This window comes from Halomonas sp. AOP22-C1-8 (assembly GCF_052378905.1).
GTDB classification, from domain to species: Bacteria; Pseudomonadota; Gammaproteobacteria; order Pseudomonadales; family Halomonadaceae; genus Vreelandella; species Vreelandella citrativorans.
Genome location: NZ_JBQSYD010000005.1, coordinates 57,463 through 113,985 on the forward strand (window position 1 = coordinate 57,463; position 56,523 = coordinate 113,985).

The window sequence follows — 56,523 nt, forward strand, 5'->3', positions numbered from 1 at the left end:
TGCTGCGACTAGACTATCTGGTTGGTGGCTGCTGGCCGGTGGGTTAAAGACAAAGAAATCCGGCCTCCAGGGGAGAGAGCCGGATTTTCTTAGAGCCTTCGGTATCGGCAAGCCTTGGCCGAATAATATTACGTAGGGCAGCGGTTATGACGTCACGGTCTTATACGTCAAAGGGATAGGGGAGGCGGGGAGTGGAAAACCACTACCCGCTTTTGGGTGTTGGTGCTTGGCGATTAGTTACGGATCAGGTAATCAAACGCGCCAAGTGAGGCTTTTGCGCCTTCGCCCATGGCAATAATAATCTGCTTGTAAGGCACCGTGGTAACATCACCCGCGGCAAATACGCCGGGTACCGAGGTCATGCCGTGAGAGTCGACGATGATCTCCCCGCGCGGCGTCATTTCGATGGGCGAGTCTTTCAGCCACTCGGTATTTGGCACCAGGCCAATCTGGACAAAGATGCCTTCCAGCGCGATGTTTTTAGTCTCATCGGTGTTGCGGTCTTTGTAGGTCAGGCCATTAACGCGGCTGCCGTCACCGGTTACTTCGGTGGTTTGAGCATTTAAGATAATGTCCACGTTGGGCAGGCTCTTAAGTTTTTTCTGCAGTACCGCATCGGCACGCATTTCACCCATAAATTCGAAAAGGGTGACGTGAGCAACGATGCCCGCCAAGTCAATGGCAGCTTCAACGCCAGAGTTGCCGCCGCCAATAACCGCGACGCGCTTGCCTTTAAATAGCGGGCCGTCGCAGTGCGGGCAGTAAGCAACGCCTTTGTTGCGGTATTGCTGCTCGCCGGGGACATTCATTTCGCGCCAACGGGCGCCGGTCGCCAGAACCAGTGTTTTGCTCTTGAGTTTTGCACCTGACTCAAAGGTCACTTCGTGCAAGCCACCTTCGGCCTCAGCGGCTTTAAAGGCAGTTGCCGTTTGCAAGTTCATTACATCAACGTCGTAATCCTTGACGTGCTCTTCAAGCGCGCTAACAAGCTTGGGACCTTCTGTATGAGTGACCGAAATAAAGTTTTCGATACTCATGGTATCCGATACCTGGCCACCAAAACGCTCAGCCGCAACACCGGTACTAATGCCTTTGCGTGCAGAATAAATGGCAGCCGCAGCACCCGCGGGGCCACCGCCGATCACCAGCGTATCGAATGCGGCTTTGGTGCTTAGCTTTTTGGCTTCGCGGTCGGCGGCGCCCGTGTCCACTTTGGCCAGAATTTGCTCAAGGGTCATGCGGCCCTGATCGAACGGCTTACCGTTTAGATAAATACTGGGCACTGACATAATTTCACGCTCTTCAACTTCGTCCTGGAAGAGCGCCCCATCAATCGCCACATGGCGGACGTTGGGGTTAAAGATCGCCATCAGGTTTAACGCCTGAACCACATCGGGGCAGTTCTGGCAGGACAGCGAGTAGTAGGTCTCAAAGAGCATGTCGCCTTCGAGCGCTTTAATCTGATTAAGCACCTCGTCAGAGGTTTTCGGTGGGTGTCCGCCTACTTGCAGCAGTGCCAGAACCAGCGATGTAAACTCGTGGCCCATGGGGATACCGGCAAATACAACACCCGTCTCTTCACCTGTGCGGTTGATCGCAAAAGAGGGTGTGCGGCTATCCTGACCATCCGTTTTCAGGGTGATCATGTCACTCAGCCCGTTGATATCTTCCAACAAGCCGTGAAGTTCACGTGACTTGTCACCGTCATCAAGGGACGCAACGATCTCGAACGGTTGAGTCACTTTTTCCAAGTAAGCTTTCAACTGATTTTTTAAATTAGCGTCCAACATGACAGTGAATTCCTCGTAATCTGTAAAAGGTGTTCTCAACCCTTAGCCACATTTAGCCCTCGCTAGTGAAAATCACAGCGAAGTCGGTATAAAAGGGAGAACATATAGCGCGATGTAAAGAGAACACCCGGGTGAAAAAAGCCCGGGTGTTAGGCTGCCATCTGGTTAAGCCGTTATCGTAAGCGGCGCTTCAAGAGCGATTAAGATAACGAAGATGGCAGCACTCGCCGTTTAGATTTTGCCAACGAGGTCTAAAGAGGGCGCGAGTGTTTCTTCGCCTTCTTTCCATTTGGCCGGGCATACTTCGTTGGGGTTTTCACGAACATACTGGGCAGCTTTAACTTTGCGCAGTAGCTCTTCGGCATTACGGCCGATGTTGCCCGCGTTGATTTCAACGATCTGAACTTTACCGTCGGGATCGATAACAAACGTGCCGCGTTCTGCAAGGCCTGCTTCTTCAATCAGGACTTCAAAGTTACGCGAGATTTGCAGCGTGGGGTCAGCCAGCATTGGGTACTGAAGCTTGCCGATCGTTTCGGAGCTATCGTGCCATGCTTTATGGGTGAAGTGGGTATCGGTTGAAACGCTGTAAATTTCAACGCCCAGCTTTTTGAAGGCTTCGTAGTTGTCGGCCAGGTCGCCAAGCTCCGTTGGGCAAACAAACGTAAAGTCAGCCGGGTAGAAGAAGAAGATGGACCATTTTCCCTTCAGGTCAGCTTCGGTGACATCAATAAATTCGCCATCTAGATAGGCGGTAGCTTTAAACGGTTTTACTTCAGTGTTGATCAAGGACATCCAGATTATCTCCGTGTCTTGTGAATGAAGGTGAAAATGTTGAGGACTATAGTAGGGGTATTTTCCTGATAGCTAAAATTGAAAAACACCATTTAGCGTATAGTCTTTTACTATTATGCAGCAGCCTATCTACGCTCCGCAGACCTTGAAGTGGGGGCAGGCCCACTATAATGCAAGAATCTTTCACATTGACTTGCGATAGAGACCGCTGCGCCGCAAAATTCGCGTTCAGTAGAAAAGCCCACGCTAACGGCGAGTGGCTGATGGCTGGCGTTAATCTAGATGGTACTGTTTTGAAGAGCTGTTTTTGAATAACCGTTGCTGAATAACTGTTTTTGGATAATGAGGAGCACGAAATGGGGAACATTCACAAACTTTCCGGGGCCGTTGCGGCCGTTTCTTTAGCCGCAGCGGCGACAGTCGCCCATGCCGATGAGGTACGGGTATATAACTGGTCAGATTATATAGCACCGGAAACGCTTGAAAAATTTACCGAGCGTACCGGCATTGATGTTACCTACGATGTTTATGATAGTAATGAGACGCTTGACGCTGCCTTGCTGGCAGGCCGTTCGGGGTATGACGTAGTGGTGCCTTCTACGCACTTTTTTACGCGTCAACGCCAAGCGGGCGTTTATCAAGCGCTTGATAAAGAGCAGTTACCAAACCTGGAAAATCTCAATACCGAGTTGATGGAAAATTTAGACGCGATTGACCCTGATGGCGACTACTCAGTGCCTTACATGTGGGGCACTAACGGTATTGGCTACAATGTTGAGCGCGTGAAAGAGATCCTGGGCGATGATGCGCCGGTCGATAGTTGGGCAATGCTATTTGACCCTGAAATTACCTCCGCGTTAAAAAAGGCGGGTTGCGGTATTTCAATGCTGGATACGGGTGAGGAAATGCTGCCCGCGGCCATGGCTTACTTGGGCCTGAACCCGCTAAGCGAAAACGCGGAAGACTTTGAAGCCGCCGGTGAAGTGATTAGCGCCGTGCGCGATGATATTACCTATTTCCACTCTTCACGCTACGTATCCGACTTGGCCAATGGCGATATTTGTGTGGCAGGCGGATATTCAGGCGATGTATTCCAGGCTGCTGAGCGTGCCGAGGAAGCAGGGCGTGATTTTGACATTGGCTATAGCATTCCTAAAGAAGGCGCCGCCTTGTGGTTTGATGTTATGGCGGTCCCGGCGGACGCGCCCAATGCTGAAAACGCCCATGCCTTTATTAACTTTATCCTGGACCCGGAAATTGCCGCAGAAATTACCGATTACGTCAGCTACGCCAACCCCAATGCGGCGGCCGATGCTTACCTTCCGGAAGAAATTCTGAATGACCCGGCGATCTATCCCGAAGCCGAGGTTATGCAAAACCTGTATGTGGCGCTTGACATGCCACAGCCGGTACAACGTATCCGTACACGTGTGTGGAACCGTGTAAAGTCTGGCCGTTAAGCTAACCTCATCCGACAGTGAGCCAGGCCTTTTGCCTGTCTCGCTGTTCATCTTTTAATGCCCGGTTTTCCGGGTCTTTTGATGGGAGTGGCGAATGGTCACTACGCCCCTGTCGGACGGAAATTCGGCGAGCGAACCCTCGGCAAACGAACCTTCAGTGAACGAAACGGCAGCGTCTCCCTTGGCGGTACAGCGCCCACAAGGCAAGACACCGCGGTTTGCAGAAGACATCGTGCTAGAAGTTAAAGGCTTATGTAAGCGCTTTGACGAGGCCTTGGCGGTAGATAATGTAAATTTACAGGTGAAGCGTGGTGAGATTTTTGCGCTTTTAGGCGGGTCGGGTTCGGGGAAGTCGACGCTGTTGCGTATGCTCGCCGGGTTTGAAACTCCCACGGACGGGCATATTTTGCTGGGCGGTCAAGACATTACTGCGATCCCGCCCTACAAGCGCCCGATTAATATGATGTTTCAATCCTATGCGCTATTTCCACACATGACGGTGGCGCAAAATATTGCCTTTGGGCTAAAGCAGGACAAGCTTGCCAAGGCGGAAGTAGATGCGCGCGTGGCGCAAATGCTGAAACTGGTGCATATGGAACGCTTTGCCAAGCGTAAGCCGCATCAGCTTTCCGGTGGCCAGCGTCAACGGGTGGCGCTGGCGCGCTCCCTCGCCAAACGGCCAAAACTGTTGCTGCTTGATGAGCCCATGGGCGCGCTGGATAAAAAGCTGCGTACTGAAATGCAGTTGGAAGTGGTCGAGATTATTGAGCAGGTAGGCGTGACCTGCATTATGGTGACCCACGATCAGGAAGAGGCCATGACCATGGCGGATCGTGTCGCCATTATGGCCGATGGCTGGATTGAGCAGGTTGGCTCGCCGGTCGATGTATACGAAAGCCCAGCCAGCCGTATGGTGGCGGAATTTGTCGGTACGGTGAACCTGTTTGAAGGCGAGATTGTGGAAGATGCCGCTGACCACTGCCAAATCGTATCGCCTGAGCTTGAGCGCCCCATTTATATCGACCACGGCATTACCACTCAAGCGGTTGATCGGCGGGTGTGGGCCGCGCTGCGTCCGGAAAAAATCTGGCTAACGCGTGAGAAACCCTCGTCTGATTACAACTGGGCAGAGGGTAAAGTTCACGATATCGCCTACCTGGGTGGTTTTTCGCTTTACTACGTACGCACCGCCTCGGGTCAGTTGATTAAGGTCAGCATGGCGAATACCGAACGGCGAGGTGACCGGCCAACCTGGGAAGACAGTGTGTATGTCTACTGGGAAGACCACAGTGCCATCGTGTTGAACCGCTAATGGCCCTTTCTGGCTACTTGGGAGATTGCTTGCGATGATGCCATCTCAACTCACTGCCCTGTTCAAACGCTTACAGTTAGGGCGTCGGGCGGTGATTGCCTTGCCGCTTGTATGGCTACTGCTGTTTTTTTTGCTGCCCTTTGCCCTGGTACTGAAGATCAGTTTGTCGGAAGGGGTTGTGGCGATCCCTCCTTATGGGCCGCTGCTTGAGTATACCAACCAGACCCTGCATATCTTTCTAAACGTGGGCAACTATCTGTTTTTGCTCTCCGATTCGCTGTATGCAGCTGCCTATTGGGGGTCTGTAAAAACGGCGTTTATCTCAACCGTGGCCTGTTTGTTGATCGGCTACCCGATGGCATACGCCATGGCCCGTGCCCCAGCACGCTGGCAGCTTCTGTTGTTGTTGCTGGTAATGTTGCCCTCCTGGACCTCGTTTTTGATTCGCGTGTATGCCTGGATGGGGATTTTAAGTAACAGCGGCCTTATCAATAATCTACTGATAGGGTTGGGTCTGATCGATACGCCTTTACGAATGATGAACACGCAGTTTGCCGTGGTGATAGGTATTGTCTATGCCTATCTTCCCTTTATGGTGTTGCCGCTTTATGCCCATCTAACCCGGCTGGATAATTCACTACTGGAGGCCGCTTCGGACCTTGGGTCACGTAAACTCAATACTTTTATCAAGGTAACGCTGCCCCTTTCGATGGGGGGAATTATTGCGGGGTCAATGTTGGTATTTATCCCGGCCGTGGGCGAGTTTGTTATTCCCGAGCTATTGGGCGGCCCGGATACGCTGATGATTGGTAAGGTACTTTGGGAGGAGTTTTTCCTTAATCGCGATTGGCCCGTTGCCTCGGCGCTGGCAATGGTGATGTTACTGCTGCTGTTAATACCGATTGTTTGGTTTCACCGTTACCAGTCTCGGGGGCTTGAAGAATGAGCGTAGTACGACGGCGGCCGCATTTTTCAACCTTGATGCTGATACTCGGCCTGGTGTTCCTCTATCTGCCGATGGCGGTGTTGGTGGTGTACTCCTTCAACTCTTCCAGGCTCGTTACCGTGTGGGCGGGCTTTTCAACCCAGTGGTACGGGGCGCTGTTCCAGGACCAACAAATTCTCTCGGCAGTATGGACGAGTCTAAAAATCGCGTTTTTTGCCGCGAGCATGGCGGTATGTTTGGGAACGGTCGCGGCGTTTGTAATGACGCGATTTGGACGCTTCCGTGGAAAAACGGCGCTTTCCAGCATGGTAACGGCACCCCTTGTCATGCCCGAGGTCATTACCGGGCTGTCGTTGCTACTGCTATTTGTTCAAATGGCACAGCTGACAGGCTGGCCCGCCGACCGTGGTGTAGGCACTATCTGGATTGCGCATACCACCTTTTGCAGCGCTTACGTTGCCATTGTAGTGGCGGCACGGCTGCGCGAGTTGGATAGCTCGATAGAAGAGGCGGCAATGGATTTAGGTTCACCACCCCTTAAAACATTCTTTTTTATCACGCTACCCATTATTGCCCCTGCGCTGGCGGCGGGCTGGCTGCTTGCCTTCACGCTGTCGTTGGATGACCTGGTCATCGCAAGCTTCGTGTCAGGCCCTGGCGCCAATACGCTGCCCATGGTGGTGTTTTCATCTGTTCGCATGGGCGTATCGCCTAAAATTAATGCGCTGGCGACGCTGATTATTTTGACGGTATCGCTGGTGACGTTTTTGGCGTGGTACCTGATGCGTCGTAGCGAAGCCAAGCGGCAAATAAATTAGCAACAAGGAGGCGTTTGGCTAGAAAACGTCATCGTCTCGGCCGGTTAACACGGCTTCAAGTTCGCCGGTCATGGGCGAGATGATGATTTCAAGCTGAATAGGCGCACAGCATTGATGGCAATCTTCCCACGTGGCGTGGCTGCCTTGAGAGGTGTCGATGACAAACGTCAGAGGCGCATCGCAATAGGGGCAGTTAAAATCGTGGTTTACCAAGGCGTCATCGTGCATAAGCAGCTACCTTTAAAAGTTTGGAGCTTGGCGGCAGTGTAGCAGTCTGCGCGAAGCCGGGCATGGCAGTGATGAATCAGGTAGGATATACGCGGTTTTCCATGGACTGTTTTTCAACGTGCTAAAGAGAGAAACGATGATGTTACGAAACATGGTAGTAGCGGCCACTTTGGCCTTCCCGATGGTCGCCTTGGCGGAAACACCGAATGTTACCCCAGGCGAGTGGGAGTTCGTCAGCGTGACCAGCATCAGTGGCGACATGGATATTCCGGATCAAACGGAAACCGAGCGTCAATGTATTACTCAGGATGACCTTGAAGGCGCCGAGTTTGGGTTTATCGAAGAAGAAGATGGCTGCGAGCTTCTCAATCAGGAAATGAGTGCTGACGGTCTCTCTTACAGCATGGTATGTCGCGCAGAGGGTGGTGAAGCCAATATTGATGGCGATATGAGCTTTATGGGCGAGCAAATCAGCGGCAGCGTTGATATTCTCACTCAGTCGCCAATGGGCGAGCTGACCATGAATACCGCTATTGAAGGTCAGCGTGTAGGTGAGTGTGAATAATCACTTGCGTTGATGCCTGAAAAGGGCGCCTCTTTTGAAGAGGCGCCCTTTTTTTGACCGATAGCCTTTCTTTACCTCTAGAAAGAAAAGCCGCAACACGTCGCTAACCGGCTGAGTCGGAAATTTCCTCTTCCAGACGCCGTTTAACCGCACCGGGGGAGCCGGTATGACGTGCCAGAAGGTCGTACGCAACGGGTACTACAAATAGCGTGAACAGTGTCGCCGCACCAACGCCTGCCATTATCACCGTGCCAATCACCAGGCGGGATTCAGCGCCTGGCCCGCTTGAAATAATCAGTGGTATGGCACCGGCCATAGTGGTGATTGCGGTCATCAAAATAGGTCGTAGCCGGGTGACGGAGGCTTGAATGAGCGCTGTACGAAAGGCTTTGCCCTCATCACGTAGCTGGTTGGCAAACTCGACGATCAAAATACCATTTTTAGCAGCCAGACCAATCAATAGTACCAGGCCAACCTGACTATAAATGTTAAGCGACTGCCCACTTAGCAAAAGCGCCAATAGGGCGCCGCTCATCGCGAGCGGTACGGTCAACATAATGACCAAGGGATGGATAAGGCTTTCAAACTGTGCGGCTAGCACTAGAAATACCACGATGGCGCCTAATATCAGCAGGAAGGTGGTCGCGCCACTTGCCTGCTGAAAATCACGTGAAGGGCCTGCCACGTTGGTTTGTGCTTCTTCGGGCAACAGCGTGTCGGCGGTAGCTTGTAGATATGTAAGCGCCTCCCCAAGCGGGTAGCCGTCAGCCAGGTTGGCCTCAATGGTAATGGCTCGAATACGGTCAAAGCGGTTTAACGTGCTGGCGCCAGCAACGTCGGTAAGCGTCACGAGGCTTGCGAGAGGGATTAGTTCACCAGAGCGTGCCGAGCGTACCTGTATATTATCCAAGGCGCGGGGGCTGTTCTGCCGATCGCGATCACCTTCGATAATCACGTCGTACTCTTCGCCGTCATCCACGTAGCGGGTAACGTTGCGACCGCCTAACAGCACTTCAAGCGTACGGCCTATTTCGGTAATCGTTACGCCCAACGCTGCTGCTCGCTCATAGTTAATCTCGACACTGAGCTGTGGCTGGGTCTCGTTATAGTTGCTTTCAAGCGCCGTAATGCGTGGGTTATCTTCCCGGACGTAGTCCATCAGCAGGGTGCGCCAGCGAGCGAGTTCTGCGTAATTACCGCCGCCAATCACAAACTGCACAGGCTTTTGTGTGCGTTGACCAAAGCCCTGACGCATAACGGGGAATGCCTGAACGCCGGGCAGCGGCCTTAGCAGCGCTCGCACGTCATCCATTACTTCCCATGCGCTGCGGCGGCTGCCCCAATCGGCCATATTGATGATGACAAAACCGCCGTTAAAATTCTCGATATTGCCAAAGCCGCGTGGCGCACGCACGACCACACGTTCAAGCTCACCCGTTTCTATCAGGGGAGCCAGTCGTGCTTCGATTTCATCCATGTAGTCCATCATGTAATCGAAGGTGGCGCCTTCAGGGCCATTCACCAATACGATAAAGTTGCCACGATCCTCTTGTGGGGTGTACTCATTGGGTAGCTCGGTGGTTAGCCATGCCGTCATGGCGATCAACAGCGCAAATACCCCGACAACTATCCAACTGCGTGCAAGCAGCCACTCAAGGATACGCTGGTAACGTCGCTGAGTAACACCCAGTAGCCACTGGACACCTTTACCCACGGCGCTGTCGTGCATGCCGGGTTTAAGAATCTTGGACGCCATCATGGGGGTTAGGGTAAGCGCCAGGAGTGTCGAGAAAACAACGGCTGCCGCCATCGTGAGGGCAAACTCGGAAAAGAGCCGACCAATGTCGCCCTGCAGCATGCTTAACGGAACAAATACCGCGACCAACACCAGCGTGGTGGCAATAACCGCAAACGCAATCTGGCGTGTTCCTCTAAAAGCGGCTACCAGCGGCGTTTCACCATAGTCGTGCATGCGGCGATTGATATTTTCCAGTACCACAATGGCATCATCAACAATCAAACCAATCGCCAACACCAGCGCCAGCAGAGTGAGCAAGTTGATTGAAAAGTTCATCACGGCAAGCGCGGTAAAAGCCCCAATGACCGCAATAGGAACGGTAACGGCAGGCACCAGCGTGGTCCGCAGGTTACCGAGGAATAAAAAGATCACCACGACGACCAGGCCCATGGCAATAAACAGGGTCATCACGACTTGTTTAATGGCACCGGAAACAAAGACCGAGGCATCATGGGTTAGGCCAAGCGTCATGCCCTCGGGGAGCGTCTCTTGAAGGCGCTCCAACTCATGCCGCACTGCACTTGAAAGCTCAATGACATTAGCGGTCGACTGCATAACGATGCCAAGCCCGACCATGGGAATGCCATTGGCGCGAAATACGGAGCGATCTTCTACCGAGCCGACCTCAACCCGGGCAACGTCGTCCAGTCGTACTAGATAGCCATTATCATGTTGATTTAGAGCCAGGCGTTTAAAGTCATCGGCGGTTGCAAAGCTGCGCGGGAGGCGAACGATAAACTGGCGGTCTTGTGATTCGATGGAGCCTGCCGGTAGCTCAACGTTTTCGGCGCGCAGGGTATCTTCAATATCGCCGACGGTCAGGCCGCGAGCGGCAAGCGCATTGCGGTCCAGCCATACGCGCATGGCGTAATCCCGGCCACCGCCGATACGAACGCGGGCAACGCCCGGTTGCACAGACAGGCTGTCAACCAGAAAGCGGTTGGCGTAATCCGTAAGCTCGGTAATTGAGTAGTCGGCGCCCGAGAGGCTTAGCCATACCACGATCTCTTCGCTGCTATCGGCCTTGGTGACTTCCGGAGCATCGGCATCGTCGGGCAGGTTACGCAAGGCGCCCGAAATTCGATCACGAATATCATTTGCCGCCGCGTTGATATCCATTTCAATACCAAACTCAATTTCGATGCGCGACCGGCCATCCTCACTTTGCGAGGTAATTAACTCAATGCCCTCGACGCCTGCAATTCGGTCTTCCAGCACTTGAGTAATGCGCGTTTCGACGACATCGGCGGACGCACCCGGGTAGCGGGTATCAATACTGACGATGGGAGGATCCACGGTGGGATACTCTTGCAGAGGAAGCCGATTAAGCGCCAGTAAGCCAAAGGCAATGATCAGCGCGGCGATGACCATGGCAAGCACGGGTCGCTGTACGGAAATGTCCGATAGACGCATTAGCGATCGGCCTCCAATAAGGCGCGAATACTCGTTTCATCGTCCACGATGCCCAGTAAACGCACTTCCAGCCCGTCTCTTGCCAGTTGCAAGCCGTGAACCACCACCAGGTCGCCTGCTTCAACGCCTTCAAGAATTTCTACCTGCCCGTAGCGCCGCTCACCTATCACTACGCTGTGCCTTTCAAGGCGCGGGGTAGGGCCACTTTGGTCAATCACCATGACATAGTGTTGGTCGCCACTGGGTTCGAGTGCCGCTTCGGGCAGCACGATGGCATCGCGTACGCGCTGTTGAACGACCACTTCCATCAACATACCCGGCCGAAGGCGCATATCGGGGTTTTCAAGCACGGCTCGCACGTTAACGCTTCGCGAGATAGGATCAATACGTGTACCGATACTGGCAATATCGCCACTAAATATATCGTCGGGGTAGGCGGCTGTCGTAGCACTGAGCGGCAGCCCGATTGAAAGGCGGCTTAGAAAGCGTTCAGGAACGCTAAAATCAAGTTTCATCACATCCAGCTTATCGAGCGTTACCAATTCCATGCCGGGCGTTACCAGTGTGCCGGTACTAATGGTACGCAACCCCACGCGGCCGCTGAAAGGAGCTTTGATTTGGTAGTTGGTAAGCCGTGCTTCGATAACCTGCGTGTTGGCCTGCGCTTGGCGAAGCTGTGCTTGAAAGTCTTCCAGGTCCGCCCGAGCGGCCAGGTTGCGCTCCTGTAGCTGGGTGGTACGTCCAAGCGTGTTACGTCGTTCGTCACTGATGGCCTGAGCTGAGCGCAGCTGGGCTTGCTCTTCGGCATCGTCAAGGTGAATCAGTACTTGCCCCTGTTCAACCTGGTCACCATCCTCAAAATTGATCTCGGCCACAATATCGGTGACCGTTGCAGAAAGCGTAACGCTCTCATCGGCACGCAGGGTGCCCAAGGCTTCCAGTGGGTCAGACCACGTCATTATTTCTGCGCGGCTGCCAATCACAGAAGGTGCGGGCTGTGCTGCGGTTTGCCCTTGGGCGGGGCTTGAGAGTAAAACGGTGAGCAAAACAAGCAAATACGGTCGGGCATACGCGGACATAGGCTTCTCGGTATCAGGCGTGGAGGTAATCCTGGTTAGCACTCTTATATGATGTCATGAAACGCGAAGAAACATTTTCTCCTTGCCTTGAACTGTTAAAATGCGGGTCTTCTCCCCCAAGAGCAATTCTCTATGGTTTATGATGTCGTGGTTATCGGCGCCGGTGCCGCAGGCCTAATGTGCGCTGCACAGGCTGGTTATGCAGGCCGACGCGTGCTGGTACTCGACCACGCCAACAAGGCAGGTAAAAAGATACTGATGTCAGGCGGTGGCCGCTGCAACTTTACCAACCTTGGCACCACACCTCAGCATTTTTACTCTGAAAATCCGCATTTTTGTATTTCCGCGCTTAAGCGCTATCGGCCGGAACACTTTGTAGAACTGGTTGACCGGCATGGCGTCGAGTACGTGGAAAAAGCCCCTGGGCAGCTATTCTGTGCAACGTCGGCTAAAGAAATTGTGCGAGTGCTATGGACAGAGTGCGAATGGGCGGGCGTGGAAATAACGCTAAATACCCAGATCAAGACAGTTACCAGGCAAGGCGACGCCATGCGGCTGATGACATCGATGGGGAGCATTGATGCTGGGATTGTAGTGGTGGCGAGCGGCGGCTTATCGATTCCCACGATGGGCGCCACCGGGTTTGGTTATGAGCTTGCACGCCAGTTTGGCCTGGACGTGTTACCTACTCGGCCTGGGCTAGTGCCTTTTGCCCTGAGTGATTTCTGGAAGGAGCGCAGTGCTGCACTTTCCGGACTCAGCTTGCCTGTCGCGGTGAGCTGTGCAGGGCGGCGGTTTGTTGAGCCGATGCTGTTCACGCACCGGGGCTTGTCGGGCCCCTCTATGCTACAGATATCCAGCGTATGGCAACCCGGCTCATCCATAGAAATTGATACATTGCCGGGCGAGGATGCCGCCGCGTCACTGCGTGAGGCGCGTCAAACAACACCCAAACGTCAGCTATCCACCTGGTTGGGAGAGCGCTTTCCCAAACGCTTTGCCCAAGCGCTTTTAGAGTGGTACCCAGACGCGAATCAAGCAGCGCCGCTTGCTCAATACAGTAACGATGAAGTAGATCAATGGGCCTATCGGCTTAACCAATGGCAGCTTAAACCAGCGGGCACTGAAGGGTGGCGTACGGCAGAGGTAACCATGGGCGGGGTCAATACAGATGCTATTTCATCGAAAACATTTGAGGTAAAAGATATACCTCAACTGCGCTTTATAGGAGAAGTGCTGGATGTAACCGGTGAGCTTGGGGGGTATAACTTTCAGTGGGCGTGGGCGAGTGGGGTTGCTTGTGGGCAAGCTTGCTAGGCCGCGTGATGCGGCCCGACATTAGGTAATAATGTTAGAAAGCAGCTTCAGTTTGCGAAATAGCATATAGCCTGCAAGCGCTTTTCTACCGGCTGCCATTACTCCGCCCGGTCTGCGTACAAATTTGTAGGCGAGCAGACCGCCAGCGGCATAAAGCGGTAACTTGATGCTGCGCCACTTTTGATCAAGTGGGGAGGCCGAACGCTGTAGATAATCGCTGCATACCAGAATATCAATGCGCTGCTGCTCAAGCTGTGCAAGTAATGCTGCTTTGCGCTCAGCACGGCTTATACGCTCAGAGCGGTTGGGCGGCTTAACGCTCTTGTTGGTTTGCTTCATCGCCTTTCACCTCAAGCAGAGCACGATCGGCTGATAACTGTTTAAGCGTTTCTTTTAAAAACGTATGCCGTTTGGCCTGACGAATAGCAATAGTCGCCAACAATAAACTGGCTGCTATCAGAACACCCGCGCTAACACCAATCGCCAGCAACCTGTAAGAGTCCCAAAAAACCACCACGACTAGCGCGGTGAGCGTTATTACACCTAGCAATAAGAGTAATAAGCTGGCACCGACCAAAAGAAACAGTGTAACTAAACGAGCGCGCTCTTCTTCTAGCTCTAAAACCGCCAAACGCAGGCGGGTTTCACTGTTAGCAACCAGTGACCTTACCAAGCGCTTGGCGGCAGAAAATACGCGTTGGGTTGGCCCCAAAGACATTAGCGGCGTCCGAGCAGCATACCTACCAATAGGCCGACGGCTGCGCCGATACCGATGCTGGACCACGGGTTTTCGCGTACATAACGATCACAGCAGTCAACTTGATTTGAAAGCGTTTCACGGGTTTCATCATAAATTCGCTCGCCGCGAGCTTCCAGGCGTTCACGAGCATTTTTAAGACGGCTTTCAGCACGAGCGCGAAGGTCGTGCATTTCGCTGCTGGCATCCTTGGACGTTGCGTTAACCAGTTCTTCTATGGTGTCGCTTAAGTGGCGCAGATCTTCTTTCCACTGGTCAGCACGGTGCTCAGTATCGAATTGACGCTTAGCCATTTTGTCTTCCTTTGACGAATGAATGAAATAATTAATCTATATCAGCATAGCAGCCGACACATGATAGACAAGGCCATTTTTTAGCGGTTCAAACCCGTCGCACTAAACAAGGGATTTAAACTAAAACCAATGCTTAGACGGTTAACACGATCATCGTAGTCAATCATGCTTTCACCATAGCCATAGTAATACTGGATGTGCCCGCGCAGGTTGCCAAACGTAGGCCAGCTGTAGTCAATTTGAGTGCCGTAGTTACCTGCGCCCGGGTTGCCTCGAAATAACGCGCTGATTTCATGATTGTTATTGAGCCGCTTGGCAATATGGATATCGCCATAGCCCATATAACGTTCAATATCAGGATTATCATCATTACTGGCAGACTCAGGAACGCGCCAAAAAGGAGCGAACGTCACTGCCCAGTCGCCACGTTGGAATGTGCTTTCCAGGTAGACGCGGTTCCAACTGCGCGAGAGAGGGTCTGAGCGGCCATTCGATTGGTGATTAAATGCAACGCGATTGCGTGTATTTACCCAGCCAAGCGCATCCCAGGCGTTATCGAAGTCGATAAACAGCTCGGGTTCGTAATTGGTTTCTCTAAACGGGGAGGAGGCATCGGTATTGTAAGCCTGCCACCAGCTGCGCTGGGTATAGCCAAAATAGAGATCCCCTGCATCGCCGAAAACATTTTCTACCAGGTTGGCTTTAACGCTTAATTGGAACTTGATTTCGTAGCGATCCGCGTCTGAATCAGTGGTGATTTCCCGAAAATTCTCAGCATTCGGTTTTGCGTTATAGCTGACAGGGAACAAATAGTTAAGGCGGTGTGTGGTGATAGAAAAGGGATTGCGTGTTGATTCTTGCTCAAGCAGCCGGCGTTCGATGATATCTTCACGAGCGGCGACTTCGGGTGGTTGCTTTACCGTCACTTTTGCAGGCGTGTCGCCAAGTGCTGTCTGGTTATTTAGTTGTTGTTGAAGCTGGTAGAGTTCACTATTGAGCTCACGAATACGCGCTTCAATTTCTTCCTGGGAGTCGGCTAAGGCAGGGCTACTGTACGTTACTGTGCTTAGCAAGGCTATTACGCTTGCATACAGCAGTTTTCGGGTGACCATTTTTCGGGTGACCATTGAAGCGACTCGCAAATAATAAAGGGGAAGGATCAATTATCAGAGTCGTTTCTATACATGCCAAGAGAGTAAGTCAACCTCTTCGTTGCGCAGGTCAATGGAACCCCTGACAATGGCTGGTATTTAATTTTTACCACTATCATTTTTTTCTGAGGGTATATCAACCGTGGTTAGATGTATCTGTAATTATACCTTGAAGGTGCTATTGGCGCTTTATTTGATGACGGTGTGCGTTAGCGTTCAGGGCGCCTTTGACGTTGATCAAGTACCCTCACAAGAGACAATAGCGGCGCGCTTGGCAGCGCTCGATTCAGTAGATGGTGAGCTAACCGCGCAGCAGGTTAGCGAGCAGACCAATTTAAGGGCCGCGCTGGAAATTTACCAACGTTTGGATGCTAATGATGAACGTTTAAAGGTACTTAACCAGCGGGTTGATGAGGCGCCTGAACAGTTGTACCAGTTAGAGCTTGCGTTGGGTGAGGTGGAGGAGAGTTTTCAGCAGTTAACTGCCCAAACATTCGCCGATATGTCGTTGGACGATTTAACGTCACAGCAGGCAGATGCTGTCCTTGAACTGCAGCAGCTGCAAGGGGAATTGACCGATGTGAACTCGCAGTTACTGGCCTCGATTACGTTACCCGAGCGAGCCCAGCAGGCAATCTCCAATGCCCTGCAACGTGCTGAAACGCTACGCCGTGAGTACGACGATCGCGAAGCGCTATTAACGGATAGCCAGCTCTCACTCTCAAAGGATGCGCAGCTCATACAGCTTGGCTTGGCACGTCTCTTGGCGGAACGAGAAGCCGCTTATAACCAACGAGAGTTAAGTGTTAACAGTCGACTGCGTGAACTCGCGCAACAACGGCGCGACCTCTTTTCGTTGCAAATTGATTACCAGGAAAAGCGCTTGGGTTTACTTGAGGGTGCCATTGATCTTCAGCGTACCCTTGAGTCTGAGCAAGTGGCGGCCGAAGCCATCGTGGATAATTCGCTTTTGGCTGAGGGCAACCCTGTCATACGTGATGCCCAGCAAGTTAATCAACGCATAAGCCAGGAGCTGCTGCAGGCAACTGACCGCAGCAACACTATCTTGCGTGAAAATTTTGAGGCGCAGCGTGATCTGGACTATGTACTCCAATTGCAGCGTAGCCTCAATGAACAGATCGATGCCATGCGTGGGAGTCATTTGTTATCACTTATTTTAAATAAGCAGCGCCAATCATTGCCTACGCCAGTTCCGCATCGACATTTGCAGGATGAAATTGCGGATCTTCGATTGAGACAGTTTGATTTAACCCGTCAGAGTGACCAGTTGCGCCACGGCAGACGGTTAGCCATTCAGCGCGTGGAAGAGGCAGGCCTTGAGGCAACCCCAAGTGTGATCGACGCATTGAACCAGATTTATAGAGAGCGCCGTGAGCTGGTAGAGCAGTTGGAGCAATCCTACAGCAGCCTTTTAAGTTCTGCGATTGAGCTACAGCTGAATCAGAAGCAGCTGCTCACCACGACACGTGAGCTACGTACCACCATTTATGAGCAGTTATTTTGGGTCGCTAACAGTCAGCCTGTGGATATTAACTGGCTGCGCCAGTTGCCCAACAACATTCGCCTGGAGTGGCGAGAAGGCGAGTGGCGAGTCATTTTTTCAAACCACTGGCAGGCGCTTTCCTGGAAAATAGTGTTTGGGCTGCCATGGATGCTGCTTGGTCTGTTGCTCATCGGGTTGCGCGCGCGGATAAAAGAGCGCTTGGCGACTATCCATTCTCAGATTGGTCGTTTAAAAAGCGATACTCAGTTACACACACCAAAAGCAGTGCTGTTAAACGCGCTATTGGCTATTCCGGGGCCGTTGATGCTAGCCGGTGTTGGAGTCGGGCTTCGCGAAACAGACGATGTATTAACCCACAGTATTGCGCCTGCGTTAATGCAACTCGCGTTAAGCTGGGGGGTGGTCGCGTGGGGGCGGCGTTTGCTCGCACCTGACGGCGTTGCCGAACGGCACTTTACCTGGCCTGCTCGTTATAACGCCCAGATTCGTAAGCTATTACGTTGGCTGGGGTTTGCGCTGGTGCCGGTGATAGCGATTGCGACAATATCGGGGCAGGTGCAAGCACCTCTAGCCTTGCGTCCTATTGCACTGGGCCTGATGGTCGCGGGGCTGTTAGCCATGAGCTGGTGGCTAACGAAGCTGATTTTGGCACATGTTCCTTTTTTTGGGCTTCGCTTATTCCGTTTGGTGTTGGGACTTGCCATGGCCGCCATCCCGCTCGTATTGGTGGGCTTGATCGTGTGGGGGTATGAATATACCGCACTGCGTTTGGTGGGACGGTTTGCGATCACGCTTTATTTATTGGGGCTGTGGGTGGTTGTTGAGGCGACGGTAGTGCGTAGTTTGGCTGTTGCCGCCAGACGCTTGGCTTACCGACGAGCACTTGCCCGACGTGCTCAAGCGCAGGAGGAAGCTGAAGGGGGGCTGGAGGTGGTGGAAGAGCCGCCGCTGGATATGGAGAAAATCAATACTCAGTCGCTACGCCTCTCCAAGCTGATTTTATTAATCGGCTTCAGCTTACTTTTATATCTTGTCTGGTCGGATCTTTTATCCGTGGTGGGATATCTGGATCACGTTTCCCTGTGGGATTCTGGCGATGAGGATTTGATTGGCAGTGAACTGTCTGTCACGGATGTTATTACCGCGCTGCTGGTGGTCGCGGTCACCTTTATTATGGCGCGCAATCTGCCTGGCCTTTTAGAGGTAATGGTCTTGTCTCGCTTGGCACTAAAGCAGGGCAGTGCCTATGCCATCAGTTCGCTGCTCTCGTATGCGATTGTGGGTACGGGCATGCTGATTGCGTTGGCCACTCTGGGCGTTTCCTGGGACAAGTTACAGTGGCTGGTGGCGGCGCTCAGTGTGGGGCTGGGCTTTGGGTTACAGGAAATCTTTGCCAACTTCATTTCAGGTTTGATTATCCTGTTCGAGCGGCCTATCCGCATTGGGGATACGATTACGCTGGGTAACTTGCACGGGACCGTGAACCGCATAAGGATACGAGCGACAACCGTTACTGACTTCGATCGCAAAGAAATTATTATTCCCAATAAAACCTTTGTGACGGATCAGCTTATTAACTGGTCTCTTTCAGATAACGTGACCAGGGTCGTGCTGACGTATGGCGTTGCGCATAACTCGGACCTGGCCAAAGTGCATCAGCTTTTACGCCAGGCGGCAGATGAAAACGAGCGGGTGTTGATTGACCCGGAGCCTCAGGTGTTCTGTTTGAGCTATGGCAACCATAGCTTCAATTTTGAGCTGCGCATTTTTGTTGATGACATCAAGGAGCGCTTGCCTGCGACGGATGAAATCAATTGTCGGGTAAATGAGCTGTTTCAAAAAGCAGGTGTTCGTGTGGCGTTTGAGCAGATGGATGTATGGCTGCACCGTGACCGGGGGGAGTCGGTCAAAGTGCAGTCAATTAATAAGTTACCGCCGTCTACGCACAGTTAGACGTATGTCAGGGGGCAGGCTTAAGGGCATGAAGAAGAAACTCCCGATTACCGTCTCCTCCGGTAATCGGGCTCTCCTGCCAGTGCTGCACCGCTAACCCACAAGTGTCACAGGCCTTGCGAATCTTTTCTTCCACCGTGTGGTAGTCAGCCGTGCGTCGAACGATGCCCCGCTTATCCAGCGCTCCAGGGGTGAGTTCAAACTGAGGTTTAACCAACGAAATTAGCTCTCCTCCTGTTGGCAGCAGTGCGGCGATCTCCGGCAAAATCAGCGTCTGAGAAATAAAGGAGACGTCCATCACTGCAGTATCAATAGGAGTCGCGGTAATCGCTTCTTGCAGTGCTACGGATGAACTCATGTGCCTGGCGTTAAGGCCTTCGAGGCACGTAACACGCGGGTGGGTACGTAGCGATTCCGCGAGCTGGCTATGGCCAACTTCTACGCCAATCACGTGGCGTGCGCCAAAGTGCAACGCGCAATCGGTAAAGCCCCCCGTGGACTGTCCTACATCCAAAATGACATGGTCATCCAAGCGCTTATTTAAAACCGTTAATACGCTTTCAAGTTTTAAACCGGCGCGAGAGACATAACGCTCCTCAGGGTCGTCGTCGACCAATAGCGGTGTATCCTCAGGCCACTTTTCAGAGGGTTTGGTAAGCACGCGCGAAGGCGCCTCTAAACGCACACGCCCATGGCGAATAAGCCGCTGGGCACGTGTACGCGAACTGGCTAACCCTTGGCTGACCAGTAGTTGATCGAGTCTTAACATTGATGACATGGTTAATTAAACGCGTGGCTATAACGGGTTAAGTGGCGAGTGAGACCCTTCAAGGGCCTGTAACTCGGTATCTGGCAAGCGAGAGGCTCCCCAACTGCGATATAAAGACTGTTTGACGCTATCAAGCTCGTCATCCGTTACCTGCGGTGCTCACAATAGCGCCATTATGAGGCGTCACAATGACTCCTTGTCCCGGTGATCACGGGGATTATACATAGAAGTCGAGGTCTTCCTGTCGTTTTAGAAGGTCACGCAGGGTATGGGCATCATCGCCTTTAAAATAAATCAGCCCCAGTGGGTGCCAAAGGCGGTGCGGATAACGGGTGCCCCAGGCGGCCTGCTTTATCGTGGGTCTCTTCTTTTGCATGACCGTTACTCCTGTAGGGTGAGAGTATTCCCGTTCGCTCTCTTCACCCTACACGACGCCCGCTATATCGGCTAATGAGTAGATCGTAGAGTGGGCAGTTAGCGTTTATTAACGCATTGAGTCAGGTCAGCTAAGGCTCTGCTGATAGGGTTATGGTACGCTAGGCCGGAAAATTTTATGTTCATAGGGCAAGAGGGATAGGCCAAAATGGCGGCCAAGCCGATTTATCGAGTAGTGGTTCACCAACAGGGTGAAATTTGGGATTTATACGTTCGAGAAATATTTCAAAGCGAACTCTGGGGCTTTATTGAAGTCGAGGAGTTTGTCTTTGACGACGCGTCACGGGTAGTTGTTGATCCTGCAACTGAAAAATTGCAGCGAACCTTCGAGGGTGTCAAACGTAGCTACCTGCCTCTTAATGCGATTGTGCGTATTGATGAGGTGGAGCGTGAAGGCCCTTTGAAGGCAGTAAAAAGCGATGCCCGCGTTGCTGAGTTTCCTCGTCCCTTCCCCCTACCACCACGTAGCGAAGGATAAGCGCTCAAGACAGGCGCGACGCTGTAAGCGCTGGTGGCCTCGTCCGCTATGCAGCGTTTTTTTTAATCAGGACATGACGTTATGCAAGCAGATAAATTTCGTTTCTCTTATATCGCGGCCGGTGTTTTATTAAGTGTGGCCAGCGCACAAGCAATGGCACAAACCGACGGTCAAGCGTGGGTGAGCGATGAGTTGAGCACTTACGTGCGCAGCGGGCCTACGGATGGATACCGCATTATTGGCACGTTAAATGCCGGTGAGCAGGTAGAGGTACTGGAAGAGAGCGGTGATTACACCCGGGTGCGTGGCCAAAGCGGCGACACCGTGTGGGTATTGACGAACGAAATCCAGGAAACGCCTAGTGCTCGCGAGCAGTTGCCGGTGCTCCAGGCCCGGGTCGATGAGCTCACCGCAGAGCTTGATGGTATTAACGATACCTGGGAGCAGCGCACCTCCTCGATGACAGAGACGCTTGAACTGCGCGAGCAGCGCATTGCTGACCTTGAAACGCGCAATAACGAGCTTGATAACGAGGCCGAGCAGTCGCGCCAGCAGGTACGCGCGCTTCAGGCTCGGTTGGATACCCAGGAAGAAGACCTGTTAATGCGCTACTTCATGTATGGCGGCGGTGTGGCGGGTGCCGGGCTGTTAGTGGGGCTTATCGTTCCGCACTTGCCGCGTCGGCGTAAAAAGCGTGATCGCTGGTTCTAGGTTCCGGGTTTTAAGCTCCAGGTTTTAAGTTCCAGGTTTTAAGTTCCAGGTTCTCAGCATCAGGACCCGTTTTTTAGGTTCTGGATTCAAGGGTAAAAGGGCGTCTAATGAGCACTTCCTGGCGGCAGCGCTGGCAAGAAGGTCGGATTGGTTTTCATCTGTCTCAGCCGCATCCAGCGCTGCTTGAGTACTGGCCCACATTGGGCGTTGAGCAGGGTACTAAAGTGCTGGTGCCCTTGTGTGGTAAAAGCCTGGACATGCGTTGGCTGGCTGATGCGGGGCATCCGGTGCTAGGCATTGAGTTGGCGCCTGAGGCAATAGCGCAATTCCTGGCCCAACGCCAGACGCCTGTATCGCGCTATACCCAAGCAGGGTTTGAAATATCACGTCAAGGTAGTGTGGAACTCTGGTGTGGGGATTTTTTTCATTTGCACATACGCCAAGCTGCCGAAGTAGGCGCGTTTTATGATCGTGCAGCACTGATTGCGTTACCGCCTGCCACGCGCGAGCGCTATGCCTTCCACTTGGCCCAGCTGGTTCCGCCCGGAGCCGCTGGGCTGTTGGTGAGCATAACGCACGAGGATGAGGGTGCGGGCCCACCGTATAGCGTGCCTGACCAGGAAGTGACTCAACTGTTCACACCCAATTTTCGCGTCACGCTGCTTGAGCAAGGAAGCCCCGATGAACGGGGCCGAACGGAGTCTGTCTGGTCATTAGAGCGGCGCGGACCACACAAATAGCGCGTACCAGCGCGCTCAATGTATATCAGCGGGCGAGTAGCTGACCAAGCTCTGGGTCGTTGAAGGCCCGGTTAAGGCCGTCGCTGAGCAGGTCATTCAGCATACGTGTATTAGCATCTTCACCCGGCCTAACGGCATAGCCTTGTGTGCGGCGCGAGGTGTAGGTGCCGGTATACGTGGTGCCTTTATTCTGGGCGATGGCCCGGAAAACGCCCTCAATACGCGCCTCGTCTACCAAAGGCTGACCGCTGTCGCCATGCCCATACTGTAGGCTAACAAGCTCCAGGGTAAGGGTAGGTCGGCCTTGGGCCTGCTCGGTGGTGGGGTTAAAGCCCATATCGTGAACCGCGCGCTCGGCTTCTGCTTGCAGTTGGGGAATCAGTTCATGGCTGCTAACGGTAATCTGAGCCGTTGACATGCTGCCGCCAGCCCTTGTACCAATAACCTCGCTTTCTCGAGCATCAACGGCGACGACCGTGACGTGTTGGCCTGACCCGGCTTTCGGCACGTTCGTACTACGCTCCGGGCTAAGCTGAAGGTATTGAGGACCTGAGCAGCCTGCTAACCAGAGGCCTGCCAGCAGCACTCCTGAAAGACGTAAAAAATGGCGCCGAAGCATATTTTATTCCCCGCAGTAACGGTTTGTTCCAATAACTGGTTCTAATAACCTGTTTCAGATAGTTTGTTTCAAAGCGCTTGTTTCAAAGAGCTCTCTGAATAACTATGCCGCTGTTATGCGCAAAACGCCAGCAGGATCAAGGGTGGGCGCTGTTGGCTAGTTAAGCGGCTCGTGCCTGTTTTGCTGAGTCCGTTACCCCGTCTTTAAACCGGTGCCACTGGCGCGGGTGGGCATAAAGGCGTTGCCCGCGCTTCATCGCTAAACGTTCAAAATCCGCATAGCGTACGGTCGCAAGCCATGGCTTCTCTAGCCAGTCGGCTTCCAGCTCAACACGCACTTCGGCACCTACGGGGGAGATCGCCGTTATCACTACCGGTAGATGGCAGGTGTCGCTGGGCTGTTCTGCCAGGCGTACCTCGTGAGGGCGCAAAAGCAGTTCTTCGCTACCTTCGGGTAGGTCAACGTGCAAATAGGCATCGCCGCAGGTCAAAATGCCGTTACGAACGCTGCCTTCCAAGTGGTTGACGTCACCCAGAAACTCGAAGACAAAGCGATTTTTTGGCGAATGATAGAGTGTGTCCGGAGCATCAATTTGCTCAATGCGCCCATTGCTCATCACCACGACCCGGTCGGAAAGCTCCAGCGCTTCTTCCTGGTCATGGGTAACAAAAACGCTGGTAAAGTTCAGCTCGCTATGTAGGCGACGAAGCCAGCGGCGTAAGTCCTGGCGTACCTTGGCATCCAGCGCGCCAAACGGCTCATCAAGTAGCAGTACGTCGGGTTTTACCGCTAACGCACGGGCGAGAGAAACACGCTGCTGCTGGCCGCCTGAAAGCTGGGCGGGGTAACGCTTGGCCAGGTGTTCAAGCTGAACCATTTCAAGCAGGCGAAACACGCGCGCGCGAATTTCAGCGCTGGAAGGGCGCTCTTTTTTGGCCATCACCGTCAAGCCAAACGCGACGTTATCGTAAACGCTCATATGACGAAACAGCGCATAGTGCTGAAATACGAAGCCGATACGCCGGTCGCGCACATGTACATTTGTGACATCGCGTTCGCCGAACATGATTCTGGCCGACTGGGTAGCGCGGTCAGCACTTTCAAGGCCGGCAATAATCCGCAAAAGCGTGGTCTTGCCCGACCCCGAGGGCCCCAGAAGGCCGACTAATTCGCCCTCATGGATATCCAGATTGACAGGCTCAAGGGCCTGCGTGTTGCCAAAGTGTTTTGCAATATTTTCTAAGCGAATGCTCATAGGAGCGCCTCCCGGCGCGATGCGCGCCATTCCAGGCTTGCCTTGGCCGCCAGGGTAAGCAGGGCAATCAGTGCTAACAGTGCCGCGCATGCAAATGCACCCACCGCATTGTAGTCCTGGTAAAGCTGTTCAAGGTGAAGAGGAAGTGTATTGGTTTGACCACGTATCGCGCCCGAGACCACCGATACCGCGCCAAATTCACCGACGGCGCGGGCGTTAGTTAAAATAATCCCGTAAAGCAGTGCCCAGCGGATATTCGGCAGCGTGACTCGCCAAAAGGTGGCCCATCCTTTGGCTCCTAGCGTGGCGGCTGCCTCTTCCTCACGCGAGCCCTGCGCCTGCATCAGCGGAATCAGCTCGCGGGCAACGAAGGGGCAGGTAACAAACACGGTCACCATCAAAATTCCAGGCCAGGCAAACATCAGCTGAATATCATGGCCATCTAGCCAACTGCCGATCCACCCATTGCGGCCGTAAAGCAGCAGGTAAATAAGCCCGGCAACAACAGGGGAAACGGCAAAGGGGATATCAATCAAGGTTTGCAGAATGCGTCGACCTGGAAAGCTAAACCGCGTAACAAGCCACGCCAGGGCCACGCCAAACACCAGACAGATAGGAATGGTGAGCAGGGCGATGACCAGCGTTAGACCAATAGCATGCAGGGTAAAGTAATTGCTTACATTGACCCAGAAAGTCGCAACGCCCTGAGAAAAGGCCTGAGCGAAAATGGCGACAAGCGGCAGCAATAAAAACAGCGCCGAAAGGATTAACGCCGCGCCAATTAGCAGGCGCTTGACGCCCGGTGCATCACCAATTCTACGCATTATCCCTTACCTCCATGCAGGCGGCGGACAAAACGGCCTTGCCAAATGTTGATGGCAAGCAGCAGCGCGAGCGAAACAAACAGCACCACGGAGGCCACTGCGGAGGCGCCTGCGTAGTCATACTCCTGCAGTTTGACGAAGATCATTAACGCGGTAATTTCCGTTTCGTAGGGCATATTGCCTGCGATAAAGATAATCGCGCCAAATTCGCCAAGCGAGCGCACAAACGCAAGGCCTGTTCCTGTCACCAGAGCGGGCCATAAGTGCGGCATGATCACCCGGCGAAAGGCCACCCAGTCGGTTGCGCCCAGTGACATGGCGGCTTCGTCAACCTCAGCGGGTAAGTCTTCCAGTACGGGCTGCACGGTGCGTACCACAAACGGGATACTGGTAAATGCCATGGCCAGCGCGATACCGACCCAGGTGTAGGCCACTTGAAGGCCCAAAGGCTCAAGCAGGCGCCCCATCCAGCCACTGCTGGCATAGAGAGTGGCCAGCGTAATGCCCGCCACCGCTGTGGGGAGAGCAAACGGCAGGTCCATTAAAGCATCCAGCAGTCGCTTGCCGGGAAACTCGTAGCGCACCAATACCCATGCGAGTAGCAGACCGAAGACCGCATTAATTAATGCCGCCACCGCCGCTGCGCCCATGGTGACCATATAGCTTGCGACCACTCGGCCTTCGGTAATAATTGACCAGTATTGGGCAAGGCTTAGCTCGGCAAGCTGCCCGAAAAGCCCGGTGATAGGTAGTACCAGCACCAGCGAGATAAACAGCACGCTGATGCCCATTGAAAGGCCAAAACCCGGCAGCACTCGCGTGCTGCCGGTTAGTCGTAAAGCGCGTTGATTCATAATGTTTTGATAACGACTGATGTCCTGTTAACGGCGCTGTAGTTGATCGAGCAGCGCGCCACCCTCGAAGTGCGTTTCCATTACTTCGTCCCAGCTACCAAATACGTCTTCTACGCTGAACAGCTCAGTTTCCGGGAAGTGGTCGGAAAACTCTTCAACCACGGTTTCGTTATGTACGCGATAGTTAAAGTTCGCCAGCTGTCGCTGGGCATCTTCAGTGTAGAGATACTCAAGGTATCCCTGCGCTAAATCGGTGTTGCCGTTGCGCTCAGCATTTTCAGTAACGACCGCGACGGGGAATTCGGCTAAAACGCTCATGGGAGGAACGACCACTTCGTAGTCGTCGCTGCCATACTCCTGGCGAATGTTATTCACTTCGGATTCAAAACTGATCAGCACATCACCGATACCGCGCTCTATAAAGCTGGTGGTCGCGCCGCGGCCACCAGTGTCAAAAACGGCTACATTGCCCAAGAATGTGCGCATAAAGTCTTGGATCTGCTCTTCATCACCGTCAAATTCCTTGTCGGCGAATCCCCATGCCGCTAAATAGGTGTAGCGCGCATTACCGGATGTTTTAGGGTTAGGGAAGACGACTTGAACATCTTCTTTTACCAGGTCATCCCAGTTTTCAATTCCTTTGGGATTGTCCTTGCGAACCAGAAAGGCCGTCGTGGAGTAGTAAGGCGATGCATTGTTATCCAACGCGCTCTGCCAATCCTCATTCGCCAAGCCAGCATCCGCCAGTACCTGAACGTCGGTTACCTGGTTAAATGTGACGACGTCTGCTCGCAGACCCTGCAGGATGGCACGCGCCTGAGCAGAAGAGCCGCCGTGGGACTGGTTAACGCTGATTTGTTCGTCATTCTGTTCTTGCCACCAAGCGATAAACTCAGGGTTGATCGCGCTAAATAGCTCGCGCCCGATATCGTAGGAGGAGTTAAGCATTTCGCGCTCTTGCGCCATGGCAGGGCTAGCGATGCTAGCGCCTAGTGTAATGGCAAGCAGGCTGCGACGGAAAAAGAGTGGCAGAGACATGGCAAGCTCCTTCTTAAAGCGGTAAACGATATAGATCGTAATTGGCATAAGATTAAACCTGACATTGTGGAATTACAATTGCGATTGTTATTCTTTTTGGAAATAACGGTGTGCCTGATTGATAAAGGGGGCAGACACATGGTTGGAAATGATTAACTGCAATGGGTAGCCAAAACCGCGCCGTTTTTTCAATTGCTCTGTTAAAATGCCCGTTTTCCAGGGGCATCACCAGGTTGTCGCTGCGCCACCTGGTGATCCCTCATTTCAATGGCTAGTCAGGAGTGCCCATGACCGCTGCGCATGATTTTTTAATTGCCCCTTCTATTCTCTCCGCTGATTTTGCACGCCTAGGGGAGGAGGTGGATAACGTGCTGGCCGCGGGCGCTGATATTGTCCACTTTGATGTAATGGACAACCATTACGTACCGAACCTGACGATTGGTCCGATGGTATGTAAAGCATTGCGACATCATGGTGTGACGGCGCCTATTGACGTCCATTTGATGGTGAAGCCGGTTGATCGCATGATTAGCGATTTTATTGAGGCAGGGGCCAGCTATATTACGTTTCACCCGGAAGCGTCTGAGCATGTCGACCGCTCGCTTCAGTTGATTCGTGATGGTGGTTGCAAGGCAGGGCTGGTATTTAATCCGGCAACGCCGCTCTCTTATCTTGACTATGTGATGGATAAGGTCGATATGGTGCTTCTAATGAGCGTTAACCCAGGGTTTGGTGGCCAGTCGTTTATTCCTGGCACACTGGATAAACTGCGCGAGGCGCGTGCTCGTATTGATGCATCCGGTAAAACGATTCGTTTGGAAATTGATGGCGGCGTAAAAGCCGACAATATTGCCGAGATCGCAGCGGCAGGGGCGGATACCTTTGTGGCGGGCTCCGCTATTTTTAACGCGCACCAGGCCAGCGACCCACACGGCTATGACTCGGTTATCAAGAAAATGCGTGCGGCGCTGGCCAAGGTTTAAGACGTTTAATGTAGCTTCATGCGAGGCCTGAGGTAGCGGTTAATCTTATCGACTAGCCACGTAAGCCCGGTTTTCGGGACGCCATGGATCGACACTTGATGCATGCGATAAAGCGATGCGTAGCACTGGCGAGCAAACCAGCCTTCTAAAAAGAGGCCGCGCGATGCGGAGCTGCGCATCAGATTACCCACCGCGTCGTAGCGTGCCAGCGAAACAAGCGAGCCGTGGTCGCGGTAGTGAAATTCGTTAAGTGCTTTGCCTTCCAGCAAGTGGTTGATATTTTTGGCTAGCAGTTTCGCCTGCTGATGAGCCGCTTGAGCACGTGGAGGTACGGTGCCATCTTCACCCTGCGGGCAGCTGGCGCAATCACCCAAGGCAAAAATGCTGGGGTCATCAACACTCTGCAGTGTCTTTTCAACGTTAATCTGATTTTTCTTGTTGGTTGAAAGCCCCAGTTTGGTTAAAAACTCGGGGGCTTTAATGCCTGCCGCCCATACATTTAAGTCGGTTTCAATGGTGTCGCCGTCGGCTGTAATGAGTTGGTTGGCGTGGGCTTCTTTAATCGCCGTGCCGATATGCACCGTTACGCCCATTTTCTCCAGTTCTTGTTGAACGGTCTGGCCAATACGTTCGGAAAGGCCAGGCAGTAGTCGAGGGGCCGCTTCAAGGATATGCACGCTAATTTGCTGATGGTCCAGCGCGGTTACCCCATAAGCGTTAAGTAAGCGCGAAGCGTCGAAAAGCTCGGCGGCAAGCTCAACCCCTGTGGCGCCTCCGCCCACAATACCGATGGTCAGCACGGTATGCTGACGTAATGAGGGGTCGGTATAGCGCAAAAACGTATTGATCATCTCTCGTTGAAACAGCTTGGCCTGCTGGGGGGAGTCGATGAAGTGGCAGTGCTCGGCCACCCCTTGAGTGCCAAAGTCGTTGGAAACGCTGCCCAAGGCAAGCACCAGGAAGTCGTATTTTAGCGTGCGCTCGGGGAGCACTTCATTGCCGTCTTCATCATAAATAGGCGATAAATGTAGTACTTTCTGTTCGCGGTCCAGGCCATGCAGTGAGCCGCGTTGGTAGCGGTAGAAATGCGCAGATGAATGCCCGCGATAATCCACCTCATCCATGCTGGAGTTTAAAACCCCCGTCGCTAACTCATGAAGCAGCGGTTTCCATACATGGGTTGCATTGCGGTCAAGCAATACAATTTCAGCGCGCTTGCGTTTTCCTAACGTATGCCCTAACCGAGTCGCAAGCGCTAAACCGCCTGCGCCGCCACCGACAATAACAATCCTGGGTATGGCCATTGGTTTCTCCTTGGCTAATCTGGCTTTAGCATAGAAGCTTCTCTCTCTTCTGACTAATGCGCTAGCGCCATGGACGCAGTAAGATGCTGAGCAATTTGGCAAGTTAAGACATTGAAAATGGTAGGCGTGTCATTGCCAACGCCTACATAAGTCAGCGTTAAGGGAGCAGGGCAGTGCACTCAATACTCGCGGGAAAACGGTTAGTCGCGTTCGATTTAGACGGCACGCTGGTTGATTCCGTACCTGACTTGGCCGTTGCGGTGCAGAAAACGTTAGGCGAGCTTAATTTGCCCGCACCTGATGATGTTCAGGTGCGCGACTGGGTGGGCAATGGTGCGCCGATCCTGGTGGAGCGTGCACTTACCTGGGCGTTGGGGCGGTCTCCTGAGGAGGCGCTTCAAGCGCGCGCCTTTGATGCTTTTATGGCGTATTACGGTGCGGCACCGAATGCGTTAACGACGCTCTATCCCGGTGTAAAAACAGCACTTGAAGCGCTGCATGGCGCGGGCTTTACGCTGGTGCTCATCACCAATAAGCCAGAGCGGTTTATTGTGCCCATTCTTGATCACTTCGGGATTCGTCAATGGTTTACGCTATGGGTAGGAGGAGACACCTTGGCGGAGAAGAAGCCTTCCCCCTTACCCCTTTTACATGCCGCGCAGGCGTGCCAGTTTTCGCCAGGTGAGTGTCTCATGGTCGGTGATTCTCGTCATGATATTGCCGCGGGCAAGGCTGCCGGGTTTGCCACTCTCGCACTGCCTTATGGCTATAACCATGGTGATCCTATTGAACTCAGCCAGCCTGATTGTGTGATGGCGTCGCTGCTGGCGCTTGTCACTTAAGACTGACTGCCTAGATGCAAAAAGACTATTCCGGGCGAGCGCCACCTAATGCGCCATGAATAAGCTCGGCGTTATAGTGCAGCATGGCGGGGTAGTCATCGGCTTGATCGTCTTGTGAGCTAAATGAGTCAACATGGAGCGGGCCTGCCAGTGAGATGCCGGTGGCGCGTGACAACGCATCCATGTGGATACAGGGAACAGTGCTTTCATAAAATAGTGCCGGGGGGCGTGTTTTGGCCAGGCGTTCGTTCATCTCGGCCATTGCCCGGGCGTTACCCTGTGTTTCGTTGTTCAGCCCCCAAATAGCGTCGTACTCAAAACCATAGGCGTGCGCAAAGTACCTAAATCCGGCCTCGCTGGTTACCAGGGAACGGTTCGTTTTGGGGATGCCTTCCAGGCGCTCGTTGACGGCCTGGTCTAACGTATCCAGCGCGCGATAGGTGTCCTCCGCACGGGCATAAAACGCCCCCGCTTTTTCGGGGTAGTGCTCGGCCAGCGTTTCAGCAATCACCTTGATGTAGGCGGCAGCACCTTTCGGGTCCATCCACATATGCGGGTCATTTGTGCCTTGATACTGCCCTCTAATAATAGGGAGCGGCGCAAAGTCAGCATTTTCAGCCACGGCCTTTAGGGTAAGAGAATCATTTGCGATGGCCTCTACATGGCGTAGCCAGGGCTCTAGCCCAAAGCCGTTATAAAACATGATGTCGACTTCTTCGATGGACAGCACATTGGGCGGCGTCAGTTCCCACGTATGGACATCCTCACCGGGGGGAACGATAACGTTTACGTCAATATCTTCGCCGGCAATGCGCTTGACCAGGTCTTCAAGTATGGAAAAAGAAGCGATAACGTTGAGTGTCGAAGCGCCTGCTAGCGGTGACACACTTACCAAAATTCCTAGCAAGAGCGTGCTTACCCAGCTCACTTGCTTTTGCATTTCACGCTCCCACTCGTTTGAAGGCTCAAGATAATAAAGACTGCTACGCTCTGTGGCTAGTTCCTCCCGGCTAAAAAAAATGGATATAAGTTATTGTTCTTTTTGGCGTATGCATTGTGCAAACGCAATGTCGTTAGCGGTGCGGCTGTCTTTAGATAACTAACGTTAAAAATAGAGCGCTGGCCAGTGTTACTTGACCATTACAACCGTTTTCGCGCTGTAATAGCAAAATATAGCGTTAACGGCGAAAGTTGCTAACAGTAGCACTTGGGAAGGTTGGCTGAATGTGGTCTACCCTAGAGACTGTTTTACCCAAGGAGAAAGGCAATGAGCACGTTTTATGAAGTACAGGAGCGCGACGGTGAATTCCATGTCATTGATATACGCCCCGATGACTCTCAGGCCGATAACACCTCTGTTGTCTCCTACGCTACCCGCCAGGAAGCCGAGAGCGAGGCAAAGCGCCTCAATGAAAATTCACTTGGTTAACGGTTGAGGAAATATCGTTTCGTACCCTAACAGAAAGCCCAAAGGCTTGCTGTTAGGGGCTTGTTGTATAAAGTTATACCGTGCCTGGTATTACTTCTTTTTTTTCATAAAGGGGAGAACCCTGGCCGTGGCGTCAGCGAGTTGCTGATCAAGCGGCGTATGGTCCAGGCTGATAGCGGCTCTCGCAGCGGTATAGGTGCCCTTGTACTGCTTGGCGATCTCGCTATCGGTCATGTGGTCGGGTAGCTGTTCATTTTCTCGAATAACGTCAATGATGGCCTTATCCATGGCGCGCTCCTTTTGATCGCACTTCTGTTGAACATGCTGTCGAGCATATTGTTCAGCGTACTTTTCAGCATGCTTTCCTGCATATTTTCCAGCATAGCCCAGTGCGACGAAAACGTAACTGCGCGCAACTGTCGTGGCGATTAACCTCGTCTGGCGATACAATCCAGCACACTTACGTAAAATCGCTAGCAATGGCATACCTGGCTAATAGTCTGGGTAACGATACGCTGATTGCCATGCAATAATTAAGGTAATCAATAGGCTATGCCGAAAAAAGTCTTGATGTTGGACAATTACGACAGTTTCACTTTTAACATTGTCCAATACTTGAATGAATTGGGTGCAGAGGTGGTAACGCATCGAAACGATGCCATTACCCTTGAACAGATTGAAGCCCTGGCGCCTACGCATCTGGTTATTTCCCCGGGGCCATGCACGCCCAACGAATCGGGGATTTCAATAGCCGCTATTCGTCACTTTGCCGGTAAACTGCCTATATTGGGTGTTTGTTTGGGGCATCAGGCGATTGGTCAGGTATACGGTGCTCGGGTGGTCCGTGCACCCCAGGTGATGCATGGTAAAACATCGGCTGTTTTACATACCCATCAGGGTGTTTTTGAAGGGTTGGGTAACCCCCTCGAAGTGACCCGCTATCACTCGTTAGTGGTGGAAAGGGAAACGCTCCCCAACTGCCTGGAAATAACGGCCTGGACAACAGACAGTGACGTGACGCCTGGTTTGATCATGGGACTGCGCCATAGCACACTGGATGTAGAAGGGGTGCAATTTCACCCTGAATCAATACTGACTCGCCAAGGCCATGAGCTATTGGCAAATTTTTTAAAACGTGGCTGATTGCCTGGTTCACACGCTTTAGAGGCTCCTCTGTTCATGCAAATGCGAGATGCAATTAATGCGGTGATACACCGTGAAGACCTCCCTTTTGACGTTATGCATGCCCTGATGCGCCAGATAATGACGGGTGAAGCGTCCGATGCTCAAGTAGGCGGCTTATTGGTCGGGCTTGCCATGAAAGGGGAGAGCGCGGTGGAAATTAGCGCTGCCGCCCAGGTCATGCGCGATTTAATGCGCCGTGTTGAGCTAAACGCTGAAAATGTCGTGGATATCGTGGGTACCGGCGGCGATGGCGCTAATCTATTTAACGTATCCACGGCGTCCAGCTTTGTGGCCGCAGCGGCGGGTGCGCATGTCGCAAAGCACGGTAATCGCAGCGTATCGTCGTCTTCCGGCAGCGCCGATCTTTTTGATATTGCTGGTATTTACCTCGATCTTAAGCCTCAGCAGGTCGCCCGTTGTATTGAGCAAGTGGGGGTTGGCTTTATGTTTGCGCCGAATCACCACCCGGCGATGCGTTATGCCATTGGCCCGCGCCGTGAGATGGGCGTGCGCACGCTCTTCAATATTCTGGGCCCGCTGACTAACCCTGCAGGGGCGCCCAATCAGGTGGTCGGTGTGTACTCGCCAGAACTGGTGCCGCTGATGGCCGAAGTGCTTAAAAAGCTGGGCAGCCGCCATGTCATGGTGGTTCATTCAGAAGAGGGCTTGGATGAAATATCGCTGGCAGCTTCTACGCAAGTGGCGGAGCTTAAAGAGGGCGAGATTACTCAGTACACGGTTTCCCCTGAAGCGTTTGGCATTGAGCGCCAGAGCCTGGCAACGCTGAAGGCCGCTAACGCAGAAGATAGCCTGCGGTTGGTAAAGGCGGCATTGAGCGGTGAAGGCCCTGCATCCGACATGGTGGCCTTGAACGCAGGTGCCGCCCTTTACTGTGCGGGTGTGGCTGACAGCCTTAAAGAGGGCGTTCTGATCGCTCAGGACGCTCAGGGGTCTAAACTGCCGCTTGAGAAGCTCAGAGAGCTTTCACACTTCACCAGCGTTTTCAAAGAGTAAGTGACCGCTATGAACCAACAGGCAACACCCACTATTTTGACGCGAATTCTTGCCCGCAAGGATGAGGAAGTCGCCGAGCGCCAGCGGGCGGTATCCGAAACGGATTTGCTCGCGCTTGCCAAGCAGCAGAGTGCTCCGCGCGGGTTCATCAACGCGCTTAATCAGCGTATTGCGGTCGGTGACCCGGCGATTATTGCAGAAGTTAAAAAGGCGTCGCCCTCCAAAGGCGTCATTCGAGAAGAGTTTCATCCGGCGGATATCGCCAAAAGCTACGCTCAAGGTGGTGCGGCCTGCTTGTCCGTACTAACCGATGCGGACTTTTTCCAGGGGCATGAAGACTATTTGATCGTCTCGCGGGACGCCTGCGAGCTGCCGGTTATCCGCAAAGACTTTATTACCCACGGTTACCAGGTCTCTGAAGCACGCGCCATTGGAGCCGACTGTATTTTGCTGATTGTCGCCGCACTGGATGATGCCAGGCTGCTTGACTTGCATCAGCAGGCCAATCAACTGGGAATGGATGTGTTGGTAGAAGTCCATGATGCCGATGAGCTAACGCGTGCGCTTAAGCTTGATTTGGCGTTGGTAGGCATTAACAACCGTAACCTGCACACGTTCGATACCAGCCTCAACACGACGCTGGATTTACTGGCGCATATTCCTGAAAACGTAACCGTTATTACTGAGTCGGGTATCCATACTCAGGCGGATGTTCAGTTAATGCGGGATCACCACGTTAATGGGTTTTTGGTTGGGGAGGCTTTTATGCGCCAAGCCGACCCTGGCCTGGCGCTTAAAAAGCTATTCTTCTAAGCCTTGTTAATCCTTGGGGTGTTCGCCCGCGCTGCGTAAGGCATAAAGCAAGGCTTGCAGCGGGTGGTGAAGCGTTTGTTCTGAAAAACGCTTCACCTGGCTGCGGCACGAATACCCCGTGGCCAGTAGCCTGTCGGTGTTTTCCTCTGCCTCGACCTGGGGCTGCCAGGATTGAGCGTAAATCGTTTTGGACGTTTCGGCGTTGCGCGTTTCATGGCCGTAGGTGCCGGACATTCCACAGCAGCCGGTATTAACCAACTCCAACGGTAGGCCAAATGCGGCAAATACTTGCTGCCACGCCTTCGGGCTTCCGGGCGCGTTGGTTTTTTCGGTGCAGTGCGAAAGCAGCTTAAAGCCAAGGGCATTGGGCGCTAGCTGTCGGGGTGCCAGGGTGGGCAGCCGGATAGCCAGCCACTCCTGTAGCATCAATACCTCGGGCACGGCGTCGGGTCCCAGCGCTTTTACGTACTCCTGGCGGTAGGTCAGGGTCATCGCCGGGTCGATCCCCACCATGGGCACCTCAAACTCGCGCAACGCCCGCAGGCGTTTCGCCTGCTTTTCGGCCGTACGCTCAAACGCACCCAAAAAGCCCTGGACGTGTAGCGGTTTGCCGTTGGCGCTATAGGGCATCACCAACACGCGCAAGTTGAGCCGTGAGAGCAGTTCGACCACGTCCATGACCAGTTTGGCTTCAAAGTGCGTGGTGAACGCATCCTGAACCACAATCACGCTATTGGCGCGCTGCTGGTCGGTGAGCAGAGCAAGCGAGGTAGGCGTGGCTTCCGCCACGCCCCAAGCACGCAGCTGCTTTTTCACGCTGGCGCGGGAGAGCAATGGCGAGTCGCTCATGCCCACGCTACGGCGCATCAGCGTTTCCACCCAGCGCTGGCCCATCACGGCGTTATACAGCGGTGCTGCCCGGGCAAGAGTGGGCAGCATGAATTCTGTGCTGCCTATTACGTAGTCGCGCAGGGGGCGTAAATAGCGTCCGTGATACACCTCCAAGAACTGCGAACGGAACTGCGGCACGTTGACCTTGATGGGGCACTGCCCCGCGCAGGACTTGCACGCCAGGCAGCCGGCCATGGCGTCGTAGACCTGATGAGAGTAGTCATGATGCTGCCGGCGGCTGAACGTATTCGCCAGGCGTTTTGGAAAGTGTTTAACAAAGCCCCATCGGCCTTCCGCCTTTTTCTTGCGCGACTCTTCCACCACGTCGATGCCCGCCTGGGACTGCAGGCGCAGCCATTCACGCATCAGGCTGGCGCGCCCCTTGGGCGAGTGAATACGGTTGCGGGTCGCCTTCCACGACGGGCACATGGGGTCGTCCACGTCGTAGTTGTAGCAGGCGCCGTTACCGTTGCAGTACACCGCCGCGTCATAGGCCTGCCAGGCGCGCTCATCAATGGTGCGGTCCAGCTGGCCGCGCATCGGCACGGCGTCGATGCTTAGCAGGTTTGGGTCGCTGTCTTTGGCGATCAGCGCGCCGTTCTCTGCCGGTGAAGCGATCTTGCCAGGGTTAAGCTGGTTAAACGGGTCAAACGCGGCCTTGACCCGCTGCAGGCTGGGGTAGAGCTCGCCAAAAAATTTGGGTGCATACTCGGAGCGTACCCCTTTGCCGTGCTCACCCCACAACAATCCGCCGTATTTTTGGGTCAGGGCGGCGACTTCATCGGAGATGTCCCGAATCAGTGCTTCCTGGGCCGGGTCTTTCATGTCCAATGCGGGGCGCACATGCAGCACCCCCGCATCGACATGCCCAAACATGCCGTAAGCGAGCCCGCGTGCGTCCAGCGCGGCGCGGAACTCGCTAATAAAATCGGCCAGATGTTCTGGTGGTACCGCGGTATCTTCAACAAACGGCAGTGGGCGCTTCTCACCCTGCACATTGCCCAAAAGGCCCACCGAGCGTTTGCGCATGCCGTAAACTGCGCTGATCTGCTCACGGCCTTCGGCCAGGGTATAGCCCAATCGCGTGACCGTGGCATCCTGGTTCAGGTGACGCGTAAAGGCCTCTACCTGTTCGGCCAGTGCTGCAGGGTCGTCGTCGCTAAACTCGACCAGGTTGATACCCCGAATCGGTGTGTCGCTCTCGGGGAAGAACTCGGCCACGCTGTCCCACACAAAATCGGCCATGGCGAGCGTGAGCACCGTATCGTCGATGGTTTCGATCGACACAGGCCTGGCGCTGGCCATCAGCGTTTTGGCATCGCGCAGTGCATCCATAAAGCGGGTATAGCGCACGTTAACCAGGGTGGCGTGTTGGGGAATGGGCAGTACGTTCAACACGGCTTCGTTCAGAAACCCCAGCGAGCCTTCCGAGCCACACAGCAAGCTGTTGAGATCAAGCGCATGCTGGTCGTTGCGCAGGTGGGCCAGGTCGTAACCGGTCAGGCAGCGGTTAAGCGGCGGAAAGGTGGCCTTAATCAGTTCGCGCTGCTGATCAATAATACTGGCCGCTGTGCGGTGCACCTGTCCGACAATACCGTCCTGCTGGCAGGCCTGCTGTTCCTCATCGGCACTGAGTGCTCGGCTATGCAGATGCTGGCCACCCAGCAGTACCGTGTCGAGTTCCAGCACGTGGTCACGGGTTTTTCCGTAAGCACAGCTACCCTGACCGCTGGCATCGGTCGAGATCATGCCGCCGATGGTCGCTCGATTGGAGGTCGAAAGCTCCGGGGCAAAAAACAGCCCGTAGGGCTTTAAGGCGGCATTCAACTGATCCTTCACGACTCCCACTTGAACGCGTACCCGACGGTTCTCGACATCAATGTCCAGCACCTGATTCATGTGCCTGGAGATATCCACCACGATGCCATCGGTAAGCGACTGACCGTTGGTACCGGTGCCGCCGCCTCGCGGCGTTAACACCACCTCGCGGTAAGGCGCTTCAGCGGCCAGTTTGGCCAGGCATTCCAGGTCTTCTGCATGGCGGGGAAACACCGCCGCCTGGGGCAGGCGCTGATAGATCGAGTTGTCGGTTGCCAGCACCGTGCGGTGGGCATAGTCAGGGGCAATCTCACCATCGAAGCCGCGTGTTTTAAGGGCTTCCAGAAAGCGCAGGTAGTGGGAGGCCAAGCGTTCAAACGGGGCGGTCCGAGAGTCCAGCGATGCAATCATAATCGTTCAAGCCGTCAGTGCCGGGGCATCAAAAAAAGAGAGCGCTACTTTACCTCAGTGCCTGCCTGGCTGCACCCTGCGCTAAACATGCTAGCTCAAAGCTTCTTTTACCAGGGCGGCAGAAGCAGGTGACATGGGCAGTGTCAGGGCTAATTCATGAGCTTGGGGTGACATCTTGCGCCAGGTTTTTTGAATAATTCGCACCATATGGTCACGTTCGACCTTACGCGAAAAATCGGCAAAGTAATTTTCCAAAAATACCAGACAGGCGCAGTCTTCAAGTGTCTGTACGTCGGCATCACGGCCCAACCCCTTTTTGGTGATGAGTGTGATAACTCGCTCGGCGTCCTCAGTGCTATAGCCTGCTTCACGCATTAATTGGGCGGCAGTGTCGCCTGCGCGGATACCCTGGTCGCGCCGCCAGGTTAAGTAGCCTACTCGACCTTCAGGGTACGCTTCGCGTGCTACCTGCCAGCGCTGCAAGTGCTGGGCGCGGACAGCAATCTGTAAGCACTCGCTGGGTGCCTGGTTAAGGTGAGCAAGCCATTTGCTCATGCGCTGTGCGTAAAGCAGCTCGGCGGGGAGCGGCTCATCGGCCACGTTGACTGTTTTGGGGTCTTCGCTATGAAGCTGGTCCAGCGCAGTTAATACCTGTTCAAGGCGGTGGGACATGATGCTCTCCTGGTTAGCTGTCGCGATACTCTGCAACGGTCTCGTCGCAGAGTATTCTGGCGTGGGGCGGGCGGTCAGGCTTTATTATCGGCGTTATAAACGTCGAGGTTCAATTCGCCTTCGCTTTTACCTACCAGGGTGGTGACCATAATGTCGCCCGCCACGTTAACGCTGGTGCGCGCCATATCGAGAATACGGTCGATGCCTGCTACGACGGCGATGGCCTCAAGCGGTAAGCCAATTTGAGCCATCACGATAGAGAGCATGATAAGACCCGCACCGGGTACGCCCGCGGTGCCAATGGAAGCAAGCGTGCCGGTGGCGACAATCATGCCATAGTCGACCAGGCTCAGCTCAATACCCAGCATTTGGGCAATAAACAGCACGACGACGCCCTGGTAAAGCGCTGTACCATCCATATTAATGGTCGCGCCCACTGGTAGTACAAAGCTTGAAACGCCTTCAGATACGCCCAGATTTTTCTGGGCACAGCGAATCGATACCGGCAGTGATCCTGCCGAAGAGGCGGAGGAGAACGCTATCATCATAGCGTCCAAGCTACCCTGGAGATAACGCACTGGATTAAGCCGCCCCAACAGGCGAATAAAGCCTGAGTAAATCACCAGAACATGCAGCGCACAGGCTAAATACACCACGCCAATCAGCTTGGCGAGTGGTAACAGGATTTCCAGCCCGTATTGGCCAGATACATGCGCCATTAGGCCAAACACCCCAAAAGGTGCAAAGGCCATGACGATGCCCGTGAGCTTGTACATTGCCTCGGCAAAGCTATCGAACACCACGACCAGTGCTTCACCCTTTTCACCAATCAGAGTCAGTGAAATGCCCAAGCCAATCGCAAACACAATAATTTGCAAAATGTTGCCGTTGGCCAGCGCATCAATGGGGTTGCGGGGCACCAGGTTAATCAAAATGGATGCCAGGGTAGGCGCCTCGCTTGCATTCACGCTGCTATCAAAACTGATGTTAACGCCTGCTCCAGGCTGTAGCAGTGTCGAAAGCAACAACCCGATCTGATAGCAAAGGCCGTGGTCAAAAGATAAAGGCCGATGGTACGGGCGCCAATGCGACCCATTTTTTGCGGGTCGCGCATCGACGTAATGCCGACCACCAGCGTTGAGAACACTAGCGGTACGATCAGCATCATGATCGCGTTGATAAAAATATCGCCCAGCGGCTTAAAGATGCTGGCGTTTTCACCCAGTAGCGCGCCCGCCGCTATCCCTAGCGCTAAACCTGCGAGAATTTTCTTCCAGAGGGCGATGCCTCTCCACCAGCCGAAGGCGCCTTGTGATGTGCTCACGGATCTCTCTCCTTGGAGTTTTATTTACGGTTGATCAATAGCAGGATTACGATTCGGCGCGCACTTTATCACTTTTTAGTAAGAAGGGCGGGGGCTTGTAATGGGCGAAGTGAGCGCTTACGGGCGGCCGCGGCTTCGAAGCAGCCTCTGGTTATTTACCCGCCGACGTGAGTTGCCGGGCACGTTGCTATAACGCCCCCATAGCTCCCCGCCGTGCTTTTGCCTACAATAGGGCCTTTGATACTGGCGTTTGGCGCCGTGTTTAACTGAATACAGGCCAAGGAATAACTCATGCTCGATCCGAAACTGCTGCGCGGTGATCTGGACGCGCTAGCGCAACAACTAGCTCGTCGCGGCTTTGTACTGGATAAAGAGGGGCTTCAGACGCTGGAATCGCGCCGCCGTGAATTGCAAACGCAGACCGAGCAACTGCAAAGCGAGCGTAATACGCGCTCAAAAGCCATTGGCAAGGCCAAAGCCAGTGGCGAAGATATCCAGCCGCTGTTGGATGAAGTCAGCGATTTAGGCGATCGTCTGGACAACGCTAAGCACGAATTGGCAGAGGTACAAGCGGCCTGGGATGACGCGGTCAGCGGCATTCCTAACCTTCCCCATGAAAGCGTGCCTGAAGGTGAAAAAGAAGAAGACAACGTTGAATTGCACCGCTGGGGTACGCCACGTGAGTTCGATTTTGAGGTACTCGATCATGTCGATTTAGGCAAAAAATCCGGTTATCTGGATTTTGAATTGGCCGTTAAACTGACCGGCGCCCGTTTTGCCGTTATGCGTGGGCCCATTGCTCGTCTGCACCGTGCGCTGGCTCAATTTATGCTGGATACCCAAACCGAGAAGCACGGCTATGAAGAGTGCTACGTGCCCTATATGGTGAATCGCGACTCACTAACGGGCACCGGCCAGCTGCCGAAGTTTGGCGAAGATCTGTTCAAGCTGGATGATGAGCGCGAGTACTACTTGATTCCTACTTCTGAAGTGCCGCTCACCAACTTTGTGCGTGATGAGATTGTGGATCAAGCGGCATTGCCGATGAAGCTTACGGCGCACACGCCGTGTTTTCGTAGCGAGGCCGGTTCGCACGGGCGTGATACTCGCGGCATGATCCGTCAGCATCAGTTTGATAAAGTGGAAATGGTGCAGATTGTAGAACCAGAGAAGAGCTATGAAGCGCTGGATGAAATGCGTGGTCATGCAGAGGCGATCTTACAAGCGTTAGAGTTGCCGTACCGCGTAGTGACTCTTTGCACGGGCGATATGGGCTTTGGAGCGTCGAAAACCTACGACCTGGAAGTCTGGCTGCCCAGCCAGAGCACTTATCGGGAAATTTCGTCTGTTTCCAACTGCGAAGACTTTCAGGCACGACGTATGCAGGCTCGCTTCCGTCAACCGGATGTGAAAAAGCCACAGCTCCTGCATACGTTAAATGGTTCTGGCTTGGCCGTTGGCCGTTGCCTGCTGGCAATACTTGAAAATCATCAGCAGGCAGACGGCTCGGTGGTTATTCCTGAGCCGCTACGTCCCTATCTTGGTGGTCAGGAGCGTCTGGCCCTTTAAGCGTCCATTCGACATTAACCCCGGCATCAATACGAATGGTGCCGGGGCTGTAATCGCTTTGTGATCCGCTACTGGCCATATCACTCTCAGCCCGCATGGCCATCATACGGGGCTGAAACATAGGCGCTTGCGTCTCTTCAATACGCTGAACGTGGCCGAGCTCGGTTTCCAGCGTGCTGGCCATCAGGTTGGCTTTGTGGCGAGCTTTCTCCAGTGCTTTTACCAGCGCTTCATCGGTGGCGGCTTCTCTGTCCTGTAAATCAAATTGGACGCCGTCCATTGCATTCACGCCCACCCCGATCAGCGCGTTGAGCACATCGCCCAATTGATCAAGGTCGGTTAGCTCTATGCTGAACGGGCGTTCAAGACGTGTGCGTTGGAGCATCTCCTGGTCGCCATTTTCGCTGCGTGGCGCAGCGACATGGTCAGGATAAACGTTCAACGACCCCGCATTGATAGCGCGTCGCTCAATTCCCAGGGCTTCAATGGCTTCGATCAGTTCGCTGGCACGATTCTCAAGGCGTTCACGGGCTTCTCCTAACGCTTCGCTGTCGGTATCTTCCAGTGAAGAAACGGCAGGCGTGTTTTCCCAAAGGCGCGCAGTGAACGTCGCCTGGTCGGGTTCAACCTCAACCCAGGATTGCGCCTGAACACTTAGGCTTGGCGGCGCAGGAGGCGCTGCAAAAGCAAGCGGAGTGCTCAGAAGCGCCAACAGAGCACCACTTAATATTCCATAACGAAAACGCGGTAAACGTGCCGATACTGGACTCATAGAGAAACTCCTTGAGGTAGAAAGAACTAGCCGGGTACGCATTAATTAAAAGCATAGACGCTTGCTTGGAATAGCGATTGTGGGGAAAGTTCAGCGCAAAAGAGACGACGTAAAACAGTTGCTTATTATTTGCATGGTTTGTGCAATACCGCTATTAACGCCATTATGTATGGATAACGAGCTAAGGATAAGGCTATGTCGAAATTGTCGGATGAGGATTATCGAAGTATTCCCTTAAATGCCACGTTGGCACTAGCGGCGCTAGTGGTCATTATTGCGGGTATGAAAGTGGGGGCGGATCTACTGGTGCCCTTGCTGCTGGCGGTATTTATCGCCGTGGTGTGTACCTCTCCGGTGCAATGGCTACACCGTTGTGGCTTGAGCATGAGAATGTCGGCATTTTTAACCCTGATGGTGTTGTTGGGGTTTCTTTCTCTGATTGGCGTGTTGGTCGTCAACAGTTTTAGCACCTTTGTGGCGGCGCTGCCCGATATTGAAGAGCGGCTTTACGAGCACTACTGGGATTTGCTTAATACGCTCGCCATGCATGGCTTCAATATTGACCCTGATGAGCTTAGCGCCGTCTTTTTCAATACGGATGAGGAAGGCTCTTCTTGGGTGGCGATGCTGTTGAGTGAACTGGGCAACCTGGTGATGCAAAGTATCATCGTGGGGTTGCTGGTTATTTTTATGCTGTTTGAAACGCTGAACCTTCGCCAAAAAGTTTCGCGTGCCTTGGAGAACCCTGCGCCTAGTTTAAAGCGCTTTAGCGAGTTTAGTTTAACGCTAAAGCGCTATTTGGCCGTAAAAACAATGATTAGCCTGGCCACGGCGGTATTAATTTGGCTCTCCTGTGTGATTGTCGGGGTTGATTTCCCATTACTTTGGGGCGTTCTGGCGTTTGGGCTTAACTTTATCCCTAACATTGGCTCAGCACTTGCGGCTATCCCTCCAGTGCTGCTGCTTCTGGTGTCCCAGGACGGTGGCGCGCTACAGGCGCTGCTGCTGGCGTCCGCTTATCTGGTCATTAACTTTGTACTTGGTAACCTGATTGAACCGCGTGTCATGGGGCAAGCGCTAGGACTTTCAACGTTTGTGGCGTTTCTTTCGCTGGTTGTTTGGGGGTGGATTTTTGGACCGGCGGGGATGCTGCTATCTGTCGTGTTAACCATGACCCTAAAAATTGCCTTGGATAGCCATCCGCAGACGCGTTGGATTGCCCATTTTCTGGGACCAGGGAGACACCGCACGGGGCGTTATCTTAGCCAGCAAGATGCAGGTCGCGCACCGTGGAAACGTAAAAATAGTGCTACGCCTGAAGAGCATCTAAAAGAGGGGGAGAGTTAACAGAGGGGCCGCACGGCCACCACCGGTTGTGCCGGCGGTGGCCAATTTCATCAAGCGTTTTGGTCGATGAATTGCGTTAGTTGAGACTTGGATTGCGCGCCTACCAGTGAGGCGACTTTGGTACCAGACTTGAACAGCATAACGGTCGGTACACCGCGTACGCCTTGTTCTGCGGCAATTTCAGGCGCATCGTCAACGTTTACGCTGACCACTTTTAAGTTATCACCGCGCTCGGCTGCCACTTCATCGACAACCGGTGCCATAACTTTACACGGGCCACACCAGGGCGCCCAAAATTTTAGCAGGACAGGCTGGTCGGCGTTGAGGACTTCTTGCTCAAAATTAGCGTTAGTGACGTCAACATTATTAGCCATTTGCTTCTCCCGTTTGCGTTGCTCTTGCAGTGTCGTTGCCTCAAATGGAGCAACGGTCATTACGCGTTAAACCTGCGCACTTTCATTACGCCAAGTCGGCAGATGTTAGCGGGCGCGGCGTTTGCTGGCAAATATCTGCGCTTATTTTTGTGCTTAATTACAAAATTAATAGATGCTAATAGAGATTATCTCTTATAATATAAGTGAATTATAGAATGTTTTTTTATGCCAAATAGTGCTTTGTGGCGAGTGCAAGATAGGCGGTGCCAGCGTTAGATGACCTGCCTGCTATCGGTATAGATAATGAGGTGATGATATGAAGCTACAACAACTTCGCTATATTTGGGAAGTTAACCGACACAACCTAAATGTATCGGCGACCGCTCAAAGCCTGTTTACCTCTCAGCCTGGTATTTCCAAGCAAATACGGCTGTTGGAGGATGAGCTGGGCGTTGAGATTTTCGCGCGTAGCGGAAAACATCTAACCCGGGTAACGCCAGCAGGTCAGTCCATTATTAACCTGGCGGGCCAGGTGCTCAAGCTTACCGAAAATATTAAACAGGTGGCCCAGGAGCATAGCGATGAGCGGCGGGGAAGCTTATCTATTGCGACCACGCATACCCAGGCACGCTATGCACTTCCGCCGATTATCAGTGAATTTACACTGAAATATCCGGAAGTCGCGCTACATATGCAGCAGGGTACGCCTAAGCAAATTGCGCAAATGGTGAGTGAGGGGCAGGCCGATTTTGCGATTGCCACTGAATCGCTGGAGCTGTTTACAGACCTGGTGCTCTTGCCTTGTTACCGCTGGAATCGCTGTATCCTGGTGCCTAAAGGCCACCCACTGGCAGAACTGAGTGGACCTTTAACGCTGGAAGCGTTGGCAGAACATCCGCTGGTGACGTATGTCTTTGGATTTACTGGCCGTTCCCAGTTGGATGATGCGTTTAAAGCGAAGGGTTTGACGCCTAACGTTGTGCTAACGGCAGCGGATGCCGACGTGATTAAAACCTATGTGCGGCTCGGCATGGGCGTTGGGATCGTGGCACATATGGCGGTAGACGATAAGTTGGACGGGGATTTAGTCGCGGTGGATGCCAGCCACCTGTTTGCGAGTTCAACGACTAAAATAGGCATTCGCCGGGGCACGTTTATGCGTGGCTATATGTACGATTTCCTGGCGCGCTTTGCCCCACACTTGACGCGAGACCGTGTGGATGAGGCGCTCATTGCTGGCCCACGCTTTGAACAAGCGCTGTTTGAAGGGATAGAGCTGCCCGAGTACTAATAGCTTGTGGCACTGATGTGTGACAAGTGCTTGTTACACGCACTTACCACACGTACTTATCACAAGCACGGATTAGAAGTACCTACGAAAACACTAACGCTTTAAGCGCTCACGTTGTTAGGGGGGGCATGATGCCAGCGAAACCGCTGGCAAGCTGCTAACAACGTGAGTCGTACGTTTGGCTTGTGGCCTAACCTGGAGCCAGGTCTTTCAATACCTGGTTTTTCAATGACAGATTTTCAGAGAAAGGCTTAATGCTGTAGGTGCAAACCGCACTCGCGTTTTTCTTCCACCTTGGTGGGGTCGAAGTAATCGAAGTTGTTAGGCAGGTCGTGCGCCTGTAAATATTGATACATCTCTTTAGCACTCCAATGCAACACCGGCGCCACTTTAACCAGCCCATCACTGTTACGGCTGACGGGCTGCATTTTGGCCCGTTCGGGCGTGTCTTCTGCACGAAGCGCTGTAAACCATACGTCAGGGCGCATCTCACTTAATGCACGTTCAAACGGCTCGATTTTGACCTCTTGGGTGAAGGCCGCATGGCGCGAGTCATCAATGCCCGGCATGGGGCCTTCGAGCGCTTCACGATGCGCGCGCGTCCGCTTGGGTATATAGCTGACCATGTTCAGGTTCAAGCGCGTTATTAGCTCGTCGGCGAATTGATAAGTGGCTTCGGTGTTATAGCCACTGTCCATCCAGACAATCGGCATGTCAGGACGTACCTGTGTCACCATGTGCAGAATAACGGCTTCAAAAGGGCGAAAGTTCGTCGTACAGATCGCCCTTTCGCCTTGTGTTAACGCCCACTCAATAAGTGCTTGTGGGTTCTTGCTAAAATCGTTCTCGGAAAAATCACGATTGATCGCATCTAGCGATGAGGACATGCTGCCTCCTTGTCATATTAATGAACCATACCGCTAGGCTATCAAACTGTCCGTCGTTCCCCCCAATACCGTTTGGTTTGGCTTTTATATTCCTTTTTGATTTAAGTACGGCGGCTGTTATTCCAGTGCCTTAATAAGGTGGCGAATTTTATCCAGTGTCTCCACGTACTCTTCCTCAAGTGCTGAGTCGGCAACCAGCCCACCGCCGCCCCACACGTGAAGCCTCCCGGCATCCGCCGCTAACGTACGAATAGTAATAGAAGTGTCCATGCTGCCACGTATATCAACGTATCCCATGCTTCCGCAGTACACGCTGCGCTGACACGGCTCAAGCTCGGCGATAATCTGCATGGCGCGAACCTTGGGCGCGCCGGTAATCGACCCGCCGGGAAAGGCCGCCGCCAATAAGGCAAGAGGGGAGGCGCCGGACGCGAGCTGTCCGCGCACTACGCTCACCAGATGATGCACATTAGGGTAGCTTTCCAGCTTGCAGAGTTGGGGCACATTGATACTGCCTGGCTTACATACACGGCCCAGGTCATTGCGCAGTAAATCAACGATCATGACGTTTTCAGCACGATCTTTAAGGCTGCTCGTTAGATCATTGGCCAGAGCAAGATCCTCATCAGCCGTAGCGCCCCGTGGTCGGGTGCCTTTTATAGGACGAGCCTCAACCGCGCCATTATTGCTTTTGATAAACCGCTCGGGTGAAAGAGAGAGAACGGCCTGCTGGCCCCAAGCCATGAAGCCTGAAAACGGTGTGGGCGTGGCGTTGCGTAAGCGTAAATAGGCCTGCCATTCATCGCCCTGGTAGGCAGCAGAAAAGCGCTGGGCGAGGTTAATCTGATAACAGTCGCCCGCCAGAATATAGCGCTGAACGGCTTTGAAGCGTTCAGCGTAATCGCTCTGGCTAAGCTCTGCTTGAAAGGGTTCGGTTAAGGCAAAAGGAGGGCGTTTGGGCGGCGCCTGGTCTAGCCACTCTAGAACCTGCTCTCGACGCTGCGCGGTGGCTACCAGCCACGCCCGCTTTGCTACGTGGTCAAGGGTGATGCACCAGTCATAAAGGCCCAGGCGCGCCTGAGGAAGGTGAGTCACCTGAGGTTGTTGGTGGGTCGCCAGTGAGCGCCCAAGGTCATAGCCCCAGTAGCCTATCAGCCCGCCCATAAAGGGCAGCTCGCTATGTAAAGCGTGTTGATTAACCTCCGTAGCCTGGTGCGGTAGCTGATTTAACAGCCACTGCTGCTGAGCAAAGCAATCGCCTGGCGGTAGATCCGCTATATTGAGCTGTTCACTCGCAAGCTCTGACTTGCCTGTGGCGTCCACTTCCAGCGTCGCTAAGGGGTCGCTGCTCAGAATATCGTAGCGGCCTTGAGCGACGGGGCGGCCACTATCCAAAAGTACTGCACTTGGGCGTTGGCGAAGCGAATCAAACAGCGCTAACGGGTCAGAAGAATAGGGCAGCGTAAATATCGACAATGCCGTGGTCATGGAGCAAACGCCTCGCCGGTAAAAGGCTGCTCATTTTAGAGGGCGTTGAAGGCCGACACCAGCAATGTAATCGATGTGCTTCTAACGGTTTTAGCGAGATTGTTGACACTGGTGAGAGGGATAGACTTTTTGCTTACAACCAAAGATGCATAAAATCGCCAGTATTCTATGGTTGACGCTAGAAAGGCGCGCAGCTAAAGTTTGAATACTTTCCTAATTGTCGACAATTCGCCATGAGTTCATCCATTAGCGCCCCTTATTCTGTTGATTCGTCGCTTGAAATAGCGCCGCCTGAAGTGCGCACGCTAGCCGAGCGGGTATTTCATCAACTGCAAAGCGATATTGTTCGTGGCGTCTTGGCGCCTGGCAGCAAAATCACTGAGCCCGGGCTTTCAAAAACGTACGGCATTTCTCGTGGTCCGCTTCGCGAAGCCATGCGGCGTTTAGAGTCTCATCGCTTGATTGAGCGCGTACCTCACGTCGGCGCACGCGTCGTTAAGCTCTCTATGAAAGAGCTGATAGAGCTGTTTGATGTACGCGAAGCATTGGAAAGCATGGCCGCAAGGCTAGCAGCGGAGCACATGTCGGCAGAGGAAATACAAGGCCTTCGTGATGTGCTGGCACTGCACGAAGGGCAGGCCGATTTACAGCGCGGTGAAGCTTACTATCAGCGTGAGGGTGATCTCGACTTTCATTACCGAATTGTGCAAGGCAGCCACAACAAGATGCTAATGAGCCTGCTGTGCAATGACTTGTATTACCTGGTGCGCCTTTATCGTACGCAGTTTAGTGCCAGCGGTACGCGCCCGCAGCGTGCCTTTGTTGAGCACCACCGGATCGTGGACGCCATTGAAGCAGGCGACGCCGAACTTGCTGAGCTATTAATGCGCCGCCACGTCAGTGCCTCGCGTGCCAATGTTGCCGACCGTTATGCCGCGATTCTTAAACAGCAATCATCTGAGCCTGCCGAGGAACGGCAGGCCACTACCCTTCAGGAGACACGCTAATGTCAACGCTCACCCCTGGCGCCCGTTTTAAAGCCGCCCTTGACGCCCAGCGCCCGCTGGCCATTTTAGGCACTATTAATGCGTATACGGCGATGATGGCTGAACGTGTCGGCCATCAGGCGATCTACCTTTCCGGCGGTGGGGTGGCAAATGCCTCGTTTGGACTGCCTGATTTAGGGATGACCAGCATGAACGATGTCGCCGAGGATGCGCGCCGTATCTGTGGTGCAACGGACCTGCCGTTGCTGGTGGATATTGATACCGGATGGGGCGGCGCGTTCAATATTTCCCGTACAGTGAAAGAGATGCAGCGTGCTGGCGTCGCCGCCGTTCATCTGGAGGACCAGGTGGCGCAAAAACGTTGTGGCCATCGACCCAACAAGGCAATTGTTTCCCAGGCTGAGATGGTTGATCGCATTAAAGCGGCCGCCGATGCCCGAATAGATCCCGATTTTTATCTGATTGCACGCACCGATGCTTTTCAAAAAGAGGGCCTGGACGCGGCTATTGAGCGCGCCAATGCCTGCGTTGAAGCCGGTGCGGATGCCATCTTTGCTGAAGCCGTATACACCCTTTCTGATTACCAGGCATTCTGCGAGCGAGTGGATGCCCCGATTCTGGCCAATATCACTGAGTTTGGTGCGACGCCGCTCTTTACTCAAGCCGAGCTTGGCGAGGTTGGTTGTCGCATGGTGCTTTACCCGCTCTCTGCGTTTCGAGCGATGAACGCTGCTGCCCTGAATGTCTATCAAAGCATTCTGGATAATGGCCATCAAAAAGAAGTCGTTAACACCATGCAGACGCGCGATGAACTCTACGATTTCCTCAACTATCACGATTTCGAGCAGAAACTGGATGCGTTATTCGCCGAAAAGGGTGAAGAGCCGCAATGAGGCGCGCACGACAACACTGTCATCTGCAATTAATGATAGGTACAACGATAAGCACACCAGGAGACTCGTCATGGCTGATAAACCGCTAGCGGGAGCAGGGCTGCGTGGACAAAGTGCGGGAACTACCGCCTTGTGTACTGTTGGAAAGACTGGCTCGGGCCTAACGTACCGTGGCTTTGATATCAAAGAGCTGGCTGAAAAGGCTAAATTTGAAGAAGTAGCGTACCTGCTCTTGAAAGGTAAATTGCCTAATCAGGCAGAGCTTGACGACTACATCCGCAAATTAAAGGGCTTGCGTGGGTTGCCCGATGCGCTGAAAACGGTGCTTGAGCAAATTCCGAAAGATGCTCACCCGATGGATGTCATGCGGACCGGCACCTCCATGTTGGGCAATCTTGAAACCGAAGAGAGTTTTGACGAGCAGCAGGACGTTGCTGATCGGCTGCTGGCCGTGTTGCCTTCGATCATTTGCTACTGGTATCGCTACTCTCATGACGGAGTGCGGATTGATACCCAAACCGACGCTGCATCGGTTGGCGGGCACTTCTTGCATCTACTGCGTGGCGAGCCGGCCTCTGAGCTCCATGCGCGAGTGATGAACGTATCGCTTATTTTATATGCCGAGCATGAGTTTAATGCGTCGACCTTTACCGCCCGGGTGTGTGCCTCAACGCTTTCTGATATGCACTCTTGCGTCACTGGCGCCATCGGTTCGCTGCGTGGCCCGCTGCATGGCGGTGCCAATGAAGCGGCCATGGCGATGATCGAAAACTGGAAATCGCCAGAAGAAGCGGAAAGCCAGATCATGGGCATGCTTGAGCGCAAAGATAAAATTATGGGATTTGGCCACGCGATTTATCGCGAGTCTGATCCACGCAACGAGATCATCAAGCAGTGGGCCAAAAAGCTTGCCGATGACGTAGGCGATACGGTGCTTTATCCCGTATCTGAAAGGGTCGAAGAAGTGATGTGGCGTGAGAAAAAGCTGTTCTGCAACGCAGACTTCTTCCATGCCAGCGCCTATCACTTTATGGATATCCCCACCAAGCTGTTCACACCAATTTTTGTCATGTCCCGGCTAACGGGGTGGGCCGCACATGTCTTTGAACAGCGGGCCAATAACCGGATTATCCGTCCCAGCGCCGACTACATCGGTCCTGAAAAAAGCGAATGGGTCCCCATTGAGGCGCGTGATTAATCAGCGTGCGGCCCGGCAGCTTGCTTGCCGGGCGTTTTTTTAGCTCCCTTTTCATGAGTTTGCTTGCTATGAATAGCCAATATCGTCAACCACTGCCAGGCACCAGCCTTGATTACTTTAATGCGCGCCAAGCCGTTGAGGATATTCAGCCAGGAGCCTACGCCACGCTCCCTTACACATCACGCGTGCTGGCAGAGCAATTGGTACGCCGCTGTGATCCTGAGCTTCTCACCGATGCCCTTAAGCAGCTTATTGAACGCCGACGCGACCTGGACTTCCCTTGGTATCCTGCGCGGGTGGTATGCCACGATATTCTAGGCCAGACGGCGCTGGTTGATTTGGCCGGGCTGCGCGATGCCATCGCTGAGAAGGGCGGTGACCCGGCCAAGGTCAATCCCGTTGTCCCCACCCAACTGATTGTTGACCACTCGTTGGCGGTAGAGCACCCGGGTTTTGAAGAGGGGGCTTTTGAGAAAAATCGCGCCATTGAAGACCGGCGCAACGATGACCGCTTCCACTTTATCAACTGGACCAAAACGGCTTTTGAAAACGTTGATGTTATCCCGCCTGGCAACGGCATCATGCACCAGATCAATCTGGAGAAAATGTCGCCGGTAGTGCAGAACCGGGACGGCATTGCTTATCCTGATACCTGCGTGGGCACCGATAGCCATACCCCCATGGTGGACGCGCTCGGGGTTATTTCAGTCGGCGTGGGTGGCCTGGAGGCTGAAAGCGTCATGCTTGGGCGCGCTTCCATGATGCGCTTGCCCGATATCGTCGGGGTAGAGCTGACCGGTAAGCTGCAGCCAGGAATCACGGGCACCGATATGGTGTTGGCGATCACCGAGTTTCTGCGTAAAGAGCGCGTGGTCGGTGCCTATCTGGAATTTTATGGCGAAGGCGCCGATGCGCTGACGGTCGGTGATCGCGCCACGATTTCGAACATGACGCCCGAGTACGGTGCGACGGCGGCGATGTTCTATATCGATAGCCAAACCATCGATTACTTGAAGCTCACCGGTCGTGAAGATGAGCAGGTGGCGCTGGTAGAGACCTATGCCAAGCACACCGGCCTTTGGGCGGACAGCCTGACGCAGGTTGAGTACGAGCGGGTGCTGAGCTTTGATCTTTCATCGGTCGCGCGGACGCTGGCAGGGCCTTCCAACCCACATGCGCACCTGCCGACTTCCGAGCTGGCTCAGCGCGGTATTGCGGTAGGGCTCGATGCAGCACGCGAAGAAGAGAAAGCGGGCAAAATGCCTGATGGCGCCGTTATTATCGCCGCCATTACCAGCTGCACCAATACGTCCAACCCGCGCAATATGGTGGCGGCTGGGTTAATTGCGCGCAACGCCAACCGGCTCGGCTTGTTGCGTAAACCCTGGGTAAAGTCATCCTTGGCGCCTGGTTCAAAAACGGTCAAGATGTACCTGGAAGAAGCCGGCTTGATGAATGAGCTGGAGGATCTGGGGTTTGGCGTGGTGGCTTATGCGTGCACCACCTGTAACGGCATGTCGGGTGCGCTTGACCCTGTTATTCAGCAGGAAATTATCGACCGGGACCTTTACGCCACGGCAGTGCTTTCCGGTAACCGCAACTTTGATGGGCGGATTCACCCCTACGCCCAGCAGGCCTTTTTGGCCTCGCCGCCATTAGTGGTTGCTTACGCCATTGCAGGCACTATTCGCTTTGATATTGAAAAAGACGTGCTGGGGATCGACCAGGCGGGGAATCCCGTTACCTTGAAGGATATCTGGCCAGCCGATGAAGAGATCGACGCTATTGTGAAATCCTCGGTGAAGCCCGAGCAGTTCCGCCAGACCTATATCCCCATGTTCGATATTGATAAAAGCGCGCGTGCCCAGGTTAACCCGCTATACGACTGGCGCCCCCAGAGTACCTACATTCGTCGCCCACCTTACTGGGAGGGCAATATGGCGAAAGAGCGTACCTTGAAAGGCATGCGCCCGCTGGCAATCTTGCCGGACAATATCACCACCGATCACCTATCGCCTTCCAACGCCATTCAGCTTAACAGCGCGGCGGGTGAGTATTTGGCGAAAATGGGCCTGCCGGAGGAGGACTTCAACTCCTATGCGACTCATCGCGGCGATCACCTCACCGCCCAGCGCGCTACCTTTGCCAATCCCAAGCTGTTTAACGAAATGGTCCGCGATGAAGAAGGCAATGTCGTTCAGGGATCGCTGGCGCGGGTCGAACCTGAAGGGGAAGTGACCCGCATGTGGGAAGCTATCGAAACCTACATGGCGCGTAAGCAGCCGCTGATCATTATTGCTGGCGCCGATTATGGCCAAGGCTCATCAAGAGACTGGGCTGCCAAAGGTGTGGCGCTCGCGGGTGTGGAAGCCATTGCTGCTGAAGGGTTTGAGCGTATTCATCGCACAAACCTGATTGGTATGGGCGTAATGCCGCTAGAGTTTGAGCCGGGAACCACGCGCACGACATTAGGCCTGGATGGCACCGAAACCTTTGATGTTGAGGGGGCTGTTTCGCCGGGCGCGATGCTTACGCTGGTGATCCATCGTCAAAACGGGGGCAGCGAGCGCGTAGCGGTCAAATGCCGCCTGGATACCGCCGAGGAAGTATCAATTTACGCCGCCGGTGGTGTGCTGCAGCGCTTTGCTCAGGACTTCCTCGAGTCAACGGCTGCGTAAGTGCCGGGTTATTTTTCGGAGTGAACAAGATGACTGATGTCGCCAACGCCCGCCATGTGCCGCAAATAAAAATCCCCGCCACCTATATGCGTGGCGGTACCAGCAAAGGCGTGTTTTTTAAATTAAGCGATTTACCCCAGGCTGCTCAGGTGCCGGGCGAGGCGCGTGACAAGCTGCTGCTGCGTGTGATTGGAAGCCCCGACCCGTACGAAAAACAGATTGACGGTATGGGCGGCGCGACCTCAAGCACCAGTAAAACGGTCATTCTTTCCAAAAGCCACTCGGCTGATCACGATGTGGATTATGTGTTTGGCCAAGTATCCATCGATAAGCCCTACGTGGATTGGAGCGGCAACTGCGGCAATCTTTCGGCGGCGGTAGGCCCATTTGCCGTAGCGAACGGGCTGGTTGATCCGGCACGTCTGCCTGAAAACGGTGTGGTCGAGGTGAGAATCTGGCAGGTCAATATCCAGAAAACTATCGTATCGCAGGTGCCCATCGTGAATGGGGAGGTTCAGGAGACCGGCGATTTCGAGTTGGATGGCGTGACCTTTCCCGCCGCCGAAATTCCCGTGGCTTTTATGGACCCGGCTGACGGCGAGGGGGCGATTTTTCCCACCGGCAACCTGGTGGATGACCTGAATGTGCCAGGTGTGGGTATTCTGAAAGCTACCCTTATCAATGCAGGTATCCCCACGGTGTTTATTAATGCCGCTGATATTGGTTACCGCGGTACCGAGCTGCAAAACGCCATCAATGGCGACGGTAAAGCATTAAGTATGTTTGAGACTATCCGTGCCCATGGCGCTGTACGTATGGGGTTGATAGGGGATGTCAGTGAGGCTGCGAGCCGCCAACATACGCCCAAGGTAGCGTTTGTTGGGCCGCCAACTGATTATGTTTCCTCGAGCGGTCAGACCGTTAACGCTGGTGATATCGATCTGGTGGTGCGGGCGCTGTCCATGGGTAAATTGCATCACGCCATGATGGGCACTGCCGCCGTGGCAATTGCTGCTGCCGCTGCGATAGACGGTACGCTGGTTAATTTGGCGGCCGGAGGCGGAAAGCGTCAGTCCGTTACGTTTGGCCACCCGTCGGGCAGTTTGCGCGTTGGCGCAGAGGCCAATCTGGTTGACGGGCACTGGCAGATTGATCAGGCCATTATGAGCCGCAGCGCGCGCGTGCTAATGGAAGGTGCGGTACGCGTACCGGGCGACAGCTTTTAACTCACTGCATTGATTGGGAGGCGACTCCATGAATGTCACAGCGGAGATAAACGAGCGGCCAGAATACGATGATGAGCTACAGCTAATCGCTGATTATGTGCTGAGCTTTGATACTCCCTCGCCGGCGGCACTGTCTACGGCTCGTTACTGCTTAATGGATACGTTGGGCTGTGGGCTTCTGGCGCTGCGTTTTCCAGAGTGCACCAAGCATCTTGGCCCGCTGGTAGAAGGTACCCAGGTGCCATTTGGGGCGCGTGTGCCGGGCACTTCGCTACGCCTTGACCCGGTAAAAGCGGCCTGGGATATCGGCGCAACTATCCGCTGGCTGGATTATAACGATACCTGGCTTGCCGCCGAGTGGGGGCATCCTTCTGACAACCTGGGTGGCATCCTGGCGGTTGCCGATCACCTGTCGCAAAAGCGGGTTGCCCAGGGGGATGCGCCTCTGACGATGCGTGATGTGTTGAACGCCATGATCATGGCGCATGAAATTCAGGGAGTGCTGGCCCTGGAAAACAGCTTCAACAGGGTGGGGCTGGATCATGTACTGTTGGTGAAAGTGGCTTCGACGGCGGTGGTTGCCAAGCTAATGGGCGCTACGCGCGAGCAGTTGCTGGCCGCGCTTTCCCATGCGTGGGTAGACGGCCAGAGCCTGCGCACCTACCGACATGCACCCAACGCCGGGTCGCGCAAAAGCTGGGCGGCTGGCGATGCCACTTCCCGAGGCGTTCGCTTGGCGGATATGGCGTTGCGCGGTGAGATGGGTATTCCCAGCGCGCTCAGCGCACCGCAATGGGGGTTTTACGATGTGTCCTTTAGCCATAGTAATAAAGACCTGAGCCTTAAACCTGAAGTAGAGCGGCGCCTGCGTTTTCAGCGTGAGTTTGGGTGCTATGTGATGGAAAACATTCTATTCAAAATTGCTTTCCCGGCGGAGTTCCATGCCCAAACCGCCTGCGAAGCGGCCGTACTTCTGCACGCTCAGGTAAAAGAGCGCTTGGCTGATATTGAGCGCATTGTGATTACCACACATGATTCAGCGATTCGGATAATTTCCAAAACCGGAGCGTTGGCTAACCCCGCTGACCGCGATCACTGCCTGCAATACATGACGGCCGTGCCGCTTATCTTTGGCTCGCTTACCGCCGAGCACTATGAAGACAGCTTTCATGCGGCTCATCCGCTAATTGATGTACTGCGCGACAAAATGGTGGTCGAGGAGAATAGCGACTATTCAGCGGATTACCACGACCCGCAGAAACGCTCTATAACGAATGCGGTACAGGTCTTTTTCCGTGATGGTAGTGCAACAGACAAAGTTGCAGTGGAGTATCCGATAGGCCATCAGCGACGTCGAGAAGAGGGAATGCCGCTATTGGTCGATAAGTTTGAGCGCCATCTCGCCACCCGTTTCCCTGCATTTCGCTGCGAAAAGATTAGCCAGCTCTGCGGCAATCAAGCGACGCTTGAAGCAATGCCGGTGGATCAATTCATGTCACTTTGGATGATTTAAAAGTTTGCCTAGTCACGAGGTCACGGGCAGTAATGCGGAAGAGAGAGGAGTCGTTAGGTGAGCTTTTCAATGTTGGGTATGTGATAAACACTTGCCCGGCAAACAGCTGCTGTGCTGCCGCCGGGCAATAGTAATCCTGCTATGTTGCAGGGCTTACTGCAGGGCTTACTTCAGGGCTTTAGTCTTCGAGTACGATTTGGTCGCGCATGCGATCTACGGTTGCTGCGCCGATGCCGCTGACGCGCGTTAAATCATCAATACTTGCAAATTCTCCCTTGGTATCACGCTCTTCGATAATGGCGGTAGCGCGGCTTGGTCCAATGCCGGGAAGCTCGCTCAACAGCTCGGCGTTGGCGGTATTAACATTGATAGGCGCGACGGCTTGAGCCAGTGCGCTACTGGATAATCCCAGACTTAAACTAAGTAACAGGGCGGCAAACAAGCTTTTTAATGTCATGTTCATTACGCGTATTGTTCCTTTTGTCGATAAAGAAAAGTAGCACAACCGGGCACTGTACTAACGAACACTGCATTAGTGGGTGCCTCAATTAACTTAACGCGTTTGCTACCTGATTGTTGTCAGTGATGTAGGACACTATTTGTAGGAGTTTCGCTTGTACGGGTTAGTAAATTGCTTACAAACGGTTTGTGTTGGGCTGATATAATGCTTA

Annotated in this window: 51 protein-coding genes and 1 pseudogene; 25 read left to right on the forward strand and 27 right to left on the reverse strand. The window is 53.7% G+C overall.

What is annotated here, in order from left to right:
- Positions 1–233 precede the first annotated feature (233 nt).
- Positions 234–1,790, reverse strand: coding sequence for an alkyl hydroperoxide reductase subunit F (ahpF, locus tag ACT3TY_RS04245; protein ID WP_172117119.1), 1,557 nt, complete (start codon positions 1,788–1,790; stop codon positions 234–236).
- A 231-nt stretch (positions 1,791–2,021) separates the two neighbouring features.
- Positions 2,022–2,585: an alkyl hydroperoxide reductase subunit C gene (gene ahpC, locus ACT3TY_RS04250; protein WP_193054966.1), complete on the reverse strand. Its 564-nt coding sequence runs from the start codon at positions 2,583–2,585 to the stop codon at positions 2,022–2,024.
- Between the two features lie 356 nt (positions 2,586–2,941).
- Here ahpC and ACT3TY_RS04255 point away from each other — a divergent pair, with 356 nt between their 5' ends.
- From ACT3TY_RS04255 to ACT3TY_RS04270, 4 genes are all read left to right on the forward strand, one after another.
- Positions 2,942–4,045: a polyamine ABC transporter substrate-binding protein gene (locus ACT3TY_RS04255; RefSeq protein WP_193054965.1), complete on the forward strand. Its 1,104-nt coding sequence runs from the start codon at positions 2,942–2,944 to the stop codon at positions 4,043–4,045.
- Positions 4,046–4,139: 94 nt separating this feature from the next.
- Positions 4,140–5,357, forward strand: coding sequence for a polyamine ABC transporter ATP-binding protein (gene potA / locus ACT3TY_RS04260; RefSeq protein WP_444627441.1), 1,218 nt, complete (start codon positions 4,140–4,142; stop codon positions 5,355–5,357).
- A 34-nt stretch (positions 5,358–5,391) separates the two neighbouring features.
- Positions 5,392–6,303: an ABC transporter permease subunit gene (locus ACT3TY_RS04265; protein ID WP_441679081.1), complete on the forward strand. Its 912-nt coding sequence runs from the start codon at positions 5,392–5,394 to the stop codon at positions 6,301–6,303.
- Positions 6,300–7,121 carry an ABC transporter permease subunit gene (locus ACT3TY_RS04270; protein ID WP_193054962.1) on the forward strand — a complete coding sequence of 274 codons (822 nt, stop codon included), beginning with the start codon at positions 6,300–6,302 and terminating at the stop codon, positions 7,119–7,121. Before ACT3TY_RS04265 ends, ACT3TY_RS04270 begins: the two co-directional genes overlap by 4 nt.
- 18 nt (positions 7,122–7,139) lie before the next feature.
- Here the strand turns inward: ACT3TY_RS04270 and ACT3TY_RS04275 are convergent, their stop codons facing one another.
- Positions 7,140–7,349: a CPXCG motif-containing cysteine-rich protein gene (locus ACT3TY_RS04275; RefSeq protein WP_087106752.1), complete on the reverse strand. Its 210-nt coding sequence runs from the start codon at positions 7,347–7,349 to the stop codon at positions 7,140–7,142.
- Between the two features lie 136 nt (positions 7,350–7,485).
- Between ACT3TY_RS04275 and ACT3TY_RS04280 the strand changes: the two genes are divergently transcribed.
- A complete protein-coding gene (locus ACT3TY_RS04280; RefSeq protein ID WP_172117113.1) occupies positions 7,486–7,914 on the forward strand; it encodes a DUF3617 domain-containing protein in 429 nt (142 codons plus the stop codon).
- Between the two features lie 103 nt (positions 7,915–8,017).
- On the opposite strand, the gene ACT3TY_RS04285 is transcribed toward ACT3TY_RS04280, so the two are convergent.
- On the reverse strand, positions 8,018–11,125 hold the full coding sequence (locus ACT3TY_RS04285; RefSeq protein WP_444627442.1) for an efflux RND transporter permease subunit: 3,108 nt from the start codon (positions 11,123–11,125) through the stop codon (positions 8,018–8,020).
- On the reverse strand, positions 11,125–12,204 hold the full coding sequence (locus tag ACT3TY_RS04290) for an efflux RND transporter periplasmic adaptor subunit (RefSeq protein ID WP_444627443.1): 1,080 nt from the start codon (positions 12,202–12,204) through the stop codon (positions 11,125–11,127). Before ACT3TY_RS04290 ends, ACT3TY_RS04285 begins: the two co-directional genes overlap by 1 nt.
- A gap of 132 nt (positions 12,205–12,336) precedes the next feature.
- Between ACT3TY_RS04290 and ACT3TY_RS04295 the strand changes: the two genes are divergently transcribed.
- Positions 12,337–13,521, forward strand: a complete 1,185-nt coding sequence (locus ACT3TY_RS04295; protein ID WP_444627444.1) for an NAD(P)/FAD-dependent oxidoreductase — start codon at positions 12,337–12,339, stop codon at positions 13,519–13,521.
- A 21-nt stretch (positions 13,522–13,542) separates the two neighbouring features.
- Here ACT3TY_RS04295 and ACT3TY_RS04300 read toward each other — a convergent pair whose 3' ends face one another.
- The 4 genes from ACT3TY_RS04300 to ACT3TY_RS04315 all read right to left on the reverse strand — a co-directional run bounded on the left by ACT3TY_RS04300 (position 13,543) and on the right by ACT3TY_RS04315 (position 15,683).
- Entirely contained in the window at positions 13,543–13,860 is a 318-nt protein-coding gene (locus ACT3TY_RS04300; protein WP_444627445.1) for a YqjK family protein, read from the reverse strand.
- Positions 13,835–14,239 (reverse strand): phage holin family protein, encoded by a 405-nt coding sequence (locus tag ACT3TY_RS04305; RefSeq protein WP_444627446.1) that lies wholly within the window; start codon positions 14,237–14,239, stop codon positions 13,835–13,837. The genes ACT3TY_RS04300 and ACT3TY_RS04305 overlap by 26 nt, the downstream gene beginning before the upstream one ends.
- Positions 14,239–14,571 carry a DUF883 family protein gene (locus ACT3TY_RS04310; RefSeq protein ID WP_172117107.1) on the reverse strand — a complete coding sequence of 111 codons (333 nt, stop codon included), beginning with the start codon at positions 14,569–14,571 and terminating at the stop codon, positions 14,239–14,241. Before ACT3TY_RS04310 ends, ACT3TY_RS04305 begins: the two co-directional genes overlap by 1 nt.
- 80 nt (positions 14,572–14,651) lie before the next feature.
- Entirely contained in the window at positions 14,652–15,683 is a 1,032-nt protein-coding gene (locus tag ACT3TY_RS04315) for a phospholipase A (protein WP_444627485.1), read from the reverse strand.
- A 214-nt stretch (positions 15,684–15,897) separates the two neighbouring features.
- On the opposite strand from ACT3TY_RS04315, the gene mscK reads away from it, so the two are divergent.
- Positions 15,898–19,200: a mechanosensitive channel MscK gene (gene mscK / locus ACT3TY_RS04320; protein ID WP_444627487.1), complete on the forward strand. Its 3,303-nt coding sequence runs from the start codon at positions 15,898–15,900 to the stop codon at positions 19,198–19,200.
- A 7-nt stretch (positions 19,201–19,207) separates the two neighbouring features.
- Here mscK and ACT3TY_RS04325 read toward each other — a convergent pair whose 3' ends face one another.
- Positions 19,208–19,969 carry a TlyA family RNA methyltransferase gene (locus ACT3TY_RS04325; protein ID WP_441678816.1) on the reverse strand — a complete coding sequence of 254 codons (762 nt, stop codon included), beginning with the start codon at positions 19,967–19,969 and terminating at the stop codon, positions 19,208–19,210.
- 217 nt (positions 19,970–20,186) lie between these two features.
- Positions 20,187–20,345 (reverse strand): hypothetical protein, encoded by a 159-nt coding sequence (locus ACT3TY_RS04330; protein ID WP_441678820.1) that lies wholly within the window; start codon positions 20,343–20,345, stop codon positions 20,187–20,189.
- Positions 20,346–20,552: 207 nt separating this feature from the next.
- Between ACT3TY_RS04330 and ACT3TY_RS04335 the strand changes: the two genes are divergently transcribed.
- From ACT3TY_RS04335 to ACT3TY_RS04345, 3 genes are all read left to right on the forward strand, one after another.
- Positions 20,553–20,882, forward strand: coding sequence for a DUF1820 family protein (locus ACT3TY_RS04335; protein ID WP_018916745.1), 330 nt, complete (start codon positions 20,553–20,555; stop codon positions 20,880–20,882).
- An 81-nt stretch (positions 20,883–20,963) separates the two neighbouring features.
- A complete protein-coding gene (locus tag ACT3TY_RS04340; RefSeq protein ID WP_172117106.1) occupies positions 20,964–21,593 on the forward strand; it encodes a TIGR04211 family SH3 domain-containing protein in 630 nt (209 codons plus the stop codon).
- A gap of 107 nt (positions 21,594–21,700) precedes the next feature.
- The gene (locus ACT3TY_RS04345) at positions 21,701–22,333 is read left to right on the forward strand and encodes a thiopurine S-methyltransferase (RefSeq protein WP_193054952.1); all 633 of its coding nucleotides are present in this window, start codon (positions 21,701–21,703) and stop codon (positions 22,331–22,333) included.
- A 25-nt stretch (positions 22,334–22,358) separates the two neighbouring features.
- Here the strand turns inward: ACT3TY_RS04345 and ACT3TY_RS04350 are convergent, their stop codons facing one another.
- The 5 genes from ACT3TY_RS04350 to cysP form a co-directional block, all read right to left on the reverse strand.
- Positions 22,359–22,952: a YajG family lipoprotein gene (locus tag ACT3TY_RS04350; RefSeq protein WP_444627448.1), complete on the reverse strand. Its 594-nt coding sequence runs from the start codon at positions 22,950–22,952 to the stop codon at positions 22,359–22,361.
- A 160-nt stretch (positions 22,953–23,112) separates the two neighbouring features.
- Complete coding sequence (locus tag ACT3TY_RS04355; protein ID WP_444627449.1) at positions 23,113–24,207, reverse strand: sulfate/molybdate ABC transporter ATP-binding protein; 1,095 nt, start codon at positions 24,205–24,207, stop codon at positions 23,113–23,115.
- Entirely contained in the window at positions 24,204–25,031 is an 828-nt protein-coding gene (cysW, locus tag ACT3TY_RS04360) for a sulfate ABC transporter permease subunit CysW (RefSeq protein ID WP_087106726.1), read from the reverse strand. Before cysW ends, ACT3TY_RS04355 begins: the two co-directional genes overlap by 4 nt.
- The gene (gene cysT, locus ACT3TY_RS04365; protein ID WP_087106725.1) at positions 25,031–25,885 is read right to left on the reverse strand and encodes a sulfate ABC transporter permease subunit CysT; all 855 of its coding nucleotides are present in this window, start codon (positions 25,883–25,885) and stop codon (positions 25,031–25,033) included. Before cysT ends, cysW begins: the two co-directional genes overlap by 1 nt.
- Positions 25,886–25,912: 27 nt before the next feature.
- Positions 25,913–26,923, reverse strand: a complete 1,011-nt coding sequence (gene cysP, locus ACT3TY_RS04370) for a thiosulfate ABC transporter substrate-binding protein CysP (protein WP_441678800.1) — start codon at positions 26,921–26,923, stop codon at positions 25,913–25,915.
- Positions 26,924–27,210: 287 nt separating this feature from the next.
- Here cysP and rpe point away from each other — a divergent pair, with 287 nt between their 5' ends.
- Complete coding sequence (rpe, locus tag ACT3TY_RS04375; protein WP_444627451.1) at positions 27,211–27,906, forward strand: ribulose-phosphate 3-epimerase; 696 nt, start codon at positions 27,211–27,213, stop codon at positions 27,904–27,906.
- Positions 27,907–27,911: 5 nt separating this feature from the next.
- Here rpe and ACT3TY_RS04380 read toward each other — a convergent pair whose 3' ends face one another.
- A complete protein-coding gene (locus tag ACT3TY_RS04380; RefSeq protein ID WP_444627453.1) occupies positions 27,912–29,210 on the reverse strand; it encodes an NAD(P)/FAD-dependent oxidoreductase in 1,299 nt (432 codons plus the stop codon).
- Positions 29,211–29,383: 173 nt separating this feature from the next.
- Here ACT3TY_RS04380 and ACT3TY_RS04385 point away from each other — a divergent pair, with 173 nt between their 5' ends.
- Complete coding sequence (locus ACT3TY_RS04385) at positions 29,384–30,052, forward strand: phosphoglycolate phosphatase (protein WP_444627455.1); 669 nt, start codon at positions 29,384–29,386, stop codon at positions 30,050–30,052.
- Positions 30,053–30,077: 25 nt separating this feature from the next.
- Here the strand turns inward: ACT3TY_RS04385 and ACT3TY_RS04390 are convergent, their stop codons facing one another.
- Positions 30,078–30,992 (reverse strand): metal ABC transporter solute-binding protein, Zn/Mn family, encoded by a 915-nt coding sequence (locus tag ACT3TY_RS04390; protein ID WP_444627456.1) that lies wholly within the window; start codon positions 30,990–30,992, stop codon positions 30,078–30,080.
- Between the two features lie 327 nt (positions 30,993–31,319).
- Here ACT3TY_RS04390 and ACT3TY_RS04395 point away from each other — a divergent pair, with 327 nt between their 5' ends.
- On the forward strand, positions 31,320–31,481 hold the full coding sequence (locus ACT3TY_RS04395) for a hypothetical protein (RefSeq protein ID WP_444627457.1): 162 nt from the start codon (positions 31,320–31,322) through the stop codon (positions 31,479–31,481).
- Between the two features lie 90 nt (positions 31,482–31,571).
- Here the strand turns inward: ACT3TY_RS04395 and ACT3TY_RS04400 are convergent, their stop codons facing one another.
- A complete protein-coding gene (locus ACT3TY_RS04400) occupies positions 31,572–31,769 on the reverse strand; it encodes a hypothetical protein (RefSeq protein ID WP_441678791.1) in 198 nt (65 codons plus the stop codon).
- 264 nt (positions 31,770–32,033) lie between these two features.
- On the opposite strand from ACT3TY_RS04400, the gene ACT3TY_RS04405 reads away from it, so the two are divergent.
- From ACT3TY_RS04405 to trpC, 3 genes are read left to right on the forward strand one after another with little or no spacing between them, the layout of a single operon-like run.
- Complete coding sequence (locus ACT3TY_RS04405; protein WP_444627458.1) at positions 32,034–32,624, forward strand: anthranilate synthase component II; 591 nt, start codon at positions 32,034–32,036, stop codon at positions 32,622–32,624.
- Between the two features lie 36 nt (positions 32,625–32,660).
- Positions 32,661–33,680, forward strand: coding sequence for an anthranilate phosphoribosyltransferase (gene trpD, locus ACT3TY_RS04410; RefSeq protein WP_444627459.1), 1,020 nt, complete (start codon positions 32,661–32,663; stop codon positions 33,678–33,680).
- A 9-nt stretch (positions 33,681–33,689) separates the two neighbouring features.
- Complete coding sequence (trpC, locus tag ACT3TY_RS04415) at positions 33,690–34,493, forward strand: indole-3-glycerol phosphate synthase TrpC (protein WP_444627460.1); 804 nt, start codon at positions 33,690–33,692, stop codon at positions 34,491–34,493.
- A gap of 6 nt (positions 34,494–34,499) precedes the next feature.
- Here the strand turns inward: trpC and ydiJ are convergent, their stop codons facing one another.
- From ydiJ to ACT3TY_RS04430, 3 genes and pseudogenes are all read right to left on the reverse strand, one after another.
- The gene (gene ydiJ, locus ACT3TY_RS04420) at positions 34,500–37,613 is read right to left on the reverse strand and encodes a D-2-hydroxyglutarate dehydrogenase YdiJ (RefSeq protein WP_444627461.1); all 3,114 of its coding nucleotides are present in this window, start codon (positions 37,611–37,613) and stop codon (positions 34,500–34,502) included.
- Between the two features lie 90 nt (positions 37,614–37,703).
- Positions 37,704–38,285 carry a DUF4202 domain-containing protein gene (locus ACT3TY_RS04425; RefSeq protein ID WP_444621916.1) on the reverse strand — a complete coding sequence of 194 codons (582 nt, stop codon included), beginning with the start codon at positions 38,283–38,285 and terminating at the stop codon, positions 37,704–37,706.
- 74 nt (positions 38,286–38,359) lie between these two features.
- Positions 38,360–39,609 (reverse strand): annotated as a pseudogene (locus ACT3TY_RS04430) (dicarboxylate/amino acid:cation symporter).
- A 291-nt stretch (positions 39,610–39,900) separates the two neighbouring features.
- Here ACT3TY_RS04430 and serS point away from each other — a divergent pair.
- Positions 39,901–41,178 carry a serine--tRNA ligase gene (gene serS / locus ACT3TY_RS04435; RefSeq protein WP_444627462.1) on the forward strand — a complete coding sequence of 426 codons (1,278 nt, stop codon included), beginning with the start codon at positions 39,901–39,903 and terminating at the stop codon, positions 41,176–41,178.
- Here serS and ACT3TY_RS04440 read toward each other — a convergent pair.
- A complete protein-coding gene (locus tag ACT3TY_RS04440) occupies positions 41,123–41,950 on the reverse strand; it encodes an SIMPL domain-containing protein (protein ID WP_444627463.1) in 828 nt (275 codons plus the stop codon). The two genes, serS and ACT3TY_RS04440, sit on opposite strands and share 56 nt — an antisense overlap.
- A gap of 195 nt (positions 41,951–42,145) precedes the next feature.
- Between ACT3TY_RS04440 and ACT3TY_RS04445 the strand changes: the two genes are divergently transcribed.
- Positions 42,146–43,297, forward strand: a complete 1,152-nt coding sequence (locus ACT3TY_RS04445) for an AI-2E family transporter (RefSeq protein ID WP_444627464.1) — start codon at positions 42,146–42,148, stop codon at positions 43,295–43,297.
- A 50-nt stretch (positions 43,298–43,347) separates the two neighbouring features.
- On the opposite strand, the gene trxA is transcribed toward ACT3TY_RS04445, so the two are convergent.
- Positions 43,348–43,731 carry a thioredoxin gene (gene trxA / locus ACT3TY_RS04450; protein ID WP_140398967.1) on the reverse strand — a complete coding sequence of 128 codons (384 nt, stop codon included), beginning with the start codon at positions 43,729–43,731 and terminating at the stop codon, positions 43,348–43,350.
- Between the two features lie 256 nt (positions 43,732–43,987).
- Here trxA and cysB point away from each other — a divergent pair, with 256 nt between their 5' ends.
- On the forward strand, positions 43,988–44,962 hold the full coding sequence (gene cysB / locus ACT3TY_RS04455) for an HTH-type transcriptional regulator CysB (protein ID WP_444627465.1): 975 nt from the start codon (positions 43,988–43,990) through the stop codon (positions 44,960–44,962).
- 251 nt (positions 44,963–45,213) lie between these two features.
- On the opposite strand, the gene ACT3TY_RS04460 is transcribed toward cysB, so the two are convergent.
- The gene (locus ACT3TY_RS04460) at positions 45,214–45,849 is read right to left on the reverse strand and encodes a phosphoadenosine phosphosulfate reductase domain-containing protein (protein WP_193057099.1); all 636 of its coding nucleotides are present in this window, start codon (positions 45,847–45,849) and stop codon (positions 45,214–45,216) included.
- 117 nt (positions 45,850–45,966) lie between these two features.
- Complete coding sequence (gene pabB / locus ACT3TY_RS04465; protein WP_444627466.1) at positions 45,967–47,337, reverse strand: aminodeoxychorismate synthase component I; 1,371 nt, start codon at positions 47,335–47,337, stop codon at positions 45,967–45,969.
- A 233-nt stretch (positions 47,338–47,570) separates the two neighbouring features.
- Between pabB and ACT3TY_RS04470 the strand changes: the two genes are divergently transcribed.
- The 6 genes from ACT3TY_RS04470 to prpD all read left to right on the forward strand — a co-directional run bounded on the left by ACT3TY_RS04470 (position 47,571) and on the right by prpD (position 55,852).
- Entirely contained in the window at positions 47,571–48,344 is a 774-nt protein-coding gene (locus tag ACT3TY_RS04470) for a GntR family transcriptional regulator (RefSeq protein ID WP_193057101.1), read from the forward strand.
- Positions 48,344–49,237, forward strand: a complete 894-nt coding sequence (gene prpB, locus ACT3TY_RS04475; protein ID WP_444627468.1) for a methylisocitrate lyase — start codon at positions 48,344–48,346, stop codon at positions 49,235–49,237. The genes ACT3TY_RS04470 and prpB overlap by 1 nt, the downstream gene beginning before the upstream one ends.
- Positions 49,238–49,307: 70 nt before the next feature.
- Entirely contained in the window at positions 49,308–50,435 is a 1,128-nt protein-coding gene (gene prpC, locus ACT3TY_RS04480; protein WP_193054882.1) for a bifunctional 2-methylcitrate synthase/citrate synthase, read from the forward strand.
- 68 nt (positions 50,436–50,503) lie between these two features.
- Entirely contained in the window at positions 50,504–53,113 is a 2,610-nt protein-coding gene (gene acnD / locus ACT3TY_RS04485) for a Fe/S-dependent 2-methylisocitrate dehydratase AcnD (RefSeq protein ID WP_441678773.1), read from the forward strand.
- A gap of 29 nt (positions 53,114–53,142) precedes the next feature.
- Positions 53,143–54,339 carry a 2-methylaconitate cis-trans isomerase PrpF gene (gene prpF / locus ACT3TY_RS04490; protein ID WP_172117081.1) on the forward strand — a complete coding sequence of 399 codons (1,197 nt, stop codon included), beginning with the start codon at positions 53,143–53,145 and terminating at the stop codon, positions 54,337–54,339.
- Between the two features lie 28 nt (positions 54,340–54,367).
- Positions 54,368–55,852: a 2-methylcitrate dehydratase gene (gene prpD / locus ACT3TY_RS04495; protein ID WP_441678771.1), complete on the forward strand. Its 1,485-nt coding sequence runs from the start codon at positions 54,368–54,370 to the stop codon at positions 55,850–55,852.
- Between the two features lie 178 nt (positions 55,853–56,030).
- On the opposite strand, the gene ACT3TY_RS04500 is transcribed toward prpD, so the two are convergent.
- On the reverse strand, positions 56,031–56,315 hold the full coding sequence (locus ACT3TY_RS04500; protein WP_172117079.1) for a ComEA family DNA-binding protein: 285 nt from the start codon (positions 56,313–56,315) through the stop codon (positions 56,031–56,033).
- Positions 56,316–56,523: the final 208 nt, after the last annotated feature.

Bases quoted from the DNA above. Each gene is read 5' to 3' on its own strand.
- prpC (WP_193054882.1), top strand. From the start codon at position 49,308: ATGGCTGATAAACCGCTAGCGGGAGCAGGGCTGCGTGGACAAAGTGCG.
- trxA (WP_140398967.1), bottom strand. From the start codon at position 43,731: ATGACCGTTGCTCCATTTGAGGCAACGACACTGCAAGAGCAACGCAAA.
- ACT3TY_RS04380 (WP_444627453.1), bottom strand. From the start codon at position 29,210: ATGGCCATACCCAGGATTGTTATTGTCGGTGGCGGCGCAGGCGGTTTA.
- ACT3TY_RS04335 (WP_018916745.1), top strand. From the start codon at position 20,553: ATGGCGGCCAAGCCGATTTATCGAGTAGTGGTTCACCAACAGGGTGAA.
- ACT3TY_RS04280 (WP_172117113.1), top strand. From the start codon at position 7,486: ATGATGTTACGAAACATGGTAGTAGCGGCCACTTTGGCCTTCCCGATG.
- cysP (WP_441678800.1), bottom strand. From the start codon at position 26,923: ATGTCTCTGCCACTCTTTTTCCGTCGCAGCCTGCTTGCCATTACACTA.
- ACT3TY_RS04325 (WP_441678816.1), bottom strand. From the start codon at position 19,969: ATGTTAAGACTCGATCAACTACTGGTCAGCCAAGGGTTAGCCAGTTCG.
- prpF (WP_172117081.1), top strand. From the start codon at position 53,143: ATGACTGATGTCGCCAACGCCCGCCATGTGCCGCAAATAAAAATCCCC.
- ACT3TY_RS04290 (WP_444627443.1), bottom strand. From the start codon at position 12,204: ATGTCCGCGTATGCCCGACCGTATTTGCTTGTTTTGCTCACCGTTTTA.
- ydiJ (WP_444627461.1), bottom strand. From the start codon at position 37,613: ATGATTGCATCGCTGGACTCTCGGACCGCCCCGTTTGAACGCTTGGCC.
- cysW (WP_087106726.1), bottom strand. From the start codon at position 25,031: ATGCGTAGAATTGGTGATGCACCGGGCGTCAAGCGCCTGCTAATTGGC.
- prpB (WP_444627468.1), top strand. From the start codon at position 48,344: ATGTCAACGCTCACCCCTGGCGCCCGTTTTAAAGCCGCCCTTGACGCC.
- ACT3TY_RS04285 (WP_444627442.1), bottom strand. From the start codon at position 11,125: ATGCGTCTATCGGACATTTCCGTACAGCGACCCGTGCTTGCCATGGTC.
- ACT3TY_RS04445 (WP_444627464.1), top strand. From the start codon at position 42,146: ATGTCGAAATTGTCGGATGAGGATTATCGAAGTATTCCCTTAAATGCC.
- ACT3TY_RS04425 (WP_444621916.1), bottom strand. From the start codon at position 38,285: ATGTCCCACCGCCTTGAACAGGTATTAACTGCGCTGGACCAGCTTCAT.
- ACT3TY_RS04305 (WP_444627446.1), bottom strand. From the start codon at position 14,239: ATGTCTTTGGGGCCAACCCAACGCGTATTTTCTGCCGCCAAGCGCTTG.
- ACT3TY_RS04330 (WP_441678820.1), bottom strand. From the start codon at position 20,345: ATGCAAAAGAAGAGACCCACGATAAAGCAGGCCGCCTGGGGCACCCGT.
- ACT3TY_RS04255 (WP_193054965.1), top strand. From the start codon at position 2,942: ATGGGGAACATTCACAAACTTTCCGGGGCCGTTGCGGCCGTTTCTTTA.
- ACT3TY_RS04315 (WP_444627485.1), bottom strand. From the start codon at position 15,683: ATGGTCACCCGAAAACTGCTGTATGCAAGCGTAATAGCCTTGCTAAGC.
- ACT3TY_RS04440 (WP_444627463.1), bottom strand. From the start codon at position 41,950: ATGAGTCCAGTATCGGCACGTTTACCGCGTTTTCGTTATGGAATATTA.
- acnD (WP_441678773.1), top strand. From the start codon at position 50,504: ATGAATAGCCAATATCGTCAACCACTGCCAGGCACCAGCCTTGATTAC.
- potA (WP_444627441.1), top strand. From the start codon at position 4,140: ATGGTCACTACGCCCCTGTCGGACGGAAATTCGGCGAGCGAACCCTCG.
- cysT (WP_087106725.1), bottom strand. From the start codon at position 25,885: ATGAATCAACGCGCTTTACGACTAACCGGCAGCACGCGAGTGCTGCCG.
- ACT3TY_RS04390 (WP_444627456.1), bottom strand. From the start codon at position 30,992: ATGCAAAAGCAAGTGAGCTGGGTAAGCACGCTCTTGCTAGGAATTTTG.
- ACT3TY_RS04355 (WP_444627449.1), bottom strand. From the start codon at position 24,207: ATGAGCATTCGCTTAGAAAATATTGCAAAACACTTTGGCAACACGCAG.
- ACT3TY_RS04400 (WP_441678791.1), bottom strand. From the start codon at position 31,769: ATGGATAAGGCCATCATTGACGTTATTCGAGAAAATGAACAGCTACCC.
- pabB (WP_444627466.1), bottom strand. From the start codon at position 47,337: ATGACCACGGCATTGTCGATATTTACGCTGCCCTATTCTTCTGACCCG.
- ACT3TY_RS04460 (WP_193057099.1), bottom strand. From the start codon at position 45,849: ATGTCCTCATCGCTAGATGCGATCAATCGTGATTTTTCCGAGAACGAT.
- ACT3TY_RS04270 (WP_193054962.1), top strand. From the start codon at position 6,300: ATGAGCGTAGTACGACGGCGGCCGCATTTTTCAACCTTGATGCTGATA.
- ACT3TY_RS04395 (WP_444627457.1), top strand. From the start codon at position 31,320: ATGAGCACGTTTTATGAAGTACAGGAGCGCGACGGTGAATTCCATGTC.
- ahpC (WP_193054966.1), bottom strand. From the start codon at position 2,585: ATGTCCTTGATCAACACTGAAGTAAAACCGTTTAAAGCTACCGCCTAT.
- ahpF (WP_172117119.1), bottom strand. From the start codon at position 1,790: ATGTTGGACGCTAATTTAAAAAATCAGTTGAAAGCTTACTTGGAAAAA.
- ACT3TY_RS04295 (WP_444627444.1), top strand. From the start codon at position 12,337: ATGGTTTATGATGTCGTGGTTATCGGCGCCGGTGCCGCAGGCCTAATG.
- serS (WP_444627462.1), top strand. From the start codon at position 39,901: ATGCTCGATCCGAAACTGCTGCGCGGTGATCTGGACGCGCTAGCGCAA.
- ACT3TY_RS04470 (WP_193057101.1), top strand. From the start codon at position 47,571: ATGAGTTCATCCATTAGCGCCCCTTATTCTGTTGATTCGTCGCTTGAA.
- ACT3TY_RS04310 (WP_172117107.1), bottom strand. From the start codon at position 14,571: ATGGCTAAGCGTCAATTCGATACTGAGCACCGTGCTGACCAGTGGAAA.
- ACT3TY_RS04340 (WP_172117106.1), top strand. From the start codon at position 20,964: ATGCAAGCAGATAAATTTCGTTTCTCTTATATCGCGGCCGGTGTTTTA.
- ACT3TY_RS04265 (WP_441679081.1), top strand. From the start codon at position 5,392: ATGATGCCATCTCAACTCACTGCCCTGTTCAAACGCTTACAGTTAGGG.
- rpe (WP_444627451.1), top strand. From the start codon at position 27,211: ATGACCGCTGCGCATGATTTTTTAATTGCCCCTTCTATTCTCTCCGCT.
- ACT3TY_RS04500 (WP_172117079.1), bottom strand. From the start codon at position 56,315: ATGAACATGACATTAAAAAGCTTGTTTGCCGCCCTGTTACTTAGTTTA.
- ACT3TY_RS04350 (WP_444627448.1), bottom strand. From the start codon at position 22,952: ATGCTTCGGCGCCATTTTTTACGTCTTTCAGGAGTGCTGCTGGCAGGC.
- ACT3TY_RS04275 (WP_087106752.1), bottom strand. From the start codon at position 7,349: ATGCACGATGACGCCTTGGTAAACCACGATTTTAACTGCCCCTATTGC.
- trpD (WP_444627459.1), top strand. From the start codon at position 32,661: ATGCAAATGCGAGATGCAATTAATGCGGTGATACACCGTGAAGACCTC.
- prpD (WP_441678771.1), top strand. From the start codon at position 54,368: ATGAATGTCACAGCGGAGATAAACGAGCGGCCAGAATACGATGATGAG.
- ACT3TY_RS04345 (WP_193054952.1), top strand. From the start codon at position 21,701: ATGAGCACTTCCTGGCGGCAGCGCTGGCAAGAAGGTCGGATTGGTTTT.
- ACT3TY_RS04300 (WP_444627445.1), bottom strand. From the start codon at position 13,860: ATGAAGCAAACCAACAAGAGCGTTAAGCCGCCCAACCGCTCTGAGCGT.
- cysB (WP_444627465.1), top strand. From the start codon at position 43,988: ATGAAGCTACAACAACTTCGCTATATTTGGGAAGTTAACCGACACAAC.
- trpC (WP_444627460.1), top strand. From the start codon at position 33,690: ATGAACCAACAGGCAACACCCACTATTTTGACGCGAATTCTTGCCCGC.
- ACT3TY_RS04405 (WP_444627458.1), top strand. From the start codon at position 32,034: ATGCCGAAAAAAGTCTTGATGTTGGACAATTACGACAGTTTCACTTTT.